Source organism: Vagococcus sp. WN80Y (genome assembly GCF_059621045.1).
Map to the genome: position 1 here is coordinate 1 of NZ_JCAQHY010000143.1, position 48339 is coordinate 48339.

At 38.7% G+C, this 48339-nt stretch carries 53 protein-coding genes, 2 pseudogenes and 1 riboswitch; of the genes and pseudogenes, 51 read left to right on the top strand and 4 right to left on the bottom strand.

Annotated features, from left to right (window positions below):
* Nucleotides 1–225: 225 nt before the first annotated feature.
* From AC5KOD_RS08955 to AC5KOD_RS09010, 12 genes and pseudogenes are all read left to right on the top strand, one after another.
* Nucleotides 226–381 carry a hypothetical protein gene (locus AC5KOD_RS08955; protein WP_496914209.1) on the top strand — a complete coding sequence of 52 codons (156 nt, stop codon included), beginning with the start codon at nucleotides 226–228 and terminating at the stop codon, nucleotides 379–381.
* A gap of 281 nt (nucleotides 382–662) precedes the next feature.
* Nucleotides 663–1235, top strand: coding sequence for a DapH/DapD/GlmU-related protein (locus AC5KOD_RS08960; protein ID WP_496914210.1), 573 nt, complete (start codon nucleotides 663–665; stop codon nucleotides 1233–1235).
* Nucleotides 1236–1429: 194 nt separating this feature from the next.
* Nucleotides 1430–1780, top strand: coding sequence for a cyclophilin-like fold protein (locus AC5KOD_RS08965; protein ID WP_496914211.1), 351 nt, complete (start codon nucleotides 1430–1432; stop codon nucleotides 1778–1780).
* A gap of 17 nt (nucleotides 1781–1797) precedes the next feature.
* Nucleotides 1798–2544 (top strand): SDR family oxidoreductase, encoded by a 747-nt coding sequence (locus AC5KOD_RS08970; protein ID WP_496914212.1) that lies wholly within the window; start codon nucleotides 1798–1800, stop codon nucleotides 2542–2544.
* 76 nt (nucleotides 2545–2620) lie between these two features.
* Nucleotides 2621–2719 (top strand): annotated as a pseudogene (locus AC5KOD_RS08975) (helix-turn-helix domain-containing protein); the annotation flags it as partial.
* Nucleotides 2720–2761: 42 nt separating this feature from the next.
* Nucleotides 2762–3088, top strand: coding sequence for a hypothetical protein (locus AC5KOD_RS08980; protein WP_496914258.1), 327 nt, complete (start codon nucleotides 2762–2764; stop codon nucleotides 3086–3088).
* Nucleotides 3024–3461, top strand: coding sequence for a replication initiation factor domain-containing protein (locus tag AC5KOD_RS08985; protein WP_496914213.1), 438 nt, complete (start codon nucleotides 3024–3026; stop codon nucleotides 3459–3461). The genes AC5KOD_RS08980 and AC5KOD_RS08985 overlap by 65 nt, the downstream gene beginning before the upstream one ends.
* Nucleotides 3428–3859 (top strand): annotated as a pseudogene (locus tag AC5KOD_RS08990) (replication initiation factor domain-containing protein). Before AC5KOD_RS08985 ends, AC5KOD_RS08990 begins: the two are co-directional and overlap by 34 nt.
* 33 nt (nucleotides 3860–3892) lie before the next feature.
* Entirely contained in the window at nucleotides 3893–4378 is a 486-nt protein-coding gene (locus tag AC5KOD_RS08995) for an antirestriction protein ArdA (protein WP_496914214.1), read from the top strand.
* The gene (locus AC5KOD_RS09000; RefSeq protein ID WP_496914215.1) at nucleotides 4375–4539 is read left to right on the top strand and encodes a hypothetical protein; all 165 of its coding nucleotides are present in this window, start codon (nucleotides 4375–4377) and stop codon (nucleotides 4537–4539) included. Before AC5KOD_RS08995 ends, AC5KOD_RS09000 begins: the two co-directional genes overlap by 4 nt.
* A 252-nt stretch (nucleotides 4540–4791) precedes the next feature.
* Nucleotides 4792–5100 (top strand): bacteriocin immunity protein, encoded by a 309-nt coding sequence (locus AC5KOD_RS09005; protein WP_496914216.1) that lies wholly within the window; start codon nucleotides 4792–4794, stop codon nucleotides 5098–5100.
* Between the two features lie 1049 nt (nucleotides 5101–6149).
* Nucleotides 6150–6599, top strand: coding sequence for a GNAT family N-acetyltransferase (locus AC5KOD_RS09010; RefSeq protein WP_496914217.1), 450 nt, complete (start codon nucleotides 6150–6152; stop codon nucleotides 6597–6599).
* Between the two features lie 88 nt (nucleotides 6600–6687).
* Here the strand turns inward: AC5KOD_RS09010 and alr are convergent, their stop codons facing one another.
* A complete protein-coding gene (gene alr, locus AC5KOD_RS09015; RefSeq protein WP_496914218.1) occupies nucleotides 6688–7806 on the bottom strand; it encodes an alanine racemase in 1119 nt (372 codons plus the stop codon).
* Between the two features lie 724 nt (nucleotides 7807–8530).
* Here alr and AC5KOD_RS09020 point away from each other — a divergent pair.
* The 8 genes from AC5KOD_RS09020 to AC5KOD_RS09055 all read left to right on the top strand — a co-directional run bounded on the left by AC5KOD_RS09020 (nucleotide 8531) and on the right by AC5KOD_RS09055 (nucleotide 17843).
* Entirely contained in the window at nucleotides 8531–9871 is a 1341-nt protein-coding gene (locus AC5KOD_RS09020) for an APC family permease (protein WP_496914219.1), read from the top strand.
* 133 nt (nucleotides 9872–10004) lie between these two features.
* Complete coding sequence (orr, locus tag AC5KOD_RS09025) at nucleotides 10005–11078, top strand: ornithine racemase Orr (RefSeq protein WP_496914220.1); 1074 nt, start codon at nucleotides 10005–10007, stop codon at nucleotides 11076–11078.
* Nucleotides 11079–11095: 17 nt separating this feature from the next.
* A complete protein-coding gene (gene ord / locus AC5KOD_RS09030; RefSeq protein ID WP_496914221.1) occupies nucleotides 11096–12151 on the top strand; it encodes a 2,4-diaminopentanoate dehydrogenase in 1056 nt (351 codons plus the stop codon).
* 30 nt (nucleotides 12152–12181) lie between these two features.
* Nucleotides 12182–12478 (top strand): 2-amino-4-oxopentanoate thiolase subunit OrtA, encoded by a 297-nt coding sequence (gene ortA / locus AC5KOD_RS09035; RefSeq protein WP_496914222.1) that lies wholly within the window; start codon nucleotides 12182–12184, stop codon nucleotides 12476–12478.
* A gap of 7 nt (nucleotides 12479–12485) precedes the next feature.
* Nucleotides 12486–13880 carry a 2-amino-4-oxopentanoate thiolase subunit OrtB gene (ortB, locus tag AC5KOD_RS09040; RefSeq protein WP_496914259.1) on the top strand — a complete coding sequence of 465 codons (1395 nt, stop codon included), beginning with the start codon at nucleotides 12486–12488 and terminating at the stop codon, nucleotides 13878–13880.
* A gap of 14 nt (nucleotides 13881–13894) precedes the next feature.
* Nucleotides 13895–14257 carry an ornithine aminomutase subunit alpha gene (locus AC5KOD_RS09045; protein ID WP_496914223.1) on the top strand — a complete coding sequence of 121 codons (363 nt, stop codon included), beginning with the start codon at nucleotides 13895–13897 and terminating at the stop codon, nucleotides 14255–14257.
* Nucleotides 14257–16485 carry a D-ornithine 4,5-aminomutase subunit OraE gene (oraE, locus tag AC5KOD_RS09050; protein WP_496914224.1) on the top strand — a complete coding sequence of 743 codons (2229 nt, stop codon included), beginning with the start codon at nucleotides 14257–14259 and terminating at the stop codon, nucleotides 16483–16485. The genes AC5KOD_RS09045 and oraE overlap by 1 nt, the downstream gene beginning before the upstream one ends.
* Nucleotides 16485–17843: a GlmL-related ornithine degradation protein gene (locus AC5KOD_RS09055; protein ID WP_496914225.1), complete on the top strand. Its 1359-nt coding sequence runs from the start codon at nucleotides 16485–16487 to the stop codon at nucleotides 17841–17843. Before oraE ends, AC5KOD_RS09055 begins: the two co-directional genes overlap by 1 nt.
* A gap of 133 nt (nucleotides 17844–17976) precedes the next feature.
* Here AC5KOD_RS09055 and AC5KOD_RS09060 read toward each other — a convergent pair whose 3' ends face one another.
* The gene (locus AC5KOD_RS09060; protein ID WP_496914226.1) at nucleotides 17977–18870 is read right to left on the bottom strand and encodes a LysR family transcriptional regulator; all 894 of its coding nucleotides are present in this window, start codon (nucleotides 18868–18870) and stop codon (nucleotides 17977–17979) included.
* A gap of 138 nt (nucleotides 18871–19008) precedes the next feature.
* Here AC5KOD_RS09060 and AC5KOD_RS09065 point away from each other — a divergent pair, with 138 nt between their 5' ends.
* The 31 genes from AC5KOD_RS09065 (at nucleotide 19009) to yjeM (ending at nucleotide 46222) form a co-directional block, all read left to right on the top strand.
* A complete protein-coding gene (locus AC5KOD_RS09065; protein ID WP_496914227.1) occupies nucleotides 19009–19572 on the top strand; it encodes a cob(I)yrinic acid a,c-diamide adenosyltransferase in 564 nt (187 codons plus the stop codon).
* Between the two features lie 51 nt (nucleotides 19573–19623).
* Nucleotides 19624–20817 carry a GNAT family N-acetyltransferase gene (locus AC5KOD_RS09070; protein WP_496914228.1) on the top strand — a complete coding sequence of 398 codons (1194 nt, stop codon included), beginning with the start codon at nucleotides 19624–19626 and terminating at the stop codon, nucleotides 20815–20817.
* 472 nt (nucleotides 20818–21289) lie between these two features.
* A complete protein-coding gene (locus AC5KOD_RS09075) occupies nucleotides 21290–21784 on the top strand; it encodes an ECF transporter S component (protein WP_496914229.1) in 495 nt (164 codons plus the stop codon).
* An 18-nt stretch (nucleotides 21785–21802) separates the two neighbouring features.
* Entirely contained in the window at nucleotides 21803–22885 is a 1083-nt protein-coding gene (cobD, locus tag AC5KOD_RS09080; RefSeq protein WP_496914230.1) for a threonine-phosphate decarboxylase CobD, read from the top strand.
* Nucleotides 22878–23759, top strand: a complete 882-nt coding sequence (locus tag AC5KOD_RS09085; protein ID WP_496914231.1) for a GHMP family kinase ATP-binding protein — start codon at nucleotides 22878–22880, stop codon at nucleotides 23757–23759. Before cobD ends, AC5KOD_RS09085 begins: the two co-directional genes overlap by 8 nt.
* Nucleotides 23748–23927: riboswitch (cobalamin riboswitch) on the top strand. Its footprint overlaps the gene before it by 12 nt.
* A gap of 110 nt (nucleotides 23928–24037) precedes the next feature.
* Nucleotides 24038–25417, top strand: a complete 1380-nt coding sequence (locus AC5KOD_RS09090; RefSeq protein WP_496914232.1) for a cobyrinic acid a,c-diamide synthase CobB — start codon at nucleotides 24038–24040, stop codon at nucleotides 25415–25417.
* A gap of 7 nt (nucleotides 25418–25424) precedes the next feature.
* Nucleotides 25425–26363: an adenosylcobinamide-phosphate synthase CbiB gene (gene cbiB, locus AC5KOD_RS09095; protein ID WP_496914233.1), complete on the top strand. Its 939-nt coding sequence runs from the start codon at nucleotides 25425–25427 to the stop codon at nucleotides 26361–26363.
* Nucleotides 26364–26459: 96 nt separating this feature from the next.
* A complete protein-coding gene (locus AC5KOD_RS09100; protein WP_496914234.1) occupies nucleotides 26460–27113 on the top strand; it encodes a cobalt-precorrin-8 methylmutase in 654 nt (217 codons plus the stop codon).
* Nucleotides 27114–28235, top strand: a complete 1122-nt coding sequence (cbiD, locus tag AC5KOD_RS09105) for a cobalt-precorrin-5B (C(1))-methyltransferase CbiD (RefSeq protein WP_496914235.1) — start codon at nucleotides 27114–27116, stop codon at nucleotides 28233–28235.
* A complete protein-coding gene (locus tag AC5KOD_RS09110) occupies nucleotides 28232–28837 on the top strand; it encodes a cobalt-precorrin-7 (C(5))-methyltransferase (protein ID WP_496914236.1) in 606 nt (201 codons plus the stop codon). The genes cbiD and AC5KOD_RS09110 overlap by 4 nt, the downstream gene beginning before the upstream one ends.
* Nucleotides 28830–29384, top strand: coding sequence for a decarboxylating cobalt-precorrin-6B (C(15))-methyltransferase (locus AC5KOD_RS09115; protein ID WP_496914237.1), 555 nt, complete (start codon nucleotides 28830–28832; stop codon nucleotides 29382–29384). Before AC5KOD_RS09110 ends, AC5KOD_RS09115 begins: the two co-directional genes overlap by 8 nt.
* A gap of 30 nt (nucleotides 29385–29414) precedes the next feature.
* Nucleotides 29415–30167 carry a cobalt-precorrin-4 methyltransferase gene (locus tag AC5KOD_RS09120; RefSeq protein WP_496914238.1) on the top strand — a complete coding sequence of 251 codons (753 nt, stop codon included), beginning with the start codon at nucleotides 29415–29417 and terminating at the stop codon, nucleotides 30165–30167.
* A gap of 5 nt (nucleotides 30168–30172) precedes the next feature.
* Nucleotides 30173–31234 carry a cobalt-precorrin 5A hydrolase gene (locus tag AC5KOD_RS09125; protein ID WP_496914260.1) on the top strand — a complete coding sequence of 354 codons (1062 nt, stop codon included), beginning with the start codon at nucleotides 30173–30175 and terminating at the stop codon, nucleotides 31232–31234.
* 10 nt (nucleotides 31235–31244) lie between these two features.
* Entirely contained in the window at nucleotides 31245–31970 is a 726-nt protein-coding gene (gene cobJ / locus AC5KOD_RS09130) for a precorrin-3B C(17)-methyltransferase (RefSeq protein WP_496914239.1), read from the top strand.
* Nucleotides 31967–32728, top strand: coding sequence for a precorrin-6A reductase (cobK, locus tag AC5KOD_RS09135; RefSeq protein WP_496914240.1), 762 nt, complete (start codon nucleotides 31967–31969; stop codon nucleotides 32726–32728). The genes cobJ and cobK overlap by 4 nt, the downstream gene beginning before the upstream one ends.
* On the top strand, nucleotides 32725–34110 hold the full coding sequence (gene cobA, locus AC5KOD_RS09140; protein ID WP_496914241.1) for a uroporphyrinogen-III C-methyltransferase: 1386 nt from the start codon (nucleotides 32725–32727) through the stop codon (nucleotides 34108–34110). The genes cobK and cobA overlap by 4 nt, the downstream gene beginning before the upstream one ends.
* Before the next feature lie 41 nt (nucleotides 34111–34151).
* Complete coding sequence (locus tag AC5KOD_RS09145; protein ID WP_496914242.1) at nucleotides 34152–34925, top strand: sirohydrochlorin cobaltochelatase; 774 nt, start codon at nucleotides 34152–34154, stop codon at nucleotides 34923–34925.
* A 3-nt stretch (nucleotides 34926–34928) separates the two neighbouring features.
* On the top strand, nucleotides 34929–35636 hold the full coding sequence (locus AC5KOD_RS09150; RefSeq protein WP_496914243.1) for a cobalt-factor II C(20)-methyltransferase: 708 nt from the start codon (nucleotides 34929–34931) through the stop codon (nucleotides 35634–35636).
* 13 nt (nucleotides 35637–35649) lie between these two features.
* Complete coding sequence (locus AC5KOD_RS09155) at nucleotides 35650–36396, top strand: energy-coupling factor ABC transporter permease (RefSeq protein ID WP_496914244.1); 747 nt, start codon at nucleotides 35650–35652, stop codon at nucleotides 36394–36396.
* Nucleotides 36396–36674: an energy-coupling factor ABC transporter substrate-binding protein gene (locus AC5KOD_RS09160; protein WP_496914245.1), complete on the top strand. Its 279-nt coding sequence runs from the start codon at nucleotides 36396–36398 to the stop codon at nucleotides 36672–36674. Before AC5KOD_RS09155 ends, AC5KOD_RS09160 begins: the two co-directional genes overlap by 1 nt.
* Entirely contained in the window at nucleotides 36661–37350 is a 690-nt protein-coding gene (cbiQ, locus tag AC5KOD_RS09165; protein ID WP_496914246.1) for a cobalt ECF transporter T component CbiQ, read from the top strand. Before AC5KOD_RS09160 ends, cbiQ begins: the two co-directional genes overlap by 14 nt.
* 29 nt (nucleotides 37351–37379) lie before the next feature.
* Complete coding sequence (locus AC5KOD_RS09170; RefSeq protein WP_496914247.1) at nucleotides 37380–38204, top strand: energy-coupling factor ABC transporter ATP-binding protein; 825 nt, start codon at nucleotides 37380–37382, stop codon at nucleotides 38202–38204.
* Nucleotides 38205–38217: 13 nt separating this feature from the next.
* Nucleotides 38218–39708, top strand: a complete 1491-nt coding sequence (locus AC5KOD_RS09175) for a cobyric acid synthase (protein ID WP_496914248.1) — start codon at nucleotides 38218–38220, stop codon at nucleotides 39706–39708.
* Nucleotides 39705–40283 carry a cob(I)yrinic acid a,c-diamide adenosyltransferase gene (locus AC5KOD_RS09180; protein ID WP_496914249.1) on the top strand — a complete coding sequence of 193 codons (579 nt, stop codon included), beginning with the start codon at nucleotides 39705–39707 and terminating at the stop codon, nucleotides 40281–40283. Before AC5KOD_RS09175 ends, AC5KOD_RS09180 begins: the two co-directional genes overlap by 4 nt.
* A gap of 84 nt (nucleotides 40284–40367) precedes the next feature.
* Complete coding sequence (gene hemC, locus AC5KOD_RS09185) at nucleotides 40368–41300, top strand: hydroxymethylbilane synthase (protein ID WP_496914250.1); 933 nt, start codon at nucleotides 40368–40370, stop codon at nucleotides 41298–41300.
* Nucleotides 41272–42012, top strand: a complete 741-nt coding sequence (locus AC5KOD_RS09190; RefSeq protein ID WP_496914251.1) for a uroporphyrinogen-III synthase — start codon at nucleotides 41272–41274, stop codon at nucleotides 42010–42012. The genes hemC and AC5KOD_RS09190 overlap by 29 nt, the downstream gene beginning before the upstream one ends.
* Before the next feature lie 10 nt (nucleotides 42013–42022).
* The gene (locus tag AC5KOD_RS09195; protein ID WP_496914252.1) at nucleotides 42023–42772 is read left to right on the top strand and encodes a hypothetical protein; all 750 of its coding nucleotides are present in this window, start codon (nucleotides 42023–42025) and stop codon (nucleotides 42770–42772) included.
* A complete protein-coding gene (gene cobU, locus AC5KOD_RS09200; RefSeq protein WP_496914253.1) occupies nucleotides 42772–43368 on the top strand; it encodes a bifunctional adenosylcobinamide kinase/adenosylcobinamide-phosphate guanylyltransferase in 597 nt (198 codons plus the stop codon). Before AC5KOD_RS09195 ends, cobU begins: the two co-directional genes overlap by 1 nt.
* Nucleotides 43365–44126: an adenosylcobinamide-GDP ribazoletransferase gene (gene cobS, locus AC5KOD_RS09205; RefSeq protein ID WP_496914254.1), complete on the top strand. Its 762-nt coding sequence runs from the start codon at nucleotides 43365–43367 to the stop codon at nucleotides 44124–44126. Before cobU ends, cobS begins: the two co-directional genes overlap by 4 nt.
* Nucleotides 44123–44692, top strand: coding sequence for a histidine phosphatase family protein (locus AC5KOD_RS09210; protein ID WP_496914255.1), 570 nt, complete (start codon nucleotides 44123–44125; stop codon nucleotides 44690–44692). The genes cobS and AC5KOD_RS09210 overlap by 4 nt, the downstream gene beginning before the upstream one ends.
* Before the next feature lie 21 nt (nucleotides 44693–44713).
* On the top strand, nucleotides 44714–46222 hold the full coding sequence (gene yjeM, locus AC5KOD_RS09215) for a glutamate/gamma-aminobutyrate family transporter YjeM (RefSeq protein ID WP_496914256.1): 1509 nt from the start codon (nucleotides 44714–44716) through the stop codon (nucleotides 46220–46222).
* A 511-nt stretch (nucleotides 46223–46733) separates the two neighbouring features.
* Here the strand turns inward: yjeM and AC5KOD_RS09220 are convergent.
* Nucleotides 46734–46856, bottom strand: a complete 123-nt coding sequence (locus AC5KOD_RS09220; RefSeq protein ID WP_496914261.1) for a hypothetical protein — start codon at nucleotides 46854–46856, stop codon at nucleotides 46734–46736.
* A gap of 100 nt (nucleotides 46857–46956) precedes the next feature.
* The gene (locus AC5KOD_RS09225; protein ID WP_496914257.1) at nucleotides 46957–47895 is read right to left on the bottom strand and encodes a transposase; all 939 of its coding nucleotides are present in this window, start codon (nucleotides 47893–47895) and stop codon (nucleotides 46957–46959) included.
* Between the last annotated feature and the right edge of the window lie 444 nt (nucleotides 47896–48339).

A 48339-nucleotide genomic window follows, 5' to 3' on the forward strand; every position in this document is an offset into this window, starting at 1 on the left:
GCTAAAACAGATTCTTTGAATTCTTTTGTGTGTTGAGCCATTGAGAGTCTCCTTTTGTTTTCTTTTAGTATACCTCAACTCTCCACGTTTAACTGTTCCGATTTCTATACTAGCACTACTAAGCCTTTCTTTAAAAGAGAAACAGAAGGATCAGTTTCCAATTTTGAACTTCTTTTTGAGCTAAGAAATGAGATTATTCGATTAGGTTTGGAAGAGAGTTTATCAATGAACGAGTTTAGAAACAGAGTGAAATCAGAGAATTTACCATCAGTGGATACAATTATGAGGAAAACAGGTAGGACTTGGGAAGAACTAATGGAGGAAATTGGTTTTGATTATAGAGAAATCAAGATTGAAAAATTAATTAGGAATTTCCAATAAAAGTATCATAACTTTTATATCATCTTGAATTCAGACAAGGAGAGAGCTAATGCAAAAATAGCTCTCTTTTTTTCTTTTATTTAGGGACATTAATAAATCAATATTGTTCCCTTTACTAATCGTTTTTTCTCTTACTACGGTTAAAAATAGTTGAGTACTCTTAATTCCATTGTATTAATCCTCCTATAGTCAAAAGTTATATTTGATTATTCTATATAAGTATTAGTCAAGTATAACGGATTTAGCTACAATAAAGCTACTAAAACAAAGGAGGTTATGACATGGAAAAAATTAGCTTACAACAGAGGTTACTTGGACAGGATATCTTGCCAGAATCTGCTCTTAGTAAAGAACTTCATTCAGTGAAGTTAGCGAATGAAAAATTATTGGTTGAATTAAATACAAACTATCATACGAATCAGGAAATGCTACTCTCTCTTGAGGAGATCACTGGGAAAACAATTGATGAGTCAACGACCATTTCACAACCCTTTTACAGTGATTTTGGAAAGCATATTTCATTTGGAAAGGATATATTTATCAATAAAAATGTTACCTTCGTTGATTTAGGAGGAATCACAATTGAAGATCATGTTTTAATTGGACCTGGTACTAGATTGATTACAGTGAACCATTTGACTGATCCAGAAAATAGAAGAGGACTTAGAGTCGCGTCAATTTTGATTAAAAAAAATGTTTGGATTGGAGCAAATGTCACCATTTTGCCAGGAATAACAGTCGGTGAAAATGCTATTATTGCAGCAGATTCAACGGTTACAAGGGATGTTGCTGATAATATTATTGTAGCTGGTAGTCCAGCAAGAGAAATAAGAAAGCTTGGTGTTGAAAAATAACTATTCGTACAATGAAAGAAGCTATAACTCTCATAAAACGTAAAAATCCTAGGAAAATGTTTTATGTACTAGGGATATTTTTTTTCTGTCTTTCGGGGTGTTCTATAGGGAAGACAGAACCTACTTTTATAGAGTTAAAAGAGAGTCAATTTATTAGTCAAAGTTCAACTAATGTGACAAACAAGGAGCAGGACGTGAAAATAAACTTGATTATTAATGATCAGACCTTTTCTCTAGATTTAGAAGCTAATAATGTAACGAGAGAACTTAGAAAAAAATTTCCACTTTCATTAAAAATGGATGATTTACATAGAAATGAGAAATATGTCTATTTACCAGAAGGATTACCAACAGAATCTCAAAAGATAAATCGCATTGAGAAAGGCGATGTGTTGTTATTTGGTACTGACTGTCTAGTTGTTTTCTATAAAAGTTTTGATACTCAATACTCGTATAGTCGAATTGGTAAAATTAGAGAGTCAGACAAACTGGATTTTTTGGAAGATGTAGATACAATACAAATAGAACTAAAGATAGCAGAATGATTAAAGGAGAGAATAACATGCCCATTAAAAATAAAGTAGTTATTATTACAGGAGCATCATCAGGGATTGGTGAAGCTACAGCAAAGCTTTTAGCTAAAAAGGGGGCGAAAGTCGTACTCGCCGCACGCAGAGAAGAAAAATTAATTAAATTGGTTGAAGAAATTAGACAGGATTCAGGTGAGGCTATTTATCAGGTCACAGATGTTACCAAATTCGAAGACAATCAAAAGTTGATTGATTTTGCAAAAGAAGCTTATGGTAAAGTAGACGTCATTTTTCTTAATGCAGGGATCATGCCTAACTCTCCATTATCTGCATTAAAAGTAGATGAATGGGATCAAATGATTGATATCAATATTAAGGGTGTTCTAAATGGAATCGCAGCAGTTTTACCTTCATTTATTGAACAAAAGTCAGGGCACGTGATTACAACCTCGTCAGTAGCTGGATTAAAAGCCTATCCTGGTGGAGCTGTTTATGGGGCAACAAAATGGGCAGTCCGAGATTTGATGGAGGTATTACGCATGGAATCTGCTCAAGAAGGCACAAATATTCGCACTGCAACCATTTATCCAGCAGCAATCAATACGGAATTACTAGATACGATTACAGATAAACAGACAGCAGAAGGAATGAAGGAATTATACGCTCAATATGGGATTACAGCAGATCGAATTGCTAGTATTGTAGCGTATGCAATTGATCAACCAGAAGATGTTAATGTAAATGAATTTACAGTAGGACCAACGAACCAACCATGGTAAATCAATTTGTACTACTGAAAAGAATAGAGGAAAGGAGTAACCAGATTTAATTTACAAATCTGGTGATCAACTAGGTATGACACAACGGATTTTTTCTAGTAAGTTAGGTATTACTAAATATTATCTTTCCAAAATAGAAAATGGTAAACAAAGAATTAGTGAAAATCTAGTAGAGAAGGTACAGTCAGTCTTTTGTTTAGAAGGAGGAATACTACCCATGGAAGCAAAACTTGACTTTCTTCGAGTTCGATTTAAACTTGATTCTCCTGAAGAAGTTATTGAAAAAGTATTGAAGATGGATTCCTCTGTTTTTGGATACCGAGAATATGGGTTTAATCACTACATTGAAACCTATTTCTTTAGTGAAATATTTATCTTCTCTAAATCTAATGACATTAATATGGGGATTATGATCGAGCTGAGAGGACAGGGATGTCGAGAATACGAATTAATCTTAGAGGAGAGGCAGGAAGGTTGGAATGATTTCTTCTGGCGTCTTTATCAAGATGATCTTTTTGGAAAGGGAATTTTACATAGATACTAAAATTACTCGGATCGATATTGCTTTAGACGAACAGCTTTCTTATTTATATCCAAATTATGATTTACACGAATTGAAACTAAAATATGAACAAGGACTAGTCGATACCACCTTTCGTAATTTTGATTACAGAGGTGGTTTTGTATTGAATAAAAATGAACGTATTAGTAAAGGATTATCTCTTTATTTTGGTTCAAGGCAATCTCCTTTGTACTTTAATTTTTATGAAAAAGATTACGAGCTGGCAAAAAAAGAAGGGCTATCGATTGAAATGGTGCATAAAAATATGGTGTTAAAAATAGATACGAAATCCGCCTTGCAAACGAAAAAGCCTATCTTTTTGTGGAATATCTATTGTCAACTGGCGAAACCATAGAGTGGGTTGCTAGAGAGCTAATTGATACCCCTTTAAAAGTTTTTGATTCTGATAATTAAGGAAATCGTATCAGTTACAGCGCCAACTGGCGAATGGTCATTGAAAGTATACAAGAATTGAAGCTGACCATGAAAGGAGAGAAGCCTAATTATGAAAAATCATTACGTTGGCTCTCCAATTATCTTGCCCCAACGCTAAAGAAAATTTGGATTATGGATCAAACCTTTGGTACGGATGAACTAATGACCTGTATTAAACAAGCAGAATTGAAAGAAAAAGACCAAGAGGAATTGGCGAAGTTGACCACAAGGATTAAAGAGTTGTTGATACAAGAGGAGGAAGAGGTTGTATCCTCTAAAACGGTATCCGTTACACAACAAGAGGTGGAACAGCTGTGAGCCCAATTTTTATTTGAATGAGAGGTGAACGACATGATTGAGTTATATATTGAGAACCCTAAAACACGTAAAGGACGTTGGTTTGAACTGCCTATTCTGTGGGAAGTGGTACAAGAAAAGTTAGCATTAGAAGACGAACAAGCTTATGAAATTAATGATTACTCAGCACCTATTAAGCTGTTTAATTTTGAAGATTTTGATTACATGAATGAAGTGGCTGAACAATTTGACGAACACGTAGGGTATGAAGCGATTAAGTATCTGGAGGAATTAATTGATGCTGGTTTCTTCAATGACCTGTTAGAAGCCTTTGAACAGATTGATGAAATATACGTCTATGCTGATTGTTACTCGTATACGTCCTATGCCGAACAACTAATGGATGATCTTGGCTATCTCTCTGGCGTACCAGATATTATCAAATGGAATACTGACTATGAAGGGATTGGAGAAAATTTACGTCAAAATGGCAGGCTCTATCAAGCGAATGATAATACCATTATAGAGGTCATGGCATGAACCAGAAACAATTAGTCGAGGAATTGAAGCACTATGGTTTTATTTGTTTGGAAGGGGAAATCCCTGAGCGACAAGCACGACAATTTCTTACCGTTAAGAAAATGACACAACGAGAGAATTTAGTGTTTCAGCCTACTAGAAGCAATTTTACGTTTACTTAATTCGATGGAAAAAAATAAGGACAGTGACATTAAAAAAATTTTAAATACACCGAGGGAAGAGGAGACTATTATTTCGATTTGTGATTGTTTAGTTATCTCTCTTGAAAAGGCAAAAGAAAATGCTTATTATTTGGAAAAAAGAATAGAGGAGATAGTGGAATTATTTGAGCGTAGATGATGGTGGCAAAATCTGAAAATTAGGTTTATTATAATGGTAACAATTTTTTATTGTTGAGAAAGGTCTTGATTATCATGAAAAATTCAGAGTTAAAAGAAGAAATGTTAGATTTATTGAGTCAAATGTATCGTGAGCTACCGGAACACGATTATCCCTCAATTAGTAGAATAATTCTTTTAGCTGCTAAGGATGTACAAGAAGATAAGCAATCTGTACCTTTTGTGGCAAATAAACTTTATAATAGCATCTATCAGACGGCTTTTCACGAGAAGTTATCTTTTTCTGATAATGTTACTAATCTAGTAAGAAAATGTCAAAAGCTATCTTTTCGACATGGGTCATGTTATGCAACTTCAGATATGAGAATGTCTTTATATCATTAAAAAATGCCACTACTAGCTTTAACAATATATTGCTTTTCTGAGTCTTAATTGATAAGTTGTGATTCCCTATTTTTTTACACTACTGTAAAAAAATAAGTAAAATAAAAGTGTTTGATAGTGAGTAATTCGTGGTATACTTGAGAAAAGGTTTTCAAAACGTTGGGAAGCGTGTTGTGATGCGGTATATTCCATCTATGTGGATGAAAATGGTCTGTTTTTTATCTGAATTATTTGTTGAGTAAGATACGATTATCATCGAAAAAAATGAGTCCTGTCACGCGGCATGTGACATAATTTAAGAGCTTTAAATTGAAGAAAGCCTATAATGTTTTGAGTTAAGTCTAGAGTGAAGGCGTTTGTTTAAATAATCTGAGGGTATTAGGGTTAATCACGGATAATAAAAAAACGAGTCCTGTCACGTGGCATGTGACATAATTTAAGAGCTTTAAATTAAAGAAAGCCTATAATGTTTTGAATCAAGTCTAGAGTGAAGGCGATTGTATAAATAATCCGAGGGTATTAGGGTTAATCACGGAGAATAAAAAAAAACGAGTCCTGTCACGCGGCATGTGACATAATTTAAGAGCTTTAAATTAAAGAAAGCCTATAATGTTTTGAATTAAGTCTAGAGCGAAGGCGATTGTATAAATAATCCGAGAGTATTAGAGTTAATCACGGAGAATAAAAAAAACGAGTCCTGTCATACGGTGTGTGACATAATTTAAGAGCTTTAAGTAAAAAAAGCCTATAATTTTTTGAACTAAACTTAGAATGAAGGCATTTGCTTAGAGAGTCAGAAAAGGTTAAAACTAATGCCAGAGAGTTAAAAAAACTGAGTCCTGTCACACGACATGTGACATAATCAAAGAGCCTTTTTCAAAAAACAACTAAGAGTATCTTGAACTAGGCCTAGAATGAAGGCGTTTGTTTAAATAATCAGACGAGGCTAAGCGAATGACAGTGAGTAATAAAAAATGAGTCCTGTCACGCATTACGTGATACTCACAATGAACGATTTTTTTTATAGAAAATGTTGAAGGGAAGCAGAAATGATAAAATTACAAGAAATTGATAAAACGAACTATAAAGCATGTGCGCAATTAAAAACGACTGAGGAGCAGACGCAGTTTGTAGCTCCCAACTGGTACTCACTATTGGAAGCTAATTACGAAGATCAGAGGCGAGCGTTTGGTGTTTATTCTGACAATGAAATGGTAGGTTTTATTATGTTCACTTACTATCAGGCTGATGCAAGCTATCCAGTTGATTCTTGGTGGATTGAACGTTTTATGATTGACTATCGCCATCAAAATAAAGGCTTTGGGAAGATCGGTTTAGTAAAAGGTCTTGAATGGTTTAGACAATTAAATTCTGGTGATGAATTGAGAATTTCTGCTGTTCCATCTAATCAAGTCGCAATTGAGTTATATCAACAACTAGGGTTTAGTTTGACAGGGGAAGAGGTAGACGGGGAGACCGTGTTATTATTAGAAAATTGATATGACGAGTAAAGAATGAGAATAAATTAAAAATCCACGAGTTTAGCTAGGCTATTTGCTAAACTCGTGGATTTTTTGTTGATTTCAATTAGTCATATTCTCTAGGCAAGCGTTCGGTAAAACCACAAGCAATTTCATAATTAATCGTATCAAGGTAGCCAGCGATTTCTTCAAGTGAAATAGTGTCAGCTTGATTTTGACCGACAAGAGTTACTAAAGTACCTACGGGGAAGGACTGGGGTAGTCTAATCATGCACTGATCCATACAAATTCTTCCAACAATTTCTGCTCGTTGACCTTCAATTAAGACTGAAAAACCTTGTAAACTACGTCGCCAACCATCTGCGTAACCTATTGGCAATGTGCCAATCCACTCATTTTCTTTTGCAGTATAAGTGGCACCATAACTAATTGACATGTCTTTTTGTAATTCCTTAACATGAACTAATTCAGTTGTTAGGCTAAGAGCTGGTTCCAATGTGAAAGGTGGAAGCTGAGTTGTTCCAGCAGGATTAAGTCCATACATCGCAATGCCAAAACGGATCAAGTTTGACTGAAAGTTTTCATGCCATAAGGCTGTCGCACTGTTAGCAGTGTGGCAATAGCGAGGCTTCTCATCAAGTTGGTTGATGAAATGTTCGAACTTTGTTTGTTGTAAGTGATAATATCCGTGATCAGATTCGTCAGCTGTAGAAAAATGGGTAAAAACCCCTTCAAATTTTAATGAATGACTTTGTTTTAGAAAAGTCACAGCTGCTAAGAAATCTTGTTCGTCACTAAATCCAAGTCTTCCCATGCCAGTATCGAGTTTTATATGGATTGCAAGTTTTTTTAGATAGGGATAAAGCTGTAGCGCTTGTTCAGCTTCTTTTAACCAATTTAGGCTAGTAACTGTAGCTGAGATTGCTAATTCAGACATTGTTGGAGCATAAGAACTATGGACAACGCCCATAACAAGTACAGGTTCCCAAAAACCGTTGTGTCGTAGTTCAATGGCTTCGTCAAGTGTTGCCACACAAAATCCTTTTGCACCGGCCTCTTGAGCAGCCTTGGCAATTTGAACGGCGCCATGGCCGTAGCCGTTTGCTTTAATAACGGCAAATAATTCTTGCCCGTCTTTTAAACGAGCAAGTTCGTTAGCTATATTATGCTGAATGGCTTTGCGTGAAATATGCAGTTTGGTTGGTCGAGTCCAACTAGTTGCCATCAGATCCCTCCTTCAAGTGTATCGATTTAGAGGTTTAATTTGAGCTAATTCAATGAGTTAGCCCTTATGAGTTAGATTAAGCATTGATTTAGCTCACAATTAAACATGAAGTGAAACTTGTTATTAGTTATACAAGTGATGAAATATATGTAAGCAGTTCGATTAAGCGTTTTTTCACTTCAAAAATCAGTTTATCATACCTATTATAGTAACCGCTTTCTTTTTTTGAATAGTAAGTATTCGAAACCCTTATAAAATCGAAGCTTTTATTTTGTATGATTGTGAATGTAAGCGTTGAAGTTTGTGAATAGTGAATAGGGAGAGATGAAATGAAAATTAAAAGTAAGGAGGAGAATTTCAAAAAACTATAGTGACAGGTTACACAATGTGGAGTCAAAAGGTGATGTTGATCTATTGTAGTTACTTTTTTTGCTTGATATTTCACTAAGTGGAAAGTTACTTGTTAAATATCGAGAATAATTAACTTAGCTTCACAGATAATTAAAATTACTTAGCAATCTTTGTACTGAATATTTGAAAAGACGACCGAATTCGCGTTATTGTCACCGAGCAAAAACGTGAAAGCAATTTGCCTCACTTTGATTTATTGTCGTCCTTTTGACAAACAAACACACTAAATATGAAAGCGGTGTTTTAAACAGAAGGACTGATTGACGCTCCAAATTTAATTGAAAAAGCCGATTATAACTGAAGGAGAATAGAAATGTCAGAAAAAAATGAATTAAAAAAGACACTAGGTTTTACAGTCGCCTTAACTACAATCGTTGGAATGGTCATTGGCTCGGGGATATTTTTTAAGCCTTACGCGATTTTTAGAGCCACTGGTGGTGCACCGGGATTAGGGATTATTGCGTGGATCGTGGCGGGGCTCCTTTCTTTAGCAGGGGCACTTACCGCAGCGGAAATTGCTGGGATGATTCCTAAAACAGGCGGTATGGTCACTTATTTGCATGATGTTTACGGTCCAAAAATGGGCTTTTTATCTGGTTGGGTTGATTCAACATTGTATCAAACAGGCTCTACAGCAGCTATTGCCGTAGTTTTTGGGGTTCAAGGAGCCAGTTTACTAGGATTTCCTCCAGGAGCCTATTGGCCAAAGGTTTTATTGGCAATTGGTACAATTGGTTTTCTAGCCTTTATGAATAATGTGGGCGCGAGGACCAGCGGTATTATCCAGAATATCGCGACGGTTGGAAAGCTAGTACCACTGGTTATTATTATTGCGGTCAGCTTTATTAAAGGAACGGGATCAGATGTTTTTACACCTTTGCTTGGTCCTGATTTGAATCCTGGAAAGGCCTTTTCACTAGCACTTTTAGCTGCTTTATTTGCTTTTGATGGTTGGATGGGCGTTGGGATGATTGCAGGAGAAATGAAGCAACCTGGGAGAGATTTGCCACGTGCACTAATTATTGGTATGACAGCAGTTGGCTTGATTTATTTAGTGATGAACATTGCTTATTTGTGGGTTGTCCCTGCGGATCAATTAATGTTAACTGAAACGCCAGCAGCCGAAGTCTCTCGTGTGCTCTTTGGTCAAAGAGGCGGACAATTTGTTTCAATTGGGATTCTCATCTCAGTTTTTGGTGGAGTCAATGGTTACGTCTTTACAGCTTCACGTTCAACTTTCACACTAGCCAATAGTAATAAAATTCCTTTTGCTAAAACGTTACAAAAAGTGAATAAAAATGGAGCCCCATCAAATGCAACTTGGTTTGTTTTTATTGTTTCATCTTTATATTGCTTGACAGGAAAATATGATTTATTAACGGATTTATCGACCTTTATGATTTGGAATTTTTATATTTTAACATTTTACGCAGTGATAAAATTAAGACGGGAACAGCCAGACGCTCTAAGGCCGTATAAAGTCCCACTTTATCCAATTATTCCGATAATTGCGATTGGCGGTGGTGCTTACGTAGTTATTAGTACGATTATTACACAGTTTAGCTATGCAGCGGCAGGGATTGGAATCATGTTGTTAGGACTACCAGTTTACGCTTATTATCAGAAAAAAGGAGTCCAAGAGGCCTTGAGTTAATTTTTGGTAAAAGTGAATGGAGACATATATTATAATTGCTATTCCACATTCGAATAGAAAAGATCGATTAATGTATTATCGTATAGGTAGTACTATTTTATCAACGGCGTCTAAGGGGAGAGGAGAGAAGAGGTTGGAGTATCCTAGAATTGTGACTGATCGGCGTAAATTGAAAGAGAATTTAGGTTATATGTCAGAAAAACTTCAGCAACATCATCTGTCATTTATGGCTGTCACTAAGGTGTTTTCGGCTCATCCAGAAATTATTAAGCTTTATGAAGCGTGTTCTGGACTTACATATTTAGGGGATTCGAGAATTGAGAATTTGAAAAGCTATCAACAAGCCAAGCAAGAAAAAGTCTTAATTCGAATTCCTATGCAGAGCGAAGTAGAGGCAGTGGTAGAGTATGCTGATATTAGCTTTAATTCAGAGTTAGCAACAATTGAGTGCTTAAATAAGGCTGCTGCAACAAGAGGAAAGGTTCACAGAATTGTTTTAATGGTTGACCTTGGAGACTTGCGAGAAGGGTATTATTACGAAGAAGACTTACTTGCGGATATCAATAAAATAAAAGCCCTTTCAGCTGTTAAAATAGTTGGTTTGGCCGTTAATTTGACTTGTTACGGAGCGGTTATTCCAGAAGAAAAAAATCTGAGTCGTTTATCAGCTTATAAAAAACAAGTAGAGGCGCTTTTAGGATACGAACTGGATATTATTTCTGGTGGTAATTCAAGCTCGTTCTATTTGCTAGATGACGAGACCCAACAAATGCCTGTAAGTATTAATAATTTGCGAATGGGTGAAGCGCTCGTTCTTGGCAAAGAAACAGCCTATAGTCAACCTATTAAGGCAATGAATCAGGATGTTTTCAAGCTAGAGGCAGAATTAGTCGAAGTCAAAGAGAAACCTTCGTTGCCAACTGGACGAATTGGCGTAAACGCCTTTGGGGAATCTCCTGAGTTTGAGGATAAGGGCATTATGACACGCGGGATTATTGCGATTGGCAAACAAGATGTTTCACCAGAGACAATTTTTCCGCTTGATCGTGACATAGAAATCATTGGGGCTAGTTCAGACCACATGATTTTGGATCTCACCCATGCAAAGACACCCTATCAAGTAGGGGATAAAATTAGTTTTGACTTAGAGTATGGGTCATTGTTAGCATGTTTTACCAGTCAATACGTTAAAAAAGAGTTTATATAATACAGGAGGTCATCATGATGAAAAACGTAAAAGTAATTATTTGGGGATTAGGCGCAATGGGTAGTGGCATTGCTGAGATGGTTATGAAAAAACAAGGAATTGAAGTTGTTGGGGCGATTGATATTGGTGATAAAGTTGGTAAGCCTATTTTTGAAATTCTTGGAAAAGAATTTCCAGAAAAAGAAAATATTTTAGTCGGCAGCTTGGAAGAGACGATTACTGAAAAAGCAGCGGATATTGTTATTTTATGTACGGATTCATTTACGAGTAAGGCCTTTGATAAGATCAAATTAATTGTTGAAAACAAAATGAATGTGATTACGACAGCGGAAGAAATGGCTTATCCAAAAGCTCAAAGTCCTGAGTTGGCAGCAGAAATGGATCGCTTGGCGAAGGAAAATGGTGTGTCAATTTTAGGGACTGGGATTAATCCAGGGCATATTATGGACACGTTAGTCCTCGTTATGACAGGTGCTTGTGAGGATATTAAACACATTACTTCAAGACGTGTTAATTCATTGTCACCATTTGGTAAAGCAGTCATGGAAGAGCAAGGAATTGGGATTACTTTAGAGGCGTTTGAAGCTGGGAAAAAGGACGGTACTTTAGCGGGACATGTCGGCTTCCCTGAATCAGTCATGATGATGTCCGATGCCCTAGGTCTAGGAATTGATGAAATTGAACAACAAATGGAACCGATCGTGACTGAGGTTGATCGTGTGGCACCTCATGGTGAAGCGAAAGCAGGACAGGTTGCTGGTGTTTCTATGAAAGCTTTTGGAAAACGAGATGGTAAAGTGTTGATTGAGATGGATCACCCGCAACAAATTGAGCCAGAGCAAGTTGGTGTAACCACAGGAGACTATGTGATTATTGATGGTAATCCGAAAATTAATTTAATCAACACCCCTGAAGTTGAGGGAGGGATTGGAACAATTGCGATGTGTGTTAATATGATACCTCAGACAATTAATGCCCGTCCGGGATTAGTGACAATGATTGATTTACCGTTGCCTCATGCAATTTTAGGTGATTTTCGTGATCAGATTCACCCAGATGCTAAAATTGTTTAGTAATTAAAAGACGAGTGGAGGAATTGAGAGATGGCAAAAAAAGGCGATTGGGTGACAGTTCACTCGATAATTTTGACTGCTGAAGAAAGAGCGCCACAATTACCAGTTGAGACGAAAGAAGTCCCATTGGAAATGTGGGTGAAAGGATTTTTAATCACAGACGCTGAAATTGATGATATAGTAGAAGTGAGAACGGTTACTAATAGAATTGAAAAAGGGCGATTGACAGAAGTATTCCCAACCTATACCCATAGCTTTGGTGATTATGTTCCAGAAATCGGCCAAATTGATCGGATTTTACAAACAGAATTATTTGGAGGTGAGTAGTGTGACGATGACTGATTATGAAGCGGTAATGGCTCGGCGAAGTGAAATTGTTAAGGACGCCATTCAAATCGATTACAATGACTTTGAACTAGAAGGAATTGCCTTTGATTATGAAAAAATGATGCAGCAGGCTGGATATAGTTTGTCAGAAATGATTGAAATTCAATCAAAACTTGGCGTTGGTAATACGCCAATTGTTGAGCTAACAAATCTCACAAATTTGGCTAGAAAATACGCGCCAGCAGGTAAAGGCGCCCGAATTTTCATCAAGGATGAAGCAGCTAACGCTTCTGGAAGTTTTAAGGATCGACGAGCAGCGGTGTCTGTCTATCACGCTAAAAAACTTGGTTATAAAGGGGTGATTGCTGCCACTTCTGGGAACTATGGTGCAGCTGTTGCTGCTCATGCAGCTAAGCTTGGCTTAAAGTGTATCGTGGTGCAGGAGTGCTTTGATTCAAAAGGAAAGGGTCAGCCTGAGATTGTTGAAAAAGCGCGTAAGTGTGAAGCTTTAGGAGCCGAAGTAGTTCAGATGACCGTTGGCCCCGAATTATTTTATAAGTTCTTACTCCTTTTAGAAGAGACAGGTTATTTCAACGCTTCGTTGTACACGCCTTTTGGAATAGCTGGAGTTGAAACTTTAGGTGCGGAAATTGTTCAGCAATTTGACAAAGAGTTAGGCAAGCAACCAGATGTTGTTGTGGCGACTAATGCTGGTGGCGGTAATTTAACTGGAACTGCTCGGGGGATGCGCTTGGCTGGTAATACGACGACAAAAATTGTAGCAGCAAGTGTTGATTTAAGTGGACTGCACATGGCTTCAGATACAGATTTCAATAGAAAGTCATTTACAACAGGTCATACAGGTTTTGGCGTTCCTTTTACCACTTCGCCAGATCGCTCTGACGTCCCTCGTTCTGCTGCTCGACCACTGAGATACATGGATCGTTATGTGCTTGTCAGACAAGGAGAAGTCTTCTTTATGACAGAAGCGTTAGCAAATCTAGAAGGACTTGAAAAAGGACCTGCTGGCAATACGTCCCTAGCTGCGGCTTTTGTCTTGGCTCAGGAAATGGAGCAAGATCAGATTATTTTAGTCCAAGAAACAGAATATACAGGTGCTGGTAAGAGCGTTCAGCCACAGTTATCCTTCGCAAGAACAAATGGGATAGAGCTTAAATTTGGTGATCCGCGAGAAGAGATTCCTGGGAAATCAATTATTTTGCCTAAAGACCCCAAAGATATCAGCATCCAAGAACTAGATTTGAATCGTTTACGTAAATCATTGGTTAAACATGCTATTAAGGAAAGTGGCAAAGAGCTTTCGCAAGTTGAATTGGCATATTTGGCAGAAGAAATTAATGGCACAGTTGCTGATGTGACAACTATTATTGATGAGTTATAGGAAAGGACATAATTATGGACACAATTAAATTTGAAGAAGCTAGAAAGCATCTAGTTGGATTATCAGATGAAGAACTTAAAACGCGTTTTTGGGAATTATCAGAAGAAATCGTTGAACCTCTGTTAGATATGGGATATAAGTATACCTCGCCTTCGATTGAACGGTCTGTATTATTGCGGATGGGCTTTTCATCAGTTGAGGCTGCGAAGCTAGTCAATACGGTGATTGCTCACGAACTGATGGGGAAAGGTGCCGGTCATATTGTTTACCGGATTGCCCAAGAAAATCAGTTAGATATTCGTGAAGCTGGTTTAAAGCTATATAATGATGAGCTTTGGGATCAAGTGGATCAACTTTTCAAAGGAGGTAACGCCTAATGTCGAAAGAGATTAAGTTAGAAAAAAATGAAAAATTAGATGTTTTTGAGGTATTAAATGATTTAGAAAATTACCGTCCGCGACGTAAAAATTGGATATGGCGAACACCTGTACCTAATTATCAAATGCACAAGTTTACTTATAAGGATATGGCCGAATCGTTGAAGCAATGCGTGCCACTTCCTTCGGCAAAGTATTTTAATAACATTGATCCACAGGGGACGGCAACAATTACAACTGAAATTGCATCAGGTCGTTTTGAGGATGACATTCGTCGAATGAGAATGTCGGCATGGCATGGTGCCGATCATATCATGGTTATTCGGACGGCTGGTCAATCTCACTTTGAAGGTCTGATTGAGGGAACTCCTCAAGGAACTGGTGGCATACCAATCACGCGTAAGCAGGTGCGAGCGCAGCGTAAAGCACTAGATGCGATTGAAGATGAAGTTGGACGTCCAATTAACTATCACAGCTATGTATCGGGAATTGCTGGACCAGAAGTGGCCGTTATGTTTGCTGAGGAAGGGGTCAATGGGGCTCACCAAGACCCGCAATATAATGTACTTTACCGTAATATTAATATGGTTCGTTCATTTGTTGATGCCTGTGAATCTAAAAAAATTATGGCTTGGGCAGGAATTGCTCAAATTGATGGCGCTCATAATGCCAATGCAACTGCCAGAGAAGCTTGGAAGGTCATGCCTGAATTAATTGTTCAACATGGGATTAACTCGGCCTTTTCTTACAAAGTCGGTATGGAAAAATCTAATATTTGTCTATCAACTGTTCCGCCAACTGCGCCACCAGCTCCGTCTATGTACTTAGACTTACCATATGCTGTCGCGCTGAGAGAATTGTTTGACGAATACCGGATGCGGGCGCAACAAAATACTAAATACATGGAAGCATCGGCTCGTGAAGCGACTGTTACCCATGTCTTGAATTTATTGATTTCAAAACTAACATCTGCTGATATTCAATCAACAATCACACCTGATGAAGGTCGAAATGTGCCGTGGCATATTTACAATGTCGAGGCTGTTGATACAGCGAAACAGGTTTTCCAAGGGCTTGATGGCTTAAATGAGATGTTAGAGTTGAAAGAAGACGGGCCATTACGTGAAAATGCCCGCGAAATTAAGGAACGTGCTATCTTATTTATGGAAGCAATTATTAACTCAGGCGGTTACTTCCAAGCAGTCGAGGATGCTTTCTTTGTTGATTCTGGCAATTTCCCAGAGAGAAACGAAGACGGAATTTCTCGTAAAATTAATGGAGGGGTTGGCGAAGGGACTGTTTATTTACGTGATGATGATTACATGGCACCAGTTACCGCTCACTTTGGTTACAATAATGTAGCTCAATATGATCCAAGTGCTGTGGATAATCCTGCTAAATTAATTGGCGGTTCAACTCTTGAACAACCAGAAAAAATTATCTTTATTGATGAGTTAGATGAGAATGATAATGTGAATGTCCGTTTGGCAGAAACTGCTGAATTACGTGAGCAAAATCTAATTGCTCCAGAAGCACAGTGGCAAGGCGATGGAGTTATTTTATTGACTATGATGATCCCAGAATCAGCACGAGTGGCTGAATTTGCGGCCTTAGAGATGGCTCAAAAGATGGGCTTGGCTGATGCGGAAGTTATTAATAAAGAAGTTATGCAATACGCTGAGGGTACGCGGATTGAGATGAAGGCGCGGGTGCCATTCACAGTCAAAAAAGATGAATTAATCATTCCAGAAGAGCCAGTTATTCTATCAGATGAAGAGCTTCGTGAAGATATTAAGCGTAAAAAAATGGTACTTGTAGCAGGAACCGTTGGCGAAGATGAGCATTCTGTTGGTCTACGTGAAATCATTGATATTAAGCACGGAGGCATTGAGAAATATGGAATTGAAGTGCATTATCTAGGAACTAGTGTACCAGTTGAAAAAATAGTTGATGCGGCGATTGAATTAAATGCAGATGGTATTTTAGCATCTACAATCATAAGTCATGATGACATACACTACAAAAATATGAAGCGTATCAATGATCTAGCGATTGAAAAAGGCGTTCGAGATAAAGTTATGATTATGGCAGGAGGAACTCAAGTTATTCCTGAAATTGCAACTGGTAAATATGGTATGGATGGGGCTTTTGGTCGAGGAAGTAACGGTCAACAAGTTGCAACAGCCTTAGTTGAAAGAAGACGGGAAATGGAAAGAGAAGATGCCTAATGAAAATAGATGTCTTAGTAGCTGAAATCGGGTCAACGACGACGGTGGTTAATGCGTTTCATCATGTTCATAGTGATCATCCAGAGTTTATTGGACAAGGTCAGGCGGCAACGAGCGTCGAAGCTGGAGATGTCCGAATTGGCTTACAAAACAGTATTAACGATCTGAAAAAAAATTTAAAGCTTGAAACACTTGAATACAATGAAATGTTTGCCACATCAAGTGCAGCAGGCGGTTTGAAGATGACGGTTCACGGTTTGGTATTTGACATGACGGCAAGGGCTGCTAAAGAAGCAGCTCTTGGCGCTGGTGCGATTGTTCGGATTGTGACTTCAGGTAAGTTGAGACGGACTGATTTGAAACGGATTACCGATGATAATCCGAACATCATTTTATTAGCGGGGGGTGTGGATTATGGCGAACGGGAAACGGCTCTCGATAATGCTGAGAAAATTTGTGATTTGGGTTTAAGTATCCCAGTAATCTACGCTGGTAATATTGAAAATGACGAAGAGATTAAGCTGATTTTTGAAGGAAGTCAGAATGAATTATTCATCGTTGAGAATGTATTTCCGAAGATAGATGAGCTCAATGTGGAGCCGACAAGAAGAGTCATTCAACAAGTCTTTGAAGATCACATCATTCATGCACCAGGGATGGAGCATATTTATGAGCTAGTAAATGAAACGATTACACCAACGCCAGCTTCAGTGATGAATATCAGTAAATTGATTTATGAACATTTTGGCGATGTTTTGGTCGTAGATGTTGGTGGCGCAACAACCGATGTTCATTCAGTGACTGAAGGAAATGAAGCCATATCACGGATTCAGGTAGCGCCAGAACCATTAGCTAAACGAACAGTTGAAGGCGATTTAGGTATGTATATTAACATGCAAAATGTGGTGGATATTATTGGTGCAGAAGAGCTGATAAAGGAAGGATTTATTTTAGATGAGCTCTTAGCGAATTATCACGCAATTCCTCAGAATGAGGCAGAGCAAAAGCTAATTGAACGTTTATCAGAAATTGCGACGATTACAGCGGTTCATCGTCATGTTGGCAAGATTCGGTATGTTTATGGACCAAGTGGTCGAGGAATGTTAGCTCAAGGAAAGGATTTAACAACGGTTAAGTACATTATTGGTACAGGTGGTGCATTGACACAACTCAGTAATGGTAAAGAAATTCTTGAAAAATTAGTTCAAGAAGAAAAAACAACTGAATTGCTGTTACCGACTAGAGTTAAAATCTTATTAGATCATGATTATATCATGGCGTCGTTGGGTGTCCTAGCCTATAAATATGAAGAAGCTGCGCTTATTCTATTAAAAAAATCATTAAGAATAAGTGAATAGGATTGTGCTTGATAAAATTCGAACGCGAATGATTTATGCTTTTTAAGATGGAATGTCCGTTTTTAACATTGCGAATCTCTCACTTAAAAAAACTGTGGCTACTGCTTTAAGTCAAACCTAAGAAAGCAATTACTTAGGCGTTGCGACCAAAAATATGATTTTTAGGAGTTTGTGGCTTAAAGCGGTAGCAGATGGCATTAAACATGGACGACACATATTTATTTTCCAGACGACTGATATGCATCACGATATTAATGTCTTCAGTCCGAGTGAGGTGCTTAATGACTTTGATGTCACCAGTTTCAATGAACTCCTCAAGTCGGCCAATACGAACGATTCCTAGCATATTTTCATGACGAATGGCTTTTTCAACTGCCTCGTCACTGCTACAATTGATGATTGTTGGCCGTGAGGTTGCTCGGTGAAAAAAGCTATCATAAGAATATTTTTCGAGTTTATCAATCACAACAGGATATTTCTCAAGGTAGTATTCCATGTCACGTTCTTCTTTATATAGTTTGCTTGAAATGCAAAGAGCGGTAGATTCGGCTCCGATTTTTTCGTAAAGTAGTTCGGAAGAAGTGATGTTACCAGAAACAATTCCTAAGTCTATTTCATTACGGACCAGTCGTTGGATAACTTGCTCATTGCTACTACCATCCACTTGAAACGACAGTGTTGGGAATTTTTCGAGCATAGTATTCATAGTAGGGATAAAGTACTTGAACAGATAATAATCATGTCCCTGAAGTTGCATGGTGAATTTTTCACCATGATCTGGGCGGATTGTTTTAATTAAATTTAGCTCGCGTAAAATATTTGTAGTGTAGGCTAAAAGTTGCTCTCCAGCAAATGTTAAAGTGTAACTACCGTCCTTTTTAATTAGTAAATCTGTCCCAATCTCGTTTTCTAAGCTTTGAATATGCTTAGTAACGGTTGGCTGTGAGTAATTCAATTTGTTAGCAGCACGAGTTAAATTAAGCTCTTGTGAGACGACTTGAAATGTTTCTAATGTTCGGATTTCCATGATTAGTCTCCTTTTATAATAAAACTTAGTACACAATGAAATATATCATGGAAACTAATAAAAAGAAAGGGATACCAAAAATAAAATTAAGTTGCCCTTTAATTTTTTCTCAATAAAAAAATAGGTAGGTGATATGACATGAAACTTTACACAAAAGGCGGCGACAAAGGAAAAACATCATTGATTGGTGGCCAGCGTGTACTGAAAGATTCTGTTAGAGTTGAAGCATATGGAACAGTGGACGAGTTGAATTCAGCGGTTGGCGTTGTTGTAAGTTTATTAAAGACGACTGAGCTGAAGGTTTTTAGAGAGGAGCTTTTACAAATCCAACAATTTCTATTTGATGCAGGGAGCGATTTGGCGGTACCAGAACCAACGAAAGAATTCCGGCTTCAATCTGCTTCAGTGACATGGCTAGAGGAGCGAATAGATAGCTATTCTGCAGAAGTTCCACCGATTGAAGAATTTATTTTACCTGGCGGGGACATAATTAGTTCTCAACTGCATGTGTGTCGCACGATTACTCGAAGAGCAGAGCGACGAACAATTAGTATTCTAAAGGACGAAAACTTAAATGACCAAGCGGTTAAATTTTTAAATCGACTTTCAGATTATTTTTTTATCACAGCAAGATTTGTTAACTATAAGCTAGGTGAAAGTGATATTTTTTATCAAAGAAGCGGCAAGGTTTTTCGTAATTAGCATGTAAGTAGAGTTTTAAATATAAGCAGATGATTAAGGACGGTGTAAGACATGATAGAAAGACTGACTACTCAGCAACAATTTGAAGAAAGTTATTTGGCTAATATGTACGCTTTTCGAGCAGGTATTATGGGAACTGAGGAAGATCAACAGGCTTATTATAACAAATGTCAACATACTGACAATTATGCCGTATATCAGGAAGGTAAATTGACTAATCAGGTAATCAATCTTCCTTATGATGCGAGTATTTATGGCGTGAAAATGTCGATGGGAGGCGTGGCAGATGTCTTAACGATTCCTACAGAAAGAGGCAAGGGGATCATAAGACAAATTTATAAGGAGCTTTTTGCTGATTATTACAAAAATGGCACTATTCTATCATATTTGGCGCCTTTTTCTCATCGTTTTTACCGAAATTATGGCTATGCTTCGGGAATTGAGGATCAATTTGTCACTGCTTCATCCTATGAGTTAGCAAAGGTGCCTTCAGAGAAAGCGGGTTCTTTTTTCGAAATTGATCGAAAAAATCATAAGGATCAAGCTAAATTAAAGGCAATCTATGCAGAGACAAATGAAGTTAAACACGGTGCATTTATTCGACCTGATTATTGGTGGGACTTTATTTTTGCTTATTATCCAACTAGACATTATGTGATAGCTTATGATGAGTTCAATCAAGCAGTTGGTTATTTGATGTATGAACTTGATGGAGAAACTGAAACTTTTTCAGTTCGCGAGTGGGGCTACAAAAATGGATTTGGTTTAAGAAAAATATTGACGTATCTAAAAAATCATGCAGGAACTTTTTCGACTTTTAAGATTAAAACATCACCTTATGATAAATGGTATTTACAAATGGATGAGCCAGCGATGTTAAAAATTGAAACGACTCCAACTTTGATGATTCGGATTGTATTATTAGAGGCGTTTATAGAAAAGTTTCCATTTGTTAATGAGGAATCTCAGCGTTTTGTTATTGAGGTGGAGGATCATGATTGCCAGTGGAATCGAGGGACGTGGGTTCTAGAGGTTGTTGCTGGTAAAGGGAAATTGACTCCCGGAGCTCCTGAAGAGAAGGTCGATATTTGCGGAACAATCGAAGCCTTTACACAATTATTCTTCAATGTAATGTCGTTAGAAACATTGTTAATCAATGGAATGGTTGATGCTCGACATGAGAGGCTTACTCAATTTGATCGACTTATTCCTAAAGAAAAGCCGTATGCTTACGATCACTTTTAATTGAATTATTAAGAGATTGTGATAAAAAGTATCAATGGCATGTCGCATCAGGCTAAGAGGTAAACTAATAAAATAAAAAAGCCAAAATAGTGTTAAAATATAAAAGAAAGTCAAAATATGAGCTTGCTAATCGGAAGCGGTTTCTGTATACTTTGGTTATTAGTTTAGATGTCCTAAACAAGGAAATGAGGTGCAAGGCCTCAACAGACCCTTTCTACTGTGTGGTGGATGAAAACTTGACTTTGCCGGCAATCCGGAAGACAAGGAAGTAAGAAGAAACCGAGTCAGAGCACTTGTTTAGACCATTTTTATAGACAATTCTATTGGGGATTTTGTCTTGTAATTCGTGAGAATCAATGGCGATTATTTACTAAATTACAAGGCATTCTGTGGAGCAGAGTGTCTTATTTGTTGTGTCCAAAAGTGAGTGTCTATACAGGAACTAAATGAGTGAGAAAGAGGAGGATGTAGGATGAATGTGAAAAAAATAACGTGGGTAAGCTTGTTGTTAGCAATGTGTGTGATTGGAGCAAATTTTAAAATTTTAGGGTCTATCGCCCTAGATTCGTTTCCAGCCTTTCTCGGGGCTATTATGCTAGGCCCAATTTATGGCGCTTTCCTTGGTGTTGCGGGTCATCTTATGTCAGCACTACTGTCTGGTTTTCCGCAATCTTTACCGCTTCATTTAGTAATAGCTGCTTTGATGGGGCTGTGCATGTTTGCTTTTGGCTGGATTAGAGAGCATGTCAAACCAGGAACGATTCAGAATAAGGTGATCAGCTGGGTTGTGGCTTATGTTATTAATGTGCCACTGGATTTGATCCTTTTATCCCCAGTTTTAAAGGAAGTCGTTTTCGTCTTATTTATTCCACTAACGCTAGCAACGTTGGTAAATTTAGGAATTACAGAAATGGTTTACCTGGTGCTACCCAGTCGAATCAAAGAGTTTAAAAGAAAGGCAGTCTAGTTTTTGGGGGATGGAACGATGAATAAACATGGTGGAAATCGTCAGGCCATAGAACGAGAATATGGAATTGGCAGTCAGACACTTCTTGATTTTAGTGCAAATATCAATCCTCTGGGGCTGTCGAGTAAGGTGCTTGAAACGATTCAAAAGGGGATGGCTGAGTTATGCCATTATCCAGATAGTGAATATGTTGATTTGCGAGATGCGATAGCTAGACGACATCAGCTTGCAAGTCATTATATATTGCCAGGCAATGGCGAAGCAGAAATAATTTATTTGTTATCAGCGAGCTTGAAGGCAAAAAAAGTGTTACTTTTAGCGCCAACATTTTCAGAATACGAACAGGCCTTTTCGATAATGGGTAGCGCGTTTGAGTATTTAGTGCTAAAAGAAGAAGAGCAATTTCAAGTGACACTTTCATCAATCTTAGCTTGTTTAAATCAACAGCCGACGATTGATTGCGTCTGCCTCTGCAATCCAAATAATCCAACAGGCCAACTTATTTCGCGAGAAGTATTGAAAGGCGTTTTGGATTATTGTGAGAGTCATGGCATTGATTTAATTGTGGATGAAGCCTTTATGGACTTTATTCCAAATGGGGATCAGCTTTCATTAATTCCTGAATGTGAGTTAAGTCAAAGGTTATATGTATTGCGGTCGTTGACTAAGTTTTATGCGATTCCTGGTCTTCGATTAGGTTATATAGTGACGGGGAATCAAGAGACACTTAGAGAGATGAAACGTCAGCAAATTCCTTGGAGTATTAATACGTTAGCAGCTGCAGTTGGACAAACTATTTTTGACGATCGCGTCTATGAACAAGAGACGCATCACTTGATTAGAACTCAGCGTGTCTATTTGCAGCAAGCATTAGCAGAATACGAGCAGTTAAGTGTATTTCCTTCCAGTAGCAATTATTTATTATTCAAAGTTAAGGGAGTTAGTAAACTGCGTGAACAATTACTAAAAGAGGGTATTTTAATTCGGTCTTGTGCTAATTATCGTGGACTCACGGATCATTATTTTCGTATAGCAGTTAGAGGCGTTGAAGAAAATCAACGGCTGATAAAAGCGATCAAGGTGGTTCTGACTGATGCTTAGGCGTGTTCAAGTAAGCTGTCCGGGATCTTGTGGTGAATTGTTTCAAGGGTTTATTGGCGAGACAGAATATTTGGTGACTCTTCCTCTCAGCCTATTTAACACGGTCACGATTGAATTAAGTTCAGTAAATCGATTTCCAAGTTGCAGTAAAATTAGGCAAGCCTTTGAGCTAACCTGTGATTATTTTGTTTTATCGACTTCAGAGAGACCACCTGTTCATGTGACCGTAGAACAGAGATTGCCGATTAGTAAAGGCATGTCGAGTAGTACAGCAGATATTGTGGCAACCATTTACGGAACGAGTCGTTTGTTAGAGAGAGAGATTAGCGAAGAGGCTGTGGCTTTAATCTGTTGTCAAATTGAAAAAACGGATAGTTTGTTATTTTCTCAGCTATCAGTGATGGCAGCTGCGACAGGTGACGTTATTTATCAAGGAGACTGGCAGCCGGAATTGCAAGTTCTTGTACTTGAAGCAGCAGCTACAATTAATACTGAGAGCTTTCATCAAGAGCGAACCACTACTTTAGCTAAACAACAAGCGACTGAGTATCTTTCAATTTTTGAAAGGTTTAAAGAAGCGATAATGACGCAATCATTGGAAAAAATTGGTCACGTTGCTACGGCAAGTAGTTGTTTAAATCAGCAACTGTTGGCTAAGCCCTTTTTTCAAGAGCTGTTAGCGTTAGTTGAGCATTATGAGTTTCTGGGATTAATGGTAGCTCATAGTGGAACAGTTGTCGGATTTTTATTAGAGCAGGATCGTGAGCTTCCAAAAGAGCTGTTAAATTATTTACAGGGCGACCTAATCAGTCAAGCGTATCCTAAGTATTATCTTACGAAAACGACATTTGGTGGACCGAGATTTGAAACATAATTAAATGATTAAATGAGCAATCGAGATCAGCAGGGAAAAAGGTGTGAAGCCTTTACAGCCCCTAGCTACTGTAAGACGGACAAGATCAACAAACCACTGTTGGATGACGGGAAGGGTTGATGGCGGATGAAGTCGAGTCAGGATATCTGCCTCTCGATAACAAACACAATCTAAGGGTGTGATGTGTGAGTCGCTTAAGCTTATTTCCAACACCCTAATTCTTTTTAGGGTGTTTTTGTGAGTTGAATGAGAAGTTATGTGTGAGAGGAAGTGAACTGATGAAACGCGTGGTAATTGCAGGAACAGGTAGTGGTGTTGGCAAAACTACAGTCACAATTGGCATCATGGCGGCGCTTAGAGCTAAGGGGCTAAAGGTTCAGCCCTTTAAAGTGGGACCGGATTATGTTGATACAGCATATCAAACACGAGTGACTGGGATTCTTAGTCGAAATTTAGATAGTTTTTTGATTCAAGATGAATCTGTTTTGAAGCAGTTATTTAATCAGCAATTAGAAAAAGCGGATATTGGTGTTGTAGAAGGCGTTATGGGATTGTTTGATGGGTTGGGTACCGATAAGGATAATTGTTCAACAAGCTCGATTGCCAAGCAGTTAGATGTGCCTGTTGTGCTAGTAATCGATGGCAAAGCAACTTCGACCTCAGCCGCAGCGATGGTTAAGGGATTTGCTGATTTTGACACTGAGTTGAATGTTGCTGGTGTTATTTTAAACAGAATAGCAAGTAACACTCATTTTGAACTAGTAAAAAAGAGTATTGAGCGCTATACGAACGTACCTGTCTTGGGGTATTTGCCAAAAAACTTGAGCTTTCATCTTCCTTCACGTCAATTGGGCTTAGTACCTGAACTAGAGATGACTGATTTGAGTCAAGAATTAGCTGAATTAGTTGCTATAGTAAATGAAACAATTGATTTAGATCGCCTAGTGAAACTTTCTACTAATTCTGAAGAGGAGAAATCATGCGCTGCGATTGTCGCTCCTTTTTATGAGCCGGTTAAGCAACCTGTTCGCTTAGCTTATGCTTATGATGAAGCGTTTAATTTCTATTATCAAGATAACTTAGAAGTGTTTGAAGCAAAAGGGGTGACGCTAGTACCGTTTAGTCCAATTAGAGATACTGTTTTACCAGAGGCAGATTTTTATTATTTTGGCGGCGGTTATCCAGAGGAATACGGCAAAGAGTTAATGGAGAATCAGTCAATAAGACAGGAGATCTTGGCTAAACATGAAGAGGGTCTGCCAATTTACGCGGAATGTGGTGGCTTGATGTACTTAGGCGAGTTTTTGGAAAGCGAAGGCGAGTTATACGAGATGGTCGGGGTTTTTCAAGGGACAAGCAAAATGACTAAGGGGTTAAAACGATTTGGTTATTGTCAGGGGGAAGCTCTAGTAGACACTCCTATTTGCCCCAAAAGCACGGTTTTATACGGTCATGAGTTTCATCATTCTATTTTTGAAACAAAGGAACAGCCAATTATGAAGATGAGCAAATACCGAGATGGTGAAAAGGTGGCGAGTTGGTCTGGTGGTTATTTGAAGAAGCAGACATTTGCTAGCTACCTTCATCTTCATTTTTTTCAAGATCCGTTGATTTTGGCTTGGCTTTTAGGAAAGGCAGCTGAGACTCTTGAGAAGTGATAATTTAGTGATCATCTTAGCATTTGTGATGGATTTAATTTTAGGTGATCCATACTCTTGGCCTCATCCGATTAAATTAATCGGTACGAGTATTGGGAAATTGGATCAAGTTATCCAACACCGAGTGATAACTAAAAAAATGAAGTACGTTGCTGGATTTTTCTTATGGCTTGTGATTGTTGGTGGGACGGGCGTAGTGACGACCTGTTTACTAGTAGTTTCTTATCAGATTAATCCTTGGTTCGGCTCAATCATCGCAGTATATCTAAGCTATACAACCTTAGCGATTAAAAGTTTACGGGTTGAGGCTGAAAAAATTGTGAAGGTTTTGAAAAATGGCTCGCTAGGTGATGCTAGAAAGCAGGTCGGAATGATTGTTGGCAGGGAAACATCAGATTTAACTGAGTCGGAAATATGTCAGGCAACGATTGAGACAGTGGCAGAAAATACTAATGATGGGGTGGTTGCGCCGCTTTTTTACTTAGCAATTGGCGGTCCTGTTTTGGGTATGATGTACAAAGCGGTTAATACCCTTGATTCGATGGTCGGCTATAAGAATAGCACTCATTTGGAGGTTGGGGCTACATCAGCAATTTTAGATGATATATTCAGTTTTATCCCTGCTAGAATAACTTGGGTATTGATGGTGTTAGTCAGCTTTTTGTTTGGCTATAGAGGGGCTGAGGCACTGCGAATTGGTTGGCGGGACCGTTATCAACACAAAAGTCCTAATAGTGGCTTGCCAGAAGCTGTTGTTGCAGGGGCTTTAGGAATTCAGCTAGGCGGAACTCATAGGTATCATGGAGTCGAAGTGATTAAACCCACAATCGGTGAAGACACTCGTGCTGTTGAGAAGAATGATATAAACAAAACAATTCGACTCTTATATGGGACGAGCGCGCTAGCACTAATAGTGGTATGCAGTGTTAAATGGTGGTGGTTTTAACTAGCTATAGAATTAATTGAAGAACCTTTAGAAAATAAGTGCCTGTATCCGTTTGTTAAGTAAAGAGGGGATCAGCGAAAAAGAGGAGTAATATTTATGTCAAATAGAACCTATCAGAAAAATCCGGGATTAATTGAGAAGGAAAGTTTTATCATGATTCAAGATATTATTGATGAAATCGAGCCAGACTATAGTTTCGAGAGTTCTCTTCATGAAGCAATTATTAAGCGGGCAATACACACGACAGCTGATTTTGATTATATGCACAGCTTAGTTTTTACTCATGGGGTTATTAATAAAATTCAAGAGGTTATCGCAAAAGGTGGGACGATTTTTACGGATACAAATATGGCTCTAAGTGGCATCAACAAACGCTTGTTAGATTCTTATGGCTGTGAGTATCATTGTTTCGTTGCGAATCCAGAAGTTGCTGAGCTAGCTAAAGAAAAGGAAATGACTCGTTCTATGGCTGCGATTGAAGTCGCTGCGAAGCAGGACGGTCCTAAGTGCTTTGTTTTGGGAAATGCGCCCACAGCTATCTATAAAATTTTAGAAATGGTTGAAGCCGGTCAACTTGAAGCAGAAGCAGTAGTAGGTGTTCCTGTTGGCTTTGTTGGTGCAGCTGAATCAAAGGATGAGTTAGCTGCTAGTCAGATTCCTGCAATAGTAGCTCTTGGACGAAAGGGAGGCAGTAATTTGGCCGCTGCGATTGTCAATGCTCTTCTTTACAATATGCCGGAGCGTGATTAGGTGGAAGAATATGTTTACTATAATGGTAAAAAATTGCGAAAAGGGTATACAACAGGGACTTGTGCAAGCGGAGCGGCTTTAGCGGCTTTACAAATGTTAATAAGTCGCGAGGTTATAGAAGCAATTGCAATCAAAACAGCTTCTGATGTGTCGCTGATGTTACCTTTAGTTGATTTTGAGATTGGCGAACATTATGCTGTTGCTGCCATTGAAAAGGATGGTGGAGATGATGCCGATGCGACGCATAAAATGTGGATTTATGCTCGTGTTGAATTGACGAATGATAGTGTGATTGAGATAGATGGAGGGGAAGGGATTGGTCGAGTAACTCAAGTTGGGTTACCGATACCAGTAGGTCAGGCAGCAATTAACCCTGTTCCTCGGAGAATGATTAAAGAAAGTTTGGCGCCTCATTTACCTGACGGTCTTGGTGCAAACGTATTGATCTATGCACCTGAAGGGAAGGAAAGAAGTAAACAAACTTTTAATAGTCGTTTGGGAATCGTAGGTGGTATTAGTATTTTAGGCACGACGGGCATCGTGACGCCGATGTCGGAGGAAGGGTGGAAAAAGTCAATCAGCTTGGAGTTGGAGATGAAGTACCAACAGGGGGCTCGTAAAATCGTGTTAACTCCGGGAAATTATGGCGAAGAATTTGTTAAAAACAACTTGAATATCCCTTTAGAGAATGTGGTGAATATGAGTAATTTTGTTGGTTATGTGCTAAAAGAAGTTCAACGAATCGGGTATCAAGAAGTGTTGATGGTAGGACATATTGGTAAATTTATAAAAATTGCGGCAGGTATCTTTTCAACACACAGCAAAGATGCCGATGCACGTAATGAAGTGTTAATCGCGAATCTTGCGTTATTAGGTGCTGATCGCTCAATTTTAGAGCGTGTCAATCAGTGTAATACAACAGAGGCTGCTGGAGATATTATTGAGGAGTATGGCCTAGAAGAAGTTTATCAAGTGATTGTGACGAAGATCAAACAACGAAGTGAGCTATTACTCAAATACAAAAAAACGGCAGTCAGTATTGATGTTGTGATGTTTTCCTCAACACGAGGATTATTAGCAAGCACTAAAGCTTTGGCGGAATTGGAGGCAGAATATCAGTGATTACGATTGTTGGCATTGGGCCAGGGAAGCGCGACTTGATTTTAAATGAAGGCTTGGAGCTGATTCGCCAAGGGGATATTGTGATTGGGAGTATGAGACAATTAGCTGTTTTTCCAGAATTAGCTGAAGAAAAGCAACAGGTTTTACCTAAAAAATTAAGCGATCTAAAGTTTTTTTTAGAGGGAAATATTGATAAAGAGTGTGTGGTTCTAGCATCAGGAGATCCGTTATTGTATGGCATAGGCAATTGGTTGAGTCGTCAATTTTCTGATAATCAAGTGAGGATTATTTCTGGCATTAGTTCGATTCAGTATTTATTTGCGAAAATGAAGTTGTCGCAAAATGATTGCTATTTAACCAGCAGTCACGGTAAGCAACCGGATATGGAGTTGCTAATCATGTTACCTAAAGTAGCTATGGTGACAGATAGAGAGTTTGGGCCTTATGAAATTGCTCAAGCGACTCTTGCATCAGGGAAGGCTAAGCGATTATTAATTGGTGAGAATTTGAGTTATCCAAATGAGCGTATTGAGTGGCTAGCAGCAGAAGAGGTTCCTCAACGCGACTATTCGATGAATGTGGTGGTGATGATGGATGCGTGATGAGTGTTTTATTAGAGATAAGGTTCCGATGACTAAAGAAGAGGTTCGCGGGATTAGTTTAAATAAGCTTGATTTAGGTAGGGCCAATAATTTACTGGATGTGGGAGCCGGTACAGGCAGTGTAGGAATTCAAGCAGCAGTGGAATATCCGACCTTGTCTGTTACGGGAATTGAACAAAAAGAGCTTGCTGTCGAGTTGATCCAAAAAAATTGTGAAAAATTCGGGCTAACCAACTATCAATTGATTTCTGGTAAAGCCCCAATCTCTTTGACAGATAGCTATGATTGCATATTTATTGGCGGTAGTGGAGGTAATTTAACTGAGATTATTTCGTGGAGTTATGAGTTGTTAAACGCTCGTGGGCGTCTTGTTTTAAATTTTATTTTATTGGAAAATGCTTTGGAGGCCTTAGCTGCGATTGAGAGCTTACCTTTTGTTGAAGTTTCAACTGTACAGGTTCAGGTTGGAGATTTAACTCGCTTAGGAAAAGGTCACTATTTTAAACAACAAAACCCGACCATTGTTATTTCTTGTGAAAAAGAGTAGTAGAGTAGGTCTAAAAATGAGGAGGCAATCATGAGTAAAGTACATTTTGTAGGAGCAGGGCCAGGCGCGATTGATTTGATTACATTGAAAGGGTATCGTTTACTGGCAGAAGCCGATATTGTGATATATGCAGGCTCACTGATTAATAAGGAATTATTGAATTATTGTAAAGAGGGCTGTGAGCTTCATGATAGCGCATCGATGCACTTGATGGAAATTATTGAAGTAATGGAAGCAGGTGTGAAGGCAGATAAAGAAGTCGTTAGGCTACAGACAGGTGATTTTTCAATCTATGGTTCAATTCGTGAGCAGACAGAAGAAATGAAAAAAAAGAATATCGAATTTACTTGTGTACCAGGGGTGAGCTCATTTTTAGGGGCTGCTTCAAGTATTGGGGCGGAATATACAGTGCCAGAGGTGTCTCAAAGTGTTATTATCACACGAATGGCTGGCCGAACTCCAGTTCCAAAACGTGAATCCTTACGGTCTTTTGCTCAGCATCGCACGTCAATGGTGATATTTCTATCAGTACAGGGCATCAAGCAAGTAGTGCGCGAGTTAATAGCGGGCGGTTATCCAGAAGAAACTCCTGTTTGTGTGATCTATAAAGCGACTTGGGATGATGAAAAGCAAGTTCACGGAACGTTAGCAAGTATCGCGGACAAGGTTAATGAGGCTGGTATTGAGAAAACGGCTTTGATTATGGTTGGCGATTTCCTAGGTGAAGAATTCTATTATTCAAAATTATATGATCAGTCCTTCAAGCATGAATATCGTGGGTGAGTGAGATGGTATCAGTTGTTCGTGAAGGTCAAAAAGTAGCCATTATTTCATTGACAGAGGGGGGCAGATGTCTGGCACGGAGTTGTCGTCGGGCTTTTGAGCAAGTGGATTTATATGTTTCGACTAAAGTTGTGAAAGAGGACTCAGAATATTATTTACCTGATCCACGATTTAGTATCGCTTTACAGCAATTATTCCAAACGTATGATTATTTAATTTGCCTGATGGCGACAGGCATTGTGGTTCGAAGTTTAGCACCAGTTTTAGCTGATAAGCGCTATGATCCAGCAGTGTTAGTGATGGATGAAAAAGGACAATTTGTGATTAGTTTGTTATCTGGTCACGTTGGAGGAGCTAATCAGCTCGCCAGAGAGTTGGCGGATTATGTTGACGGTCAAGCAGTCATTACAACAGCGACAGATACGCAAAATGTGACGGCTCTTGATTTATTAGCCAAAGAAGTGTCTGGCTACTATGCTGAATTTAAAGAGCAGACGAAATTATTTAATTTATTATTAGCTAATCAGAGAAGTGTTGGCTTATTTCAAGACGAACCGTGGGTGACTGATTTTCGTGGGTTGACACTAGTTGAAAATCTTGGTGAATTGCCGGCAAGGCTGGATGGACTGATTATTGTCTCAACCAAGCGAGTAACGAAGCCCTTTTCTGAGTCTTTACCAGTAGTTGAGGTGATTCCTAAACGACTTGTTTTGGGAATGGGGAGTCGTAAAGATATCCCCAGTCAAATAGTTTTTGAGGCTTTTGAGTTGTTTTGCGACCTACATCAGGTGAATCCACAGAGTATTGCCAAAATAGTTAGTATTGATCTAAAAAAAGAAGAGCAAGGATTGTTGGCTTTGTCAGAGAGGCTAGGATGTCCATTTGAAACTTTTTCAAAAGAACAGTTAGAAGAAGCTGCAAGTCACTATCCCAGCAGTGATTTTGTAAAAAAAACAGTTGGAATTGGTAATGTTGCCTGTGCCAGTGTTCATTACGAGACAGATGGACAGGTATTGACGGAGCGTTTTAGCCATCAGGGAGTCACGATAGCATTAGGTAAAAATTAGGAGGATAGCGATGTTATATGTAATTGGATTAGGACCAGGATCAAAAGAGATGATGTCATATGAGGCCGTTCAGGCAATCGAGGCTTGTGATGTGATAGTCGGTTATACGACATATGTACGATTAGTTAAAGACATGTTGATTGATCAAGAAGTGGTCTCAACTGGAATGAAACGAGAAATTGATCGCTGTGAAAAAGCGATTGAGATTGCCAAAACAGGAAAAACAGTAGGGGTAATTTCCAGTGGTGATGCAGGTATCTACGGTATGGCCGGACTGGTTTTAGAGTTAGTCGGCAACCAAGAGATAGAGATGGAAGTCAAAGTGATTCCCGGAATCACAGCAAGCATTGGTGGAGCTGCCTTGTTAGGAGCGCCAATTATGCATGATTTTTGCCACATTAGCTTAAGTGATTTATTGACACCTTGGGAGGTTATCGAAAAACGTTTGCATGCGGCAGCTAGTGCTGATTTTGTGATTTGTTTGTATAATCCTCGTAGTAAGGGACGTCCCGATAATTTAGCAAAAGCGTTAAACATTATCAGTCAATACAAATCTGAATCGACTTTGCTTGGGCTAGCGAAAGATGTTGGTCGAAAAAAAGAGCAGAGTTTTATTACAACTATTAAAGAGATTGATGAAACTCTTGTTGATATGACGACCATTGTAATTGTTGGGAATAAAGAGACGTATCTATCAAAAGGAAGAATGGTGACTCCGCGAGGATATACTTTATGATTTTGTTACTGGGAGGTACCTCTGATGCTGAAAAAATTGCGGATAGATTAGCTGCGAGGGGATTAGATTTTACAGTGTCTGTGGCAACTGATTATGGTCGGAGCGTTACGATGAAATACACGGATAAGGTTATTCAAGGCCGTTTAGATTCTGAACAGATGGCAAATTTTATTAATGATCGAGGAGTTGAGTTGATTATTGATGGGACTCATCCTTTTGCTAATTTAGTTTCACAGCAAGCGATTATGGCTAGTCAACAAACAAATTGTGATTATCTTCGTTATGAGCGGCAATCATTTACAAATCTACCTGGAGTTACCTATGTGGCATCAAGTCAGGAGGCTTGTAAGATAGCGTTACAGACTTCCGGAAAAATTTACCTGACGGTTGGGAGTAAGACTATGGCGGAGTATGTGCAGCTTTTGCCATTAGGGCGAATAAAAACACGCGTGCTACCTGTTTCTAGTGTTATCACACAGTTAGAAGGGTTAGGGCTAAATTCAGATCATATTGAAGCACTAAAGGGACCTTTTTCAGTGGCACTTAATGTGGCATTACTACAACAGGCTGCGGCCAGTGTGTTAATAACGAAAGAGAGTGGCGCGACAGGTGGATTACTAGAAAAGAGTCAAGCTTGTCAAGAGTTAGGCATTCCGTGCCTTGTGATTGAACGTCCAAAGGTTAATTATCCAGCGGTTGTTATGAGTATAGAGGAACTAGATCAGTGGTTAGAAGCGAGAAAGGAGGCACTATTATGACAGGAATGATTACCCTTATAGGGGCTGGTCCAGGTGAGTGCGAGTTACTCACAATTAAAGGACTACGCAAGTTGCGAGAGGCTGATGTCGTTGTATACGACCGATTAGTGAATCGAGAATTACTTAGTGAGGCTAAATCAGATAGCGAGTTGATTTATGTTGGAAAAGAGCCTCAGTATCATCCAGTTCCTCAGGGGGAAATTACTGAGATCTTGATCGCAAAAGCGCGAGAAGGAAAAAAGGTTGTCAGACTAAAAGGTGGTGACCCTTATGTTTTTGGCCGTGGTGGTGAGGAAGGGCGTGCACTGCTTGAAGAAGGGATATCGTTTGATGTTGTTCCAGGGATTACTTCTGCAATTGGGGGCTTAGCCTATGGAGGCATTCCGATTACTTACCGAGAGATAGCAGGATCGTTTCATGTTATTACGGCTCATCGGAGTGAAAACGGCTTAGAACTTGATTGGCAAACGATAAGTAAATTATCAGGAACTTTAGTCTTTTTGATGGGGCTATCAGAGTTGGAAACGATTTGTCGTGAGCTTCAACAAAGTGGTGTTTCAGAGAATATGCCAGCGGCAGTAATTCATTGGGCAACACGATATCGTCAGCAAACAGTTGAAGGAACACTGTCAACGTTGGTTGAACAGGTGGCGGCAGCAGGAATTACTTCACCGAGCTTAATTGTAGTCGGTGAGGTAGTTAAAATGAGAAAGTCACTTAATATTTTTGAGAAGCGACCATTGTTTGGTCAGCAACTTTTAATACCTAAGGGGGCAGAGCGTTTACGAGGTATGTTAAGTGATGAAGGTGCTGCGTGTGTAAGTTTTAGGCGTCGGAAGAAATTAGTGGAAATCGAGTGGGAGTTGCCAATTAATTTACCGGCTCATCTAGTTTTTACTAATCCGCTGAGTTGGCAGAGTTTTCTGGAAAATTGGTTGGAGGCAGGACGAGATATCCGAATGCTAACGTCAGAGGTAAGTGGTGTTGGACATCATACGTGTCAGGAAATCGAAAAGACTGGTATTCAGTTGAAACACAAAGTTAGAGAAGAAGCCGACTTGCCAATTGACAAGAATCAATTAGTATTTAAGGCAGGCACTACTGGTGATGATCGAGTTATTGTGACACATATCAGTTGCTATGATCATCCTTATAAGGCTGAACTAGGGGATGTGACGGGAATTTGTTTGCCTCATTCAAAAGCAGCTCATGAGCTGCTCGAGCATTACGAAGTAAGCAAATTACACGAAATTCCGATTTTTGTGATGGGAAATCAAACGGCGGAAGTTTTGCAGTCTGAGGGACTAAAACCATTTGTTTCTGAAGAAGCAAGTTTTGCATCATTGTTGACAACCATTGAGTCAGTGGTCAATGGAGAATGAGTTAGGCTTGTAGCCCAATGAATTATCTAGGAGGGAAACGAATGAAAAAAGCTATTTTAGTTGTGAGTTTTGGCACAACGTTTATCGAGACGAGACGAAAAACGATCGAAGCTTGTGAAGAACAAATTAGGCAATGTTATCCAGAGTATGATATTTTCCGAGCATTTACATCTAATATGGTTATTAGTCGCATAAGAAAGCAGGAAGGGATAGCGGTTCCTACGACTGATCAAGCGTTAAGTCAGCTGAAGGAAGCTGGCTATCAAGAGGTTATCATCCAACCCCTGCATATTATACCGGGAAGTGAGTATCATAAGGTGATTAAACAGGCTAAAACTCATCAAGTGGATTTTGACGTATTTGCAATCAGTCGCCCATTATTGACAGAGTATCATGATTATCTTGAGGTCATCTCTGCTTTGGATGAGCTACTACCTCTGCCTGAAAATGAAGCAATTGTCTTGATGGCACATGGTTCTGAGCATCCATCTTTTGCTGCGTATGCTTGTTTAGATCATATGTTAGTGGATCGGCCCATTCATGTGTGTTGTGTTGAAAGTTACCCTCATTTAGCGGGAACGATAGAAGCATTAAGGGCTGACAAAGTGAACAAGATTCATCTTTATCCGTTTATGCTTGTTGCGGGAGATCATGCAACAAACGATATGGCCTCAGACGAGGGCGACTCATGGAAGACGCAATTACTTAATGCAGGCTTTGCTGTCGAGACTCATTTGGTGGGACTAGGTGAATATCCAGCAATCCAAACTATTTATTTGAATCATCTTGCAGATACAATGAAAGTAGGTGGCTAACTCGTGGCAAAATTTTACGGAATCGGTACGGGTCCAGGAGACAGTGAGTTAATGACCGTTAAAGGGGCAAAGCTATTAGGCAGTGTTGATATATTGTATACTCCAGAAGCTAAAAAATCTGGAAAAAGCTTGGCGTTGTCAATTGTTGAACCCTATCTGAAAGAAGGACTGGAAATTAAGCAACGATACTTTCCAATGACGCGTGACCAAGCTGAGAAAGTGGCAAGCTGGGAAAGTATCGCAGGCGAGATTGCAATTGATGTTAAAGCTGGAAAGGATGTAGCTTTTATCACACTTGGTGACCCAATGGTTTATAGTACTTATAGTTATTTGTTGGAATTATTGGTTGATCAGATTGAAACTGAGACGATTCCAGGAATTGCGTCGTTTATTAGTATGGCTTCACAGGTACAATTGCCTCTGTGCTTGGATGAAGAAATGTTTTGTGTGATGCCTGCAACAGTTTCTAAAGAAGCATTGGAGCTGGGAATTCAGCAAAATGATACGATTGTCTTAATGAAGGTTGCCAATCATTTAGAGAAAATTTTGCCACTTTTAAAAGCAGAAGGGCTACTTGAGCAGACAGTTCTTATTAGCAACGCTTCTCAGGAAAAGGAACAGCGTCAGTTATCAATAAGTAATTTACAGGTGACGGATACGCTGTCGTACTTTTCAACCATGATTGTGTATAAAAATCGTAAAATACAGTAGGAGAGTGACTAAAATGACAAAGAAAAAAGCATTAAAATTATTGGCCGCTATTGCTCTAATTATATTCTTTTTAACAATAGGTGAACCTGTTCAAGTCAATGCGATGCACATAATGGAGGGATTTTTACCACCGGTATGGTGCGCCATTTGGTTTATTATCTTTATTCCATTCTTTATCTTTGGGCTCCGCACGATTAGTAGGATAGTCAAAGAAAATCCTGAACAAAAGATGTTATTGGCTTTGTCAGGCGCGTTTATCTTTATTCTATCGGCATTAAAACTACCTTCTGTCACAGGCTCAACGTCTCATCCAACAGGTGTTGGGATTGGAACAGTCTTTTTCGGACCATCGGTAATAAGTGTTTTAGGAACGATTTGTTTATTATTTCAATCATTGCTATTAGCTCATGGTGGTTTGTCAACATTAGGAGCCAATGCTTTTTCTATGGCAGTCGTCGGACCTTTCGTTGGGTATGGTGTTTATCGTCTAGCCCGTAAGCTAGGTGTTAATCAATCTGTGTCGATTTTCTTGTGTGCTGCATTGGCTGATTTATCAACGTATTTAATGACATCGATTCAATTAGGAATTGTTTTCCCAGATGCTGGTTTAGGTATGTTAGGAACAATTGTTAAATTTATGGGAGTTTTCTGTTTGACCCAAATCCCAATTGCGATTGCTGAAGGTTTGTTGACAGTGGTTATGTATAATTTGATTTCAGCTTATATTCCAAATGTTCAAGTAAAAGGAGGCGTCAACTAATGAAAAAAAATATATGGTTAATTCTTGCAGTAGTTGTATTAATTGTTAGTGCGTTCTTATTCAATTCGACGGGGGCATATGAAGGCTCAGATGGCGAAGCAGAGGAATTAATTACAGAGTTACGTCCAGATTATGAACCATGGTTTACTCCGATTTATGAGCCAAAAAGTGGTGAGATAGAGAGTTTACTGTTTACACTTCAAGGAAGTATCGGTGTAGGAATTATTGCTTATGCGATTGGGTATTATAAAGGTAAGGGCAAACATGTTAGTAATTGATCAAATTGCTTATCATAATCGTTTTACTTATAAGTCACCTGTCATTAAAACCCTCTTTTATTTAGGTGTTTTAGTATCTTGCTTGGTGGGGCCAATTTGGTTACAGTTAGTGATGATTGTCAGTGTTGGGTGGCTTACAATCTATGGGACGGGTTTTTCGTTAGGACGATATTTAAAGTGGTTTTTGTTGCCATTACCATTTTTATTGGTGAGTGTTTTAACCATTATTTTGACGATTTCTACAGATGCTAGTATCTTAAAAGGATATATAAGTCTTGGTACGGTTCATTTTGGCTACACAGAGGCATCTTTGCAACTGGCGCTTAAACTTTGCTTACGCTCTTTGAGTTGTTTAGTTTGTACCTACTTTTTTATATTTTCAGTTCCATTTCAGCAAATTATTATTGTTTTAAGAAAGGCCAAATTACCAAGTGTCTTAATTGAACTGACGATGCTGATGTACCGCTTTATTTTTATCTTTTTGGAAGTAACCTTAGAGATTCATCGTAGTCAGGAGCTACGATTTGCTTATCATGGTTTGCGCAATAGTTATCATTCGATGGGACGGTTATTCCATTTACTGGTCATTCAGATGATGGAGAGTTATCAACAAATGACAATTGCCTTGGATATTAAATTTTATCAAGGAGAGTTCCCACTTGAAAGTAGTGAGTAAGGAACGGTTAAATAGAAGGAGTGCCGATTATGCTAGAAGTCAATCAACTTTCATTTGCTTACGAGGAAGGTAAACCGATTTTACAGGATTTGTCTTTGCAATTTAATGAAGGAACGATTTATGGTCTACTTGGGGCCAATGGTTCCGGGAAATCAACCTTGTTTTTATCTTTGATGGGATTGAATCGCCCTCAAACGGGAGAGGTAATTTTTGATGAGAAGCCCTTGAAGTATCATAAAAAAGCGTTATTTAATTATCGGCAAGAGGTTAGTTTGGTGTTTCAAAATCCTGATCAGCAAATTTTTTACTCTATCGTGAAGGATGATGTGGCTTTTGCATTACGCAATCTAGGGTATTCAGAGCAAGTGATTCAACAACGGGTTGATGAGGCATTGGCTCAATTAGGTATTAGTGAATTGAAGGAGGAACCAGTTCAGTATTTAAGTTATGGTCAAAAGAAACGAGTCGCGATTGCTGGTGCTCTAGCTCTTCAAACTAACTGGTTATTATTGGATGAACCGACAGCAGGACTAGATCCTGATGGGCGTCGACGTATGATGGCAGTGATTCAAGAATTGGCTAGCCGTGGTAAGAATATCATTATTTCTAGTCACGATATGGAGTTAGTTTATGAAAGCTGTGATTATTACTATGTGTTAAAAGCAGGAAAACTTTTATTAGAGGGCGATAAACAAGCTGTTTTTTCAGATGCAACAATGCTTGCAGAGGCTAAGCTAGAACAGCCTTGGTTAGTCAAAGTTCAACAAGAATTTGGTTTACAATTTTGTCAAAGTGAGCAAGAATTTTTGCATCAAGCAGAGAGTATTAAAAAGTTGCTTGAATCTAGTAGATGAAGGGAGTGTAATGATGGTAAAATCAATTATGATCCAAGGGACAGCGTCCGATGCGGGAAAAAGTATTTTAGCCGCTGGTCTTTGTCGACTCTTTAAAGATGATGGATTGCGAGTTGCGCCATTTAAATCACAAAATATGGCATTGAATTCTTATATTACAGCGACTGGTGATGAAATGGGCAGAGCCCAGGTGTTTCAGGCAGAGGCGGCTGGGATTCCCCCTGATGTCAGAATGAATCCTGTGTTATTAAAACCCTCAACAGATCGACAATCGCAAGTGATTTTCCTGGGAAAAGTCTTAAAAGACATGGATGCTGTTGAGTACCATGACTTTAAATTAACCTTATTGCCAAAAATAGAGGAAGTTTATCAAGAGCTCGCCACTGAAAATGATGTGATTGTCATTGAAGGAGCAGGAAGCCCGGCTGAAATTAATTTGAATGATCGGGATATTGTTAATATGGGCATGGCCAATTTAGTGAACGCCCCAGTCATTTTAGTCGCTGATATTGATAAAGGTGGTGTTTTTGCTAGTATTTATGGCACCTTAGAATTGTTAGCTCCGGAGGATAAGAAACGAGTTATTGGAGTTATTGTCAATAAGTTTAGAGGTGACAAAAAGTTATTGGAAAATGGGCTCGAGATGATCGAGGAACTGACCGGGGTGCCGGTGATCGGGGTGATGCCTTATCTATCATTAGAAATTGATGAAGAAGATAGTGTCGTCTTATCAACGAAACAGCGGATTTATGATGAAACTAAAGCGCTAGATGTTGCTGTGATTGCACTATCTAGGATGTCTAATTTCACAGACATGCGTAGCTTAGAGTTACAGCCGGATGTTTCTTTACGTTATGTACGCAAGCTGAGTGAGCTGCAACAGCCCGATTTAATCATTATTCCAGGTACTAAAAACACCTTGGAAGATGCTGAATTTTTGAAGGAAACTGAGTTGGCTGAGGGAATTACTCAATGCTACAAGCGTGGTAGTCGAATTGTTGGCATTTGTGGTGGGTATCAATTATTAGGTGAAAGCTTGACTAAGGGAGACAAAACTGTCTCTGGCTTAGGATTACTACCATTAATGACTGATTTTTTAGCGGAAAAAATTACAACACAAGTTGAGGCCGTTAGAGGCCCCCATCAATTGATAGGGTATGAAATACATATGGGGGAAACAAGGGGACCGAATTATTTAGAGCCTTTTGCGACAATTGTTAAAATAAATGGTGAAGAAACTGAGCGCCAAGATGGTGTTGTTTCTAATGATCAACGGATTATTGGAACTTATCTACATGGTGTCTTTGATAACAGTAGCTGGACTCGTGAATTATTAAATGAGGTTCGAGTAGAAAAAGACTTAGAGCCGATTGCTGGAAATAGAGACTCTTTGGCGGTGCATAAAGAGCGTGAGTATGGGAAATTAGCGAAAGCTATGAGAGACAACATAGATGTATCGTTGATCTACCGACAAATGGAGCATTTTGAGGAGTCTGAGCTATGAGGATTTACACTAAGTATGGCGATACAGGCTACACCCGAATTGTTGGTGGCAAACGTTTGATGAAGGATGATGTGAGAGTCGAGAGTTATGGAACTATTGACGAATTATGCTCATTGATTGGCTATGCGATGACAATTGTCCCAACTGATTGGGAGATGAATGAGGAACTGGCTCATATTCAACAAGTTGTTTTTTCCTGTGGTAGTGATTTGGCAGTTGCTGATTTCTTTAGGCCGTTTAAAGTGACATTGGCTGAGGTAGAGTGGTTAGAATTAGCGATAGATCGTCACATAGAGGAAACAACTAAGATTGAAAAGTTTGTAATGCCTGGCGGTCATCCTTTGGCTTGTCAGCTTCATCTTTTACGTTCGGTGACTAGGCGAGGTGAACGACGGATTGTGAGCTTAATCAAAACGACAAAGGATGTTAATCCGATTGTGTTACAGTATATTAACAGATTATCAGATTACTTTTTTGTCAGCGCGCGTGTAGCCAATCAGCGTTTAAAAACAGAAGAAGTTTTTTATGAGCATAGTCCGAAAATTTTCAAATCAAAAAAGAGAACAGATCATTAAAATTGATTGCAGATTTATTAGTGAGACATGGTCAGAGTAGGATGAGGACATGTGTTAAACAAAAGGAAAGTGAGACGAAGAAGTGTGAAAAAAACCTATATTGTAGGTACCCGTAAAAGTGAGTTAGCAATGACTCAAACAAAGCAGACGGTAGCTTTATTAGAAGAAAAATTTCCTGAGTGTGAATTTCAGATAAAAGGAATTGTCACAAAGGGTGATCGCATGGCACATGTTCATCTGTCAACAATTGGTGGCAAAGGTGTTTTTATGAAGCGGATTGAGCAAGCGATTGTTGATGGAGAGATTGATTTTGCTGTTCATAGCTTAAAGGATGTTCCTTCTTATTTGCCAGATAATGTGACAATTGCCGCAATCCCTCCACGTAATAGTCCGTGGGATGCAATTTTAACGAAAAAGCCAGTAGAAAAATGGCAAGATTTGCCACTGGGAAGTGTGGTCGGAACGAGTAGTGTTCGACGGGGGGCCCAATTATTAGCGTTGCGTCCAGATTTTGTGCTTAAAAATATCCGTGGCAATATTGATACGCGTTATCGAAAGTTAGTTGAAGAAGATTATGATGCGATTGTGTTAGCCGAGGCGGGAATCAATCGACTGGGGTGGGGAGATGAGATTATTCGTCATCGTTTGGATAAAGATGATTGTCTGCCTGCCATTGGTCAAGGGGCACTGGCTCTTGAGTGTCGAAAAGATCGTGAAGATGTTTTATCGCTACTTCAAGCAATCGACTGTCCAAAAAGTCGTGCATGTATTACAGCTGAACGAACATTTTTAAGTGAAATGGATGGTAGCTGTACTTTTCCTATCGGCGGTTTCGCTAATTTTGTAGATGATTCTATTCAATTTACAGGTTTTTTAAGTAATATTGATGGGACTATTATGATGAAAGAACAGGTTAGTGGGCAGGATCCTGTTGAATTAGGAAAATTAGTTGCTGAGCAATTTTACCAAAAAGGTGGGGCTGACTTGGTTGCGGAGCTTAGAAATAAGAATGATTAAGGAGTTGCTTTTTACTCGTGAGAAGCCAATAGAGTCGTCAATTGAAGCGTTGATTTCGACTAAAGGCGGGAGTTGGCAACATTTACCGTTGATTTCGTTACGTTTAATAGAGCAGATTCCGGCTTTACCGCGAGCATTAACTGAGTATGACTGGGTGTTTTTTACAAGTAGTGCTGCTGTTCGTTTTTTCTATGACTATTATGAGTCGATTCCTCCAAACTGCTCTCTGGCTGTTATTGGCAGTAAAACATTTAGTAGCTTGCGTAAAGAAGATCAGCTGAGAGCCGAGTATCCAAGTTATTTTACATCTGAAGTTTTTTTAGAACATTGGTTGACTAAACAGTCTAGTCAGCAACGAGTTCTATTTCCTCAGAGTGACCTTTCTCGCAAAATAATTCAAGAGAGGTTACGACTGGCTAATCATTTAGTTGACGATTTTGTTTTGTATCGTAATGATTTTTTGGTGGAACAGCAATTGGCATTAAAAGCTTGGTTGGATTTAGAAAAAGATGAAGCAATTGTCGTGTTTGCTAGTCCGTCGGCTTGGCAAAACTTTTATTCGTTGTATCAGCGGCGGCCCTTTGCCTTACAATTTGCTTCAATTGGACCTGTAACAACACGTGCAATTGAAGCAACAGGATTTTCAGTCACGTATGAAGCGACTGAGTGTACAATGCTATCTTTAGTAGAAGAAATTTTAGCGCAATCCTAGGGGGATTTAGATGCAAAACTATCGTGATTTAACGGTTTTATCCATTAATGAAACCGAACAATTAGTAATTGCTTGTGACAGTAGTGCGGCTATTGGTGAGAAAGTTGGCGATGTTGTTCAAGTTTCTCCACGTATAACGGCGGCCTTCTGTTTACGTGTTCCTTTGATGGAGCTACTGTCGGTTGGGGTAGAACCTATTGCTGTTGTTGATTTAATTGGCAATGAATATGATGAAACAGGTCGTTTAATGATAGAAGGTATTCATCAGGAATTGGCAAAAGCTAATCTAGCTTACCTGCCTATAAATGGTAGTACGGAGGAGAATATGTCCACTACAATGTCTTCTATTGGTATTACCGTGATTGGCAAAGTAACAGAGGGAAAATTAAAATTTGGTCAACTACAATCTGGCGATCAGTTTTATTATTTAGGAGAGCCTTATGTTGGAAAAGAGGTGGTTGCCAATCAGGATGAGATTTTTACCTATGAAGATGTCCGGAGCCTCAGTAAAACAAGGGGGGTTCGTGAGTTATTGCCTGTGGGATCAAAAGGAATTATTCATGAAGCGGCTTGTTTAGCGTCTTCAAGTGAGTTAATGTTCACACTTAATATGGCAATTCAGCAACAGCCGGTTTTAACGAGATCAGCAGGTCCGGCAACTGTTTTGCTTGTTGCAATCAGTCCTGAAGAGTCATCTGAAATAGCGAAGAATTTTTCTCTTACTTATCTGGGAGAAGTCAAAGAAGGGACGATTATTTAATGAGCTATCTTACTGTTGTAACTGGGGGAGCAAGGAGTGGCAAATCGACTTTTGCAGAACAGCAATTAATAAATCGAGAGCGGGTTTGTTATATAGCAACGGGGATTTCAAGTCCAGAAGACCAAGAGATGCAGGACCGCATTGTTCAACACCGAGCTCAGCGTCCTGATAGTTGGCAAACTCATGAGGCTTTTTTAAAGCTACCAGAATTTTTGAAAGATCAGAAAATCAATCAAAGTTATTTATTTGATTGTGCGACATTATTTACAACTAACTATTTTTTTTATCTGCTAGAAAAAGAATTTGCTATCGAACCAGCTAAGTTTGATCAAGCGATCGAAGAGATGAGTATGGCAGATTTTCGTCAGTTAGAGCAATTGATTATGCTTGAATGGCAATTAATTTTAAGGGAGTTAAAAGAGTCATTAGGTGATGAGGTTTTTTTAGTGACAAATGAAATTGGACTAGGTGTCGTGCCGAATACTAAATTTGGTCGTTTATTTCGCGATTTATTGGGCAGAGTCAATCAACTTTTAGCAAAGGAAGCGGATGCCGTCTATTTTGTGATAAGCGGACTCCCACAAAAAATTAAATGATTAAAGCGTTGATTTTATACACGCAATTTTTCACGAGAATTCCTATCCCTATTCCCGTTGATGAGCCGATTCTACGCATGAAAAAAGGGGTACACTGGTTTACTTTATTTGGAGGGTTACTGGGTGCTATTGAAGGAGCCTGTTTTTATGTAGTTAGCTTATTTTTCCCTTTACCACTGAGCTTTTTTTTCACGTTATTTGTTGACTGCCTTTTGACAGGAGGGTTTCACCTCGACGCCCTATGTGATACGGCAGATGGCTTATTTTCATCGCGAAAAAAAGAGCGTATGCTGGAGATTATGAAAGATAGTCGTATAGGAAGTAATGGGGTTTTGGCCTTAGTGTTTTACTATGGTTTAGTGATGGGGCTGGTTATTAGCTTTCAGGGTCTTTTTTCAACTAGTTTGGGTATTTTATTAGTTATTACAATGAGTTTAATTGGAAAGGCTGGCATCTCTTTATTGTTTTATCGTATGCGGTATGCGGGTTCTACTCAAGGTTTAGGTACTACTTTTTTAGATGTTTCACCTTTTAGTATTTTCGTAGCTCAGCTAATAGCGGTTGGATTTTTAGCTTATTTTTTAGAGCTAGCAGGAGTCTTAGCATATGCTGCTGTTTTGTTAGTAAGTAGTGGGTACAAACGATTAGTTTATCAAAAAGTTGATGGATTAAATGGCGATACATTAGGTGCTTTTGCTTGTATCAGCCAGCTTGTTTTTTTACTTGTCTATTTTGCTGCAAGGAGTTGGTTTGGGTGATTTATTTAGTGCGTCACGGTGAAACAGAGTTGAATAAACAGCGGAAGTTTTATGGAGACCTGGATATTTCTATTAATCAAACAGGAGTTGAGCAAGCAAAATCAGTGGAAAAGAAGTTGAGGTTAGTTGATTTTTCAGCTATTTATGTAAGTGGTCTAAAACGAACAAAAGAAACGGCGGAGATTATTCGAGGTGAAAAAAAGACGCCCATAATTGAATGTCCGTCCTTTGATGAGAAAGGATTTGGCTTATGGGAAGGGCTCGATGCCAATCAAATAGAGCGTTTGTTTCCTAGAGAATGGCAGAACTGGTTGACTAAACCTTTTAACGTAACGCCTCCAGAGGCAGAAAATTTTAATGAATTTGAGTCCCGAGTAACTAAAGAATTTGTAAAGATTATTACTAAGAAAAGGTATAATGATCAAAGGCCGATCTTATTAGTCGGTCATTTAGGTGTTTTGCGAGTTATTAATCATTATTTAAAGCCAAAAAATGACTTTTGGGCATTTGATGTACCACAGGGAGAGTATGAGATAATTTCAAGCAAAATAATGACGGAAAGTTAGTTTAGTTATAAGGAGTGTGGAATGATGGTCGATGACAAACAAGTCTCGCTTTCACAATTTAAGTTGGTGTTAATGATCACAACTACTGTCTATTCATTTTCAAGTATGTCAAATGCATTTTATTTGATGGGGTATGCAGCTATCCCTTGGTACATAATCGCTGCAATCGTTTTTTTTGTTCCTTATACGTTTATTGTTTCGGAGCTATCATCTACCTATAAGGATCAGGGAGGTGGAATTTATAGCTGGCTAAAATCATCTCAATCAGAAAAATCAGCTTTTGTTGCGACCTTTCTTTGGTATAGCAGTTATATTTTATGGATGACTAGTGTTTTTATGAAGCTCTGGATTCCGTTCTCCATTTTTATATTTGGTCAAGATCAAACACAACTCCAAACGACATTTTTAGGCTTGTCAATTCGACAGGTTATTGGAATACTAGCAGTTTTAGCGGTTATTGTGGTAACGAAGCTTGTTAATATGGGCTTTAGGCAAGTTTCTCGAATGATGCTTTTAGGTGGAACGTTAGTATTAAGTCTTTTTGGAATAGCGCTAATCGGAAATGGTTACTTACTTATTCATAATGGAGGCCAAATGGCACAGCCACTAAAAAATGGGGTATCGTTTATCTCATCACCTAACCCAAACTATGGTGGTATTTTAGGTAATTTAGCCTTCTTCACCTTTGGCATTACTGCTTTTGGAGGGTTGGACACGGTTGCCAGCATGGTCGATCAAGTAAAAAATGCGAAGCGACGTTTTCCAATTGCTCTGCTAATTGGTACGGTTCTTATTGTTTGTAATTATTTAGTTGGTATTATGTTATGGGGGAGTAGCGTTAACTGGCAGTCCATTCTTTCTGGCAATAAGATTCATCTAGGAAACGCGATGTATGTCTTGATGGAGAACTTGGGTTATCAAGTTGGATTGGCTTTGGGGATTGGTCAAGCTAAGTCAGCAATTATGGCTAGTTTATTGTTACGATATACAGGATTCTCTTTATTTTTTACTTATATTGGTTTGTTGTCATCGATAATTTATGTACCTTTAAAGAGTTTACTAAGTGGAACGCCTGCTAGCTATTGGTCGCCGAAGATTCATTTTCAAAATCGTGGTGGTATTCACTCTAATGCGATGTGGCTCCAATGTTTAGCAGTTTCTGGTTTTATATTATTAGTGTCATTTGGTGGACGATATATTAATGATTTGTACAATCAACTGACATTGATGACTAATATTTCTCGTTCTATTCCATATTTTTTAGTAGCATGTTCGTTTCCTTTTTTTAAGAAAAATAAGCAGGATCATAGTGCGTTTTGTGTGCTAAAAACAAAACGAAGTTATTATTGGGCGAGCTGGAGTGTTGCGATTAGTATTGTATTGAGTATCTTTTTTACGATTCTTCAACCATTAGTTAAGGGGGACTATTCGACTGTCTTTTTCTTGATGATTGGACCGATTTTCTTTACAATTGTCGCAATGCTATTGCAAAATCATCTACGCAAAAAACAAGTAGTTGTTCAATTGTAAGACAACTTAAAACTAATTATTTATGAGAGATGCTATCATCTAAAATGAATGATTAGTTTTTTTATTTGTCACAATAACAAGCGACTAATACTATTTTGACTTGTTTAATAAATTGATAGCTAATTCTTGAAGCTCCATTATATCTGTGTTATTGTTAACCTATCGTCAGACAATTGAATCTCAGTGAGTCTATTAGGTGGGAAATAGTGATGGAAAATCATAACTATTTTTAGTCGAAGCCTACAAAAGAAATTGGTGGAAAATCAATGCTGTACTCGCAACTGTAACACGGCTTTAAGTCGTGGAGCCAGATACTTTGAAGCACACACTGTCACTTTTTCGGGAGTAAGAAGGTGGAATGGTTTATTAGAGAGCGGCAGTTGCTCTTAAATTGTAATTAAAGAGGTTGGGACAAACACTCATGAGGGCTATCGCCCTCACCAAATAGAATGAAAACCGGCTCTACGTCAAATGATGTGGATGGCTAGAGTTTAGTCGAATTTTCTATAAATTAAGCAACTCTATCAGTCATGATGGAGTTGTTTTTTTGTGTTAAATTGAAGCTAACTAGAATGCGATGCTTGAAGTTCCAAAAACTCCGATAACCATAGGCAATCCTCTTTATGACTTTTATTTTATTATAGCTCCTTCTAAAGGACCGTTTGAGAAGGAATAATTAAGCGTATTCTCGATCCGTGACAAATGCTTTTTTAACGTCTTTAATGACATTGTCATCAGAGAGGAAATGCCTTCAGGCATTGATTCAACGACTTGTTTAAAGGCATCAAACTCATTTTTCTGTGAGTGGAAAAGTAATTCTTGAGTTTGCGGTAGTTCTTCATGTTTTCAGAGTGTGAGGAATAGAATGATTTCATCACTTGAATTCGAGTCTGGTTTAACGAACGCGAGATAAGTTGAACCAAATAAAAGCGATCAATGATCACTTTCGCGTTGGGAAAAAGCTCACACGCAAGTGTGAAATAAGCGGCATTCATATCGACCACAATGGTTTTAACAGCTAGGCGAGCTTCTAAAGAGAATCGCATAAAATAATCACGTAACGAGTGCAAGCAGCGGTCTGGCAGGATATCTTGAATGGCATGAGTCACAGAATCAGCGTAAATAAAACTTATATTACCTGTCATACTATTGACAGATTTAAATTCATCAAAAGAAAGATGGGCAGGCAGATGGTTAAAATTAACTCTGAAAGATCGGCCTAATTGAGTGAGGACACGGCCGATTGTCGTAGGAGAAACAAAATGGCGCTTAGATAAGTTTTTTAAAGAGACCTCATCGCTTAATTCAATCGCAATGGAGTGTTTGACCCTGTTAGCAATAACACAACCTGGCTGTATTTCTTTTGATTGGGCGACAAACGTCGTTTGGCAATGACGACAGAGAAATCGTTGTTTCTTTAAGTGGATATACGTTGGATAGTGAGCTGAACTAAGCCAGGTAATACGTGAGGTTAGGAAGCCATTTTTAACGATAGAATAGTTTGTATTAGGCAGTCCGCAGCAGGGACACTTGTCAGGTATATAAGTGAGTGTTGCGAAATAGACGTTGCTTGTGACGCCTTTTATATTCTTCTCTTCGCAAAAATTTTCCTCAAACGTAATATTTTTATCTTTCAAATCGAGTGAAAGTCGGATACAATTATTATGAGACATATGAAACTTCCTTTCTGAATGGGTTTTAGTCGATTTCATTCTATCGGAAATTATCATATGTTTCTATTTTTTTGTACTAAAATAGATGTGAATGATTTTTTTTCATCCACATCATAAATTATACAGCCTGAAAACAAAAGAGATCGACCTACAGACGATTTCCTGTCATAATAAAAGTGACAGGAGTGGCTTTGTAGGTCGATCACTTATTGAGGTTCTGCTCCAAGTAACTTTGAGGGACAAACTAGATCATTCTACTTATTTGCACCAATCATTAGGTCATAGAACCTGCGTATAAAAATAAATTGTTTCTATAAGTAGAATAGCCTCTTCTGGACATTTTTTCAAGGAGGAATGGTGAAAATGGAAGATGTATTTCGGTCTTGTTGTGCTAGATTAGACATTCATCAAAAAGTCATTGTTGCTTGTGTTCTTCGCTCTGTT

Bases quoted from the DNA above. Each gene is read 5' to 3' on its own strand.
- AC5KOD_RS08960 (WP_496914210.1), top strand. From the start codon at position 663: ATGGAAAAAATTAGCTTACAACAGAGGTTACTTGGACAGGATATCTTG.
- cobU (WP_496914253.1), top strand. From the start codon at position 42,772: ATGAGCTATCTTACTGTTGTAACTGGGGGAGCAAGGAGTGGCAAATCG.
- cobK (WP_496914240.1), top strand. From the start codon at position 31,967: ATGATTTTGTTACTGGGAGGTACCTCTGATGCTGAAAAAATTGCGGAT.
- oraE (WP_496914224.1), top strand. From the start codon at position 14,257: ATGTCGAAAGAGATTAAGTTAGAAAAAAATGAAAAATTAGATGTTTTT.
- ortA (WP_496914222.1), top strand. From the start codon at position 12,182: ATGGCAAAAAAAGGCGATTGGGTGACAGTTCACTCGATAATTTTGACT.
- ord (WP_496914221.1), top strand. From the start codon at position 11,096: ATGAAAAACGTAAAAGTAATTATTTGGGGATTAGGCGCAATGGGTAGT.
- AC5KOD_RS08970 (WP_496914212.1), top strand. From the start codon at position 1,798: ATGCCCATTAAAAATAAAGTAGTTATTATTACAGGAGCATCATCAGGG.
- AC5KOD_RS09120 (WP_496914238.1), top strand. From the start codon at position 29,415: ATGAGTAAAGTACATTTTGTAGGAGCAGGGCCAGGCGCGATTGATTTG.
- AC5KOD_RS08980 (WP_496914258.1), top strand. From the start codon at position 2,762: ATGGAAGCAAAACTTGACTTTCTTCGAGTTCGATTTAAACTTGATTCT.
- AC5KOD_RS09020 (WP_496914219.1), top strand. From the start codon at position 8,531: ATGTCAGAAAAAAATGAATTAAAAAAGACACTAGGTTTTACAGTCGCC.
- AC5KOD_RS09225 (WP_496914257.1), bottom strand. From the start codon at position 47,895: ATGTCTCATAATAATTGTATCCGACTTTCACTCGATTTGAAAGATAAA.
- AC5KOD_RS09005 (WP_496914216.1), top strand. From the start codon at position 4,792: ATGAAAAATTCAGAGTTAAAAGAAGAAATGTTAGATTTATTGAGTCAA.
- alr (WP_496914218.1), bottom strand. From the start codon at position 7,806: ATGGCAACTAGTTGGACTCGACCAACCAAACTGCATATTTCACGCAAA.
- cobS (WP_496914254.1), top strand. From the start codon at position 43,365: ATGATTAAAGCGTTGATTTTATACACGCAATTTTTCACGAGAATTCCT.
- AC5KOD_RS09045 (WP_496914223.1), top strand. From the start codon at position 13,895: ATGGACACAATTAAATTTGAAGAAGCTAGAAAGCATCTAGTTGGATTA.
- AC5KOD_RS09195 (WP_496914252.1), top strand. From the start codon at position 42,023: ATGCAAAACTATCGTGATTTAACGGTTTTATCCATTAATGAAACCGAA.
- AC5KOD_RS09100 (WP_496914234.1), top strand. From the start codon at position 26,460: ATGTCAAATAGAACCTATCAGAAAAATCCGGGATTAATTGAGAAGGAA.
- ortB (WP_496914259.1), top strand. From the start codon at position 12,486: ATGACTGATTATGAAGCGGTAATGGCTCGGCGAAGTGAAATTGTTAAG.
- AC5KOD_RS09180 (WP_496914249.1), top strand. From the start codon at position 39,705: ATGAGGATTTACACTAAGTATGGCGATACAGGCTACACCCGAATTGTT.
- AC5KOD_RS09075 (WP_496914229.1), top strand. From the start codon at position 21,290: ATGAATGTGAAAAAAATAACGTGGGTAAGCTTGTTGTTAGCAATGTGT.
- AC5KOD_RS08995 (WP_496914214.1), top strand. From the start codon at position 3,893: ATGATTGAGTTATATATTGAGAACCCTAAAACACGTAAAGGACGTTGG.
- AC5KOD_RS09175 (WP_496914248.1), top strand. From the start codon at position 38,218: ATGGTAAAATCAATTATGATCCAAGGGACAGCGTCCGATGCGGGAAAA.
- AC5KOD_RS09170 (WP_496914247.1), top strand. From the start codon at position 37,380: ATGCTAGAAGTCAATCAACTTTCATTTGCTTACGAGGAAGGTAAACCG.
- cobJ (WP_496914239.1), top strand. From the start codon at position 31,245: ATGTTATATGTAATTGGATTAGGACCAGGATCAAAAGAGATGATGTCA.
- AC5KOD_RS09145 (WP_496914242.1), top strand. From the start codon at position 34,152: ATGAAAAAAGCTATTTTAGTTGTGAGTTTTGGCACAACGTTTATCGAG.
- cbiQ (WP_496914246.1), top strand. From the start codon at position 36,661: ATGTTAGTAATTGATCAAATTGCTTATCATAATCGTTTTACTTATAAG.
- AC5KOD_RS09065 (WP_496914227.1), top strand. From the start codon at position 19,009: ATGAAACTTTACACAAAAGGCGGCGACAAAGGAAAAACATCATTGATT.
- AC5KOD_RS08985 (WP_496914213.1), top strand. From the start codon at position 3,024: ATGATTTCTTCTGGCGTCTTTATCAAGATGATCTTTTTGGAAAGGGAA.
- AC5KOD_RS09090 (WP_496914232.1), top strand. From the start codon at position 24,038: ATGAAACGCGTGGTAATTGCAGGAACAGGTAGTGGTGTTGGCAAAACT.
- AC5KOD_RS09000 (WP_496914215.1), top strand. From the start codon at position 4,375: ATGAACCAGAAACAATTAGTCGAGGAATTGAAGCACTATGGTTTTATT.
- yjeM (WP_496914256.1), top strand. From the start codon at position 44,714: ATGATGGTCGATGACAAACAAGTCTCGCTTTCACAATTTAAGTTGGTG.
- AC5KOD_RS09115 (WP_496914237.1), top strand. From the start codon at position 28,830: ATGCGTGATGAGTGTTTTATTAGAGATAAGGTTCCGATGACTAAAGAA.
- AC5KOD_RS08955 (WP_496914209.1), top strand. From the start codon at position 226: ATGAACGAGTTTAGAAACAGAGTGAAATCAGAGAATTTACCATCAGTG.
- AC5KOD_RS09055 (WP_496914225.1), top strand. From the start codon at position 16,485: ATGAAAATAGATGTCTTAGTAGCTGAAATCGGGTCAACGACGACGGTG.
- AC5KOD_RS09010 (WP_496914217.1), top strand. From the start codon at position 6,150: ATGATAAAATTACAAGAAATTGATAAAACGAACTATAAAGCATGTGCG.
- AC5KOD_RS09155 (WP_496914244.1), top strand. From the start codon at position 35,650: ATGACAAAGAAAAAAGCATTAAAATTATTGGCCGCTATTGCTCTAATT.
- AC5KOD_RS09060 (WP_496914226.1), bottom strand. From the start codon at position 18,870: ATGGAAATCCGAACATTAGAAACATTTCAAGTCGTCTCACAAGAGCTT.
- AC5KOD_RS09085 (WP_496914231.1), top strand. From the start codon at position 22,878: ATGCTTAGGCGTGTTCAAGTAAGCTGTCCGGGATCTTGTGGTGAATTG.
- AC5KOD_RS09070 (WP_496914228.1), top strand. From the start codon at position 19,624: ATGATAGAAAGACTGACTACTCAGCAACAATTTGAAGAAAGTTATTTG.
- cobA (WP_496914241.1), top strand. From the start codon at position 32,725: ATGACAGGAATGATTACCCTTATAGGGGCTGGTCCAGGTGAGTGCGAG.
- AC5KOD_RS09125 (WP_496914260.1), top strand. From the start codon at position 30,173: ATGGTATCAGTTGTTCGTGAAGGTCAAAAAGTAGCCATTATTTCATTG.
- cobD (WP_496914230.1), top strand. From the start codon at position 21,803: ATGAATAAACATGGTGGAAATCGTCAGGCCATAGAACGAGAATATGGA.
- AC5KOD_RS09160 (WP_496914245.1), top strand. From the start codon at position 36,396: ATGAAAAAAAATATATGGTTAATTCTTGCAGTAGTTGTATTAATTGTT.